Source organism: Solirubrobacter ginsenosidimutans, from assembly GCF_027587205.1.
Genome location: NZ_JAPDOD010000059.1, coordinates 1 through 52994 on the forward strand (window position 1 = coordinate 1; position 52994 = coordinate 52994).

Annotated in this window: 41 protein-coding genes and 1 pseudogene; 13 read left to right on the forward strand and 29 right to left on the reverse strand. The window is 71.3% G+C overall.

What is annotated here, in order from left to right:
- Positions 1-779 (forward strand): annotated as a pseudogene (locus tag OM076_RS37890) (hypothetical protein); the annotation flags it as partial.
- A 559-nt stretch (positions 780-1338) separates the two neighbouring features.
- On the opposite strand, the gene ribH reads toward OM076_RS37890, so the two are convergent.
- The 7 genes from ribH to OM076_RS37925 are packed head-to-tail and all read right to left on the reverse strand — an operon-like array spanning position 1339 to position 8671.
- On the reverse strand, positions 1339-1761 hold the full coding sequence (ribH, locus tag OM076_RS37895; protein ID WP_270045384.1) for a 6,7-dimethyl-8-ribityllumazine synthase: 423 nt from the start codon (positions 1759-1761) through the stop codon (positions 1339-1341).
- Positions 1758-3032: a bifunctional 3,4-dihydroxy-2-butanone-4-phosphate synthase/GTP cyclohydrolase II gene (locus OM076_RS37900; RefSeq protein WP_270045385.1), complete on the reverse strand. Its 1275-nt coding sequence runs from the start codon at positions 3030-3032 to the stop codon at positions 1758-1760. The genes ribH and OM076_RS37900 overlap by 4 nt, the downstream gene beginning before the upstream one ends.
- The gene (locus tag OM076_RS37905; protein WP_270045386.1) at positions 3029-3613 is read right to left on the reverse strand and encodes a riboflavin synthase; all 585 of its coding nucleotides are present in this window, start codon (positions 3611-3613) and stop codon (positions 3029-3031) included. The genes OM076_RS37900 and OM076_RS37905 overlap by 4 nt, the downstream gene beginning before the upstream one ends.
- 5 nt (positions 3614-3618) lie before the next feature.
- Positions 3619-4740 carry a bifunctional diaminohydroxyphosphoribosylaminopyrimidine deaminase/5-amino-6-(5-phosphoribosylamino)uracil reductase RibD gene (ribD, locus tag OM076_RS37910; protein WP_270045387.1) on the reverse strand — a complete coding sequence of 374 codons (1122 nt, stop codon included), beginning with the start codon at positions 4738-4740 and terminating at the stop codon, positions 3619-3621.
- 28 nt (positions 4741-4768) lie between these two features.
- Positions 4769-5419: a SanA/YdcF family protein gene (locus OM076_RS37915; RefSeq protein WP_270045388.1), complete on the reverse strand. Its 651-nt coding sequence runs from the start codon at positions 5417-5419 to the stop codon at positions 4769-4771.
- The gene (locus tag OM076_RS37920; protein WP_270045389.1) at positions 5416-7176 is read right to left on the reverse strand and encodes an ArnT family glycosyltransferase; all 1761 of its coding nucleotides are present in this window, start codon (positions 7174-7176) and stop codon (positions 5416-5418) included. The genes OM076_RS37915 and OM076_RS37920 overlap by 4 nt, the downstream gene beginning before the upstream one ends.
- A complete protein-coding gene (locus OM076_RS37925) occupies positions 7163-8671 on the reverse strand; it encodes a glycosyltransferase family protein (protein WP_270045390.1) in 1509 nt (502 codons plus the stop codon). Before OM076_RS37925 ends, OM076_RS37920 begins: the two co-directional genes overlap by 14 nt.
- Positions 8672-8718: 47 nt before the next feature.
- On the opposite strand from OM076_RS37925, the gene OM076_RS37930 reads away from it, so the two are divergent.
- The 5 genes from OM076_RS37930 (at position 8719) to OM076_RS37950 (ending at position 16488) form a co-directional block, all read left to right on the forward strand.
- The gene (locus tag OM076_RS37930; RefSeq protein ID WP_270045391.1) at positions 8719-9774 is read left to right on the forward strand and encodes a glycosyltransferase; all 1056 of its coding nucleotides are present in this window, start codon (positions 8719-8721) and stop codon (positions 9772-9774) included.
- Positions 9771-10400 (forward strand): class I SAM-dependent methyltransferase, encoded by a 630-nt coding sequence (locus OM076_RS37935; protein ID WP_270045392.1) that lies wholly within the window; start codon positions 9771-9773, stop codon positions 10398-10400. The genes OM076_RS37930 and OM076_RS37935 overlap by 4 nt, the downstream gene beginning before the upstream one ends.
- The gene (locus OM076_RS37940; RefSeq protein WP_270045393.1) at positions 10397-11692 is read left to right on the forward strand and encodes a lipopolysaccharide biosynthesis protein; all 1296 of its coding nucleotides are present in this window, start codon (positions 10397-10399) and stop codon (positions 11690-11692) included. Before OM076_RS37935 ends, OM076_RS37940 begins: the two co-directional genes overlap by 4 nt.
- Before the next feature lie 148 nt (positions 11693-11840).
- On the forward strand, positions 11841-13247 hold the full coding sequence (locus tag OM076_RS37945; protein WP_270045394.1) for an FAD-dependent oxidoreductase: 1407 nt from the start codon (positions 11841-11843) through the stop codon (positions 13245-13247).
- 109 nt (positions 13248-13356) lie between these two features.
- Positions 13357-16488, forward strand: coding sequence for a M14 family metallopeptidase (locus OM076_RS37950; protein WP_270045395.1), 3132 nt, complete (start codon positions 13357-13359; stop codon positions 16486-16488).
- Here the strand turns inward: OM076_RS37950 and OM076_RS37955 are convergent.
- Both OM076_RS37955 and OM076_RS37960 read right to left on the reverse strand, forming a co-directional pair.
- Positions 16485-17309 carry a TIGR03620 family F420-dependent LLM class oxidoreductase gene (locus tag OM076_RS37955; RefSeq protein ID WP_270045396.1) on the reverse strand — a complete coding sequence of 275 codons (825 nt, stop codon included), beginning with the start codon at positions 17307-17309 and terminating at the stop codon, positions 16485-16487. The two genes, OM076_RS37950 and OM076_RS37955, sit on opposite strands and share 4 nt — an antisense overlap.
- Positions 17249-18646, reverse strand: coding sequence for an ArnT family glycosyltransferase (locus tag OM076_RS37960; RefSeq protein WP_270045397.1), 1398 nt, complete (start codon positions 18644-18646; stop codon positions 17249-17251). The genes OM076_RS37955 and OM076_RS37960 overlap by 61 nt, the downstream gene beginning before the upstream one ends.
- A gap of 163 nt (positions 18647-18809) precedes the next feature.
- Between OM076_RS37960 and OM076_RS37965 the strand changes: the two genes are divergently transcribed.
- Positions 18810-21590: an OmpL47-type beta-barrel domain-containing protein gene (locus OM076_RS37965; RefSeq protein WP_270045398.1), complete on the forward strand. Its 2781-nt coding sequence runs from the start codon at positions 18810-18812 to the stop codon at positions 21588-21590.
- Positions 21591-22139: 549 nt separating this feature from the next.
- Here OM076_RS37965 and OM076_RS37970 read toward each other — a convergent pair.
- From OM076_RS37970 to rsmB, 9 genes are all read right to left on the reverse strand, one after another.
- Positions 22140-22562, reverse strand: coding sequence for a hypothetical protein (locus OM076_RS37970; RefSeq protein ID WP_270045399.1), 423 nt, complete (start codon positions 22560-22562; stop codon positions 22140-22142).
- A 59-nt stretch (positions 22563-22621) separates the two neighbouring features.
- Positions 22622-25162 (reverse strand): ABC transporter permease, encoded by a 2541-nt coding sequence (locus OM076_RS37975; RefSeq protein ID WP_270045400.1) that lies wholly within the window; start codon positions 25160-25162, stop codon positions 22622-22624.
- Between the two features lie 71 nt (positions 25163-25233).
- A complete protein-coding gene (locus tag OM076_RS37980; RefSeq protein ID WP_270045401.1) occupies positions 25234-25953 on the reverse strand; it encodes an ABC transporter ATP-binding protein in 720 nt (239 codons plus the stop codon).
- Between the two features lie 65 nt (positions 25954-26018).
- On the reverse strand, positions 26019-26687 hold the full coding sequence (locus OM076_RS37985; RefSeq protein ID WP_270045402.1) for a response regulator transcription factor: 669 nt from the start codon (positions 26685-26687) through the stop codon (positions 26019-26021).
- Positions 26684-28393, reverse strand: a complete 1710-nt coding sequence (locus OM076_RS46550; protein WP_270045403.1) for a sensor histidine kinase — start codon at positions 28391-28393, stop codon at positions 26684-26686. The genes OM076_RS37985 and OM076_RS46550 overlap by 4 nt, the downstream gene beginning before the upstream one ends.
- Positions 28390-28743 (reverse strand): response regulator, encoded by a 354-nt coding sequence (locus tag OM076_RS37995; protein WP_270045404.1) that lies wholly within the window; start codon positions 28741-28743, stop codon positions 28390-28392. Before OM076_RS37995 ends, OM076_RS46550 begins: the two co-directional genes overlap by 4 nt.
- A gap of 70 nt (positions 28744-28813) precedes the next feature.
- Complete coding sequence (gene rpe / locus OM076_RS38000) at positions 28814-29467, reverse strand: ribulose-phosphate 3-epimerase (RefSeq protein ID WP_270045405.1); 654 nt, start codon at positions 29465-29467, stop codon at positions 28814-28816.
- On the reverse strand, positions 29467-29688 hold the full coding sequence (locus OM076_RS38005; protein WP_270045406.1) for a YfgJ family double zinc ribbon protein: 222 nt from the start codon (positions 29686-29688) through the stop codon (positions 29467-29469). Before OM076_RS38005 ends, rpe begins: the two co-directional genes overlap by 1 nt.
- Entirely contained in the window at positions 29685-31022 is a 1338-nt protein-coding gene (gene rsmB, locus OM076_RS38010) for a 16S rRNA (cytosine(967)-C(5))-methyltransferase RsmB (protein ID WP_270045407.1), read from the reverse strand. The genes OM076_RS38005 and rsmB overlap by 4 nt, the downstream gene beginning before the upstream one ends.
- 284 nt (positions 31023-31306) lie before the next feature.
- Here rsmB and OM076_RS38015 point away from each other — a divergent pair, with 284 nt between their 5' ends.
- A complete protein-coding gene (locus OM076_RS38015; RefSeq protein ID WP_270045408.1) occupies positions 31307-32779 on the forward strand; it encodes a ribosomal eL19 family protein in 1473 nt (490 codons plus the stop codon).
- A gap of 55 nt (positions 32780-32834) precedes the next feature.
- Here the strand turns inward: OM076_RS38015 and OM076_RS38020 are convergent, their stop codons facing one another.
- The 4 genes from OM076_RS38020 to OM076_RS38035 are packed head-to-tail and all read right to left on the reverse strand — an operon-like array spanning position 32835 to position 39080.
- Positions 32835-34472: a formyltransferase family protein gene (locus tag OM076_RS38020; protein ID WP_270045409.1), complete on the reverse strand. Its 1638-nt coding sequence runs from the start codon at positions 34470-34472 to the stop codon at positions 32835-32837.
- Positions 34469-35068, reverse strand: a complete 600-nt coding sequence (def, locus tag OM076_RS38025) for a peptide deformylase (RefSeq protein WP_270045410.1) — start codon at positions 35066-35068, stop codon at positions 34469-34471. Before def ends, OM076_RS38020 begins: the two co-directional genes overlap by 4 nt.
- Positions 35069-35079: 11 nt before the next feature.
- Positions 35080-37134: a replication restart helicase PriA gene (gene priA, locus OM076_RS38030; RefSeq protein WP_270045411.1), complete on the reverse strand. Its 2055-nt coding sequence runs from the start codon at positions 37132-37134 to the stop codon at positions 35080-35082.
- Between the two features lie 26 nt (positions 37135-37160).
- Complete coding sequence (locus OM076_RS38035) at positions 37161-39080, reverse strand: S53 family peptidase (protein WP_270045412.1); 1920 nt, start codon at positions 39078-39080, stop codon at positions 37161-37163.
- A 108-nt stretch (positions 39081-39188) separates the two neighbouring features.
- On the opposite strand from OM076_RS38035, the gene OM076_RS38040 reads away from it, so the two are divergent.
- Positions 39189-40013 (forward strand): DNA-methyltransferase, encoded by an 825-nt coding sequence (locus OM076_RS38040; RefSeq protein WP_270045413.1) that lies wholly within the window; start codon positions 39189-39191, stop codon positions 40011-40013.
- Entirely contained in the window at positions 39994-41007 is a 1014-nt protein-coding gene (gene galK / locus OM076_RS38045) for a galactokinase (protein ID WP_270045414.1), read from the forward strand. The genes OM076_RS38040 and galK overlap by 20 nt, the downstream gene beginning before the upstream one ends.
- Before the next feature lies 1 nt (position 41008).
- Here galK and OM076_RS38050 read toward each other — a convergent pair whose 3' ends face one another.
- From OM076_RS38050 to cmk, 5 genes are all read right to left on the reverse strand, one after another.
- Positions 41009-41284: a hypothetical protein gene (locus OM076_RS38050; protein WP_270045415.1), complete on the reverse strand. Its 276-nt coding sequence runs from the start codon at positions 41282-41284 to the stop codon at positions 41009-41011.
- 9 nt (positions 41285-41293) lie between these two features.
- Positions 41294-42928 (reverse strand): sodium:solute symporter family protein, encoded by a 1635-nt coding sequence (locus OM076_RS38055; RefSeq protein WP_270045416.1) that lies wholly within the window; start codon positions 42926-42928, stop codon positions 41294-41296.
- Between the two features lie 66 nt (positions 42929-42994).
- Positions 42995-44227 carry a methionine adenosyltransferase gene (gene metK, locus OM076_RS38060; protein WP_272598927.1) on the reverse strand — a complete coding sequence of 411 codons (1233 nt, stop codon included), beginning with the start codon at positions 44225-44227 and terminating at the stop codon, positions 42995-42997.
- Positions 44228-44332: 105 nt separating this feature from the next.
- Positions 44333-45694: a ribosome biogenesis GTPase Der gene (gene der / locus OM076_RS38065; RefSeq protein ID WP_270045417.1), complete on the reverse strand. Its 1362-nt coding sequence runs from the start codon at positions 45692-45694 to the stop codon at positions 44333-44335.
- Positions 45691-46317 (reverse strand): (d)CMP kinase, encoded by a 627-nt coding sequence (gene cmk / locus OM076_RS38070; RefSeq protein WP_270045418.1) that lies wholly within the window; start codon positions 46315-46317, stop codon positions 45691-45693. The genes der and cmk overlap by 4 nt, the downstream gene beginning before the upstream one ends.
- 59 nt (positions 46318-46376) lie before the next feature.
- Here cmk and OM076_RS38075 point away from each other — a divergent pair, with 59 nt between their 5' ends.
- From OM076_RS38075 to OM076_RS38085, 3 genes are all read left to right on the forward strand, one after another.
- A complete protein-coding gene (locus OM076_RS38075; RefSeq protein ID WP_270045419.1) occupies positions 46377-47678 on the forward strand; it encodes a sigma-70 family RNA polymerase sigma factor in 1302 nt (433 codons plus the stop codon).
- 73 nt (positions 47679-47751) lie between these two features.
- Positions 47752-48321, forward strand: a complete 570-nt coding sequence (locus tag OM076_RS38080; RefSeq protein WP_270045420.1) for a hypothetical protein — start codon at positions 47752-47754, stop codon at positions 48319-48321.
- Between the two features lie 240 nt (positions 48322-48561).
- A complete protein-coding gene (locus OM076_RS38085) occupies positions 48562-49542 on the forward strand; it encodes a hypothetical protein (protein ID WP_270045421.1) in 981 nt (326 codons plus the stop codon).
- On the opposite strand, the gene OM076_RS38090 is transcribed toward OM076_RS38085, so the two are convergent.
- Both OM076_RS38090 and OM076_RS38095 read right to left on the reverse strand, forming a co-directional pair.
- Positions 49520-52033 (reverse strand): S8 family serine peptidase, encoded by a 2514-nt coding sequence (locus OM076_RS38090; protein ID WP_270045422.1) that lies wholly within the window; start codon positions 52031-52033, stop codon positions 49520-49522. The genes OM076_RS38085 and OM076_RS38090 overlap by 23 nt on opposite strands.
- Positions 52030-52994, reverse strand: a 965-nt coding sequence (locus OM076_RS38095; RefSeq protein ID WP_372518134.1) for a CopD family protein, incomplete at its 5' end; no start/stop codon positions are given. The genes OM076_RS38095 and OM076_RS38090, both read right to left, overlap by 4 nt.

Here is a 52994-nt window from a genome sequence, read left to right on the forward strand (position 1 = left end):
GGGGCTCGAACGCGGCCGACGATGCGCGGCGCGGCCGGGGCGCGGCCGACGACGACGGCCGCCGCGCCCGCGGGACGGCGGCGGCGTACGACGAGCGTGGACGCGACGACTCTCGGCCCGCGACGCGGCGGCGGGCCGGTGCGGTCGGCGGCGGGAACGGGCGCAACGGCGGCGCAGCCGCCCGCGACGCCGGCGAGCCGCGTCGGCGCTCGGTGGCGCCGCTGATCGCGGTGCTCGGCGCGATCGCGCTGGTCGCCGTGATCGGGGCGATCGCGCTCGCAAGCCGCGGCGGAGACGATCAGCCCCCGGAGGCCTCGGCCACGCCGACGCCGACGGCCACCAAGACGGCGACACCCGACAAGACGGCGACGCCGGAGAAGACCGCGACGCCCACCGCCACCCCTACCGCGACCCCGACGGACACACCGAGCGCGACGCCCACCCCGGAACAGCCGGAATCGACGCCCACCCCCGAGACGACGCCGCAGGCGCCCTCCGGGAGCCCGTCCGAGCTCCAGGCGAAGGGGCACACCGCCCTGCTCGGCGGGGACATCGACAGCGCGGTCACCACCCTCAAGGCCGCCGTCGACGCCTGCGGCGCCTCGAGCGACGTCGATCCGTGCGCCTACGCGATGTACGACTACGGCGCCGCGCTGCTCGCCGCCGGCCGCCCGCAGGAGGCCGTCCAGGTGCTCGAAACCCGGCTGCAGCGCTTCGACAACCAGAACGGCACGGTCAAAGCGCTGCTCAAGAAGGCCCAGAAGGCCTCTAAGGACTAAGCCGTCCCGAGTCGCAACGGCGCGCGCTGAACGTCAACTGCGCCGGGCGGGGAGGGGGGCGGTTTCGTGGTGCCACCCGTCCCGGGCTGCCGCGAGTCCGCGTGATGGCCGGCCTCCCGACCTCATTCGGCCCCGAGACTGACCGTCAAGGTGCGGCCACGGAGACAGAAAGCGCGTTCTCACGCGCGCCGATCACCCGCCGGCGAGGGGGTGTGTAACGAGAGCTGCCTGTCGGGCAGCTCTCGTTCCGCACCCCCCTCAACGCGCCAGCTCGAACAGTGCGAGCCTGATCGAAACCCACGCTCCACCCCTCAAACGCGCACGGCCAACCATGGCGATGAACGAGGCGCGAGGCCGGGGCACGCTTTCGGTCTCCGTAGCCCGTAACCGTCGGTATGCCGGCACGGCGATTCGAGGCAACCGAGCCGAGCCGCGAGGCGGACTCACGGCAGCCCAGGACGGGCGGCTCGCCACTCCCCCTCCCCCACCCGGCGCAGTTGACGTTCAAGCACCTAGCCGCCGCATCGTGGTCGTCGAAGACGACTGTTTCAAGGCCCTTCTAGGCCAGCGAGCGCTTCATGCGGGCCAGGGTCACGACGGCTTCGGCCGCGTGGGCGCCCTGGTCGCGCTTGCCGCCGCCGGTGCGGGCGAGCGCCTGGTCCATGTTCTCGACCGTCAGGACCCCGAACGCGCACGGCACGCCGGTGCGCAGTTGGACGTCCATGATCCCGCGGGCGGTCTCGGCGCACACGTAGTCGTAGTGGTCGGTCTCGCCGCGGATGACCGCGCCGAGGCAGGCCACGCCCGCGTAGCGGCCGGTGGCGGCCAGATACGAGGCGGCGAGCGGGAGCTCGAAGGCGCCCGGCACGTCGAAGACGTCGGCCTCCCCCACGCCCGCCTCGGCGAACGCGCTCTGCGCCCCCGCGATCAGCCGCGTCGCGAGGTCCTCGTAGAAGCGCCCGACGGTGATCGCGAACTTCATGACGCGCGGCGCTCGCGGTCGTGGACGGCCTCCTCGTGCACCATCTCCTCGTCCAGCGCGAGGCCCTGGTGGTGCAGCGTGTGGCCCATGCGGTCGCGCTTGGCGCGCAGGTAGGCCTCGTTGTGCGGGTTGGGCGCGTGCTCGATCGGCACCTGCGCCACCACTGAGAGCCCGTAGCCCTCCAACCCGCGGATCTTCTTCGGGTTGTTGGTGAGGATGCGAATGCTCGACAGCCCGAGGTCGACCAGGATCTGGGCGCCGATGCCGTAGTCGCGCAGGTCGACCGGGAGCCCGAGCTCCAGGTTGGCGTCGACCGTGTCCATCCCCTGGTCCTGCAGGTTGTAGGCGCGCAGCTTGTTCAGCAGGCCGATCCCACGCCCCTCCTGGGCCAGATAGAGCAGGACGCCCGAGCCTTCGCGCTCGATCATCGACAGCGCGGACTCCAGCTGCTCGCCGCAGTCGCAGCGCAGCGAGTGGAAGACGTCGCCCGTGAGGCACTCCGAGTGCACGCGGACGAGCACATCCGAGCGGCCCGCGACCTCGCCCTTGACCAGCGCCACGTGGTGCTTGCCGTCGACCAGCGAGCGGTACCCGACGGCGGTGAACTCACCGAAGCCGGTCGGCAGCCGCGTCTCCACGACCCGCTCGACGAGCTTGTCGTGCTTGCGGCGGTAGGCGATCAGGTCGGCGACCGTGATCATCTTCAGGTTGTGGCGGGCGCAGTAGCGCTCGAGGTCGTCGACGCGGGCCATCGTCCCGTCGTCGTTCATGACCTCGCAGATCACGCCCGCGGGGTTCAGGCCGGCCAGGCGCGCCAGATCGACGGCGGCCTCGGTCTGCCCGGTGCGCTCCAGGACGCCGCCCGGCTTGGCCTTCAGCGGGAAGACGTGGCCCGGCTGCACGAGGTCGCGCGGCGCGGACTCCGGGTCGACGGCGACCTGGATCGTGCGGGCACGGTCGGCGGCGGAGATGCCCGTCGTGATGCCGTCGCGAGCCTCGACGGAGACCGTGAACGCGGTCTCGTAGGGAGACTCGTTCTTGGCCGCCATCAGGTCCAGGCCCAGCTCGTCGCAGCGCTCGGGGGTGAGCGCGAGGCAGATCAGCCCGCGCCCCTCCTTGGCCATGAAGTTGATCGCCTCGGGCGTGGCGAACTGCGCCGCCATCGTCAGATCGCCCTCGTTCTCGCGGTCCTCGTCGTCGCAGACGACGACCATGCGGCCCGCGCGGATCTCGTCCAGCGCCTCCTCGACGGTTGCGAACGGGCTCTTCATCGAGCGACCAGCTTCTCCACGTACTTGGCGAGCACGTCCACCTCCAGATTGACGGGCCGGCCGGGTTCGGCCGTGCCCAGCGTCGTACGTTCCAATGTCTCCGGGATCAGCGAGACCGAGAACGACGTCTCGTCGATCGCGCTCACGGTGAGCGAGACGCCGTCGACCGCGATCGAGCCCTTCTCGACCACGTAGCGCAAGAGTTCCGATGGGACGTCGAACGACACCACCCGGGCGAACCCGTCGTCGCGCACCTCGCGGACGACCGCCACGCCGTCGACGTGCCCCTGCACGATGTGCCCGCCGAGCCGGTCCGACGCCCGCAGCGGCAGCTCGAGGTTGACCGGCGAGCCCTCGCCGATCTCCGCCAGTGAGGAGCGACGCAGCGACTCGTGCATGACGTCGGCGGCGAAGACGCCGTCGGCGATGGCCGTGGCGGTCAGGCAGACGCCGTTGACCGCGACCGAGTCACCCTCGCTCAGCTCGCCGGCAAGAGAAGTCTTCACGTTCAGACGCACGCCATCCTGGGTGCTGTCGACGGCGGTGACCGTACCGAGATCGGCGACGAGTCCGGTGAACATCGCAGTTACCACTCCCGCATTCGCGCGGTGATCAGGACGTCCTCGGCGCTGCGCGAGCACTCGAGCGAGAGCGCCCGCATGGCGGAGGCGATGCGCTCGGCGCCCTCGCCCTCCAGCGGGTCGCGCGCACTCGACCCGCCGAGGATCACGGGGGCCACGAAGAGCCGGATCTCGTCGACCTCGCCGGCGTCCAGGAACGCACCCGCGAGGTGCGGGCCGCCCTCGAGCAGGATCGAGGCCACCCCGGCGTTGCCGAGCTGGACGAGCGAGTTGCGCACCCGGTCGGGCTCGTTGGCGCCGGTGGCGACGATCACGTCGGCGCCGGCGATCTCCAGCGCATCGACCGCCGTCCGCGGCGCGGCGCGGGTGACGACGACGGTCAGCGGCACCTCCGCGGCGCCGCGCACGAGCTGGGAGTCCAGCGGCAGGCGCGCCTCGGAGTCGAAGACGATCCGCCGCGGCTGGCGCGTCACGCCTTCGATGCGGGCGGTGAGCAGCGGGTCGTCGGTCAGCGCGGTGCCGATGCCGACCACGACGGCGTCGACCTCCGAGCGCCACTGGTGCGAGAGCCGGCGCGAGTCCTCGCCCGAGATCCACTTCGAATCGCCGGTGCGGGTCGCGACCTTGCCGTCGAGCGTCATCGCGGACTTGAAGAGCACGAATGGGCGGCCGGTGCGGGCGTGCTTGCGGAACGGCTGGTTGAGCAGCCGCGCCTTCGCGGCGACCTCGCCTTCCGCCACGTCGACCACGACGCCCTCATCGCGCAGGATGCCCAGGCCACGGCCCGAAGCCTTCTCGGTCGGATCGTCGGAGGCGACCACGACGCGCGCGAAGCCGGCCTGGAGGATCGCGTCTGTGCAGGGCGGAGTGCGGCCGGTGTGGCAGCAGGGCTCGAGCGAGACGTAGAGCGTCGCGCCGCGGAGATCGGCGTCGCCGGCGGCGGCGATCGCGGCGCGCTCGGCATGCGGTTCGCCCAGCGCGGCGTGGAACCCCTCGCCCAGCACGTGGCCGTCGCGGACGATCACGGCGCCGACGAGGGGGTTGGGACTCGTCCGCCCACGCCCCCCCTCGGCGAGCTCGATCGCCCGGAAGAGGTGCTCGTGGTCGGTGGTCTGAAGGGTGCTCACTTACCCACAGACGATATTGACTTGCGAATCAGTCCCCCCACGACACGCGTCCATCCCCGGTGATGGGGATCTCGGTGCCCAGGAAATGCGGGTTAGCGCCGGTGATCGCGTCGCCCAAAGTCTTGACCCTCGCTGCGGCCTCGCGCACCTCCAGGCGGCGCATGACGCGGCCGTAGTCGCGGCGGTCGGCGGCGTAGCCGGTGACCTTCAGCCCGGCGCGGCGCGCGTCGTAGAGCGCGCGGGCCATGTGGAACTTCTGCGTCACGACGACCGCCGACTGCACGTCGAAGACGCGGCGCGCCCGCTGCGCGCTGTCCCAGGTGTCGAAGCCCGCGTGGTCGGTGAAGATGTCCTGCGCCGGAATGCCCTGCGCGAGCAGGAGCCGGCGCATGGTGCCGACCTCGTCGTAGTCCTTCCGGCTGTGGTCGCCGGAGAGCAGCAGCTTGTCCACGCGGCCGGCCTTGTAGAGCTCCGCCCCCGCGGTGACGCGGTCCGCGAGCATGATGCTCGGCTTTCCGTCGCGGTAGACCTGCGCGCCGAGGATGAGCGCCGCCTGGGCGTGCGGGACCTTGGCGGTGTCGGTCGTGACCGGCGAGCGCCCGCCGAGCCACACGATCAGGTTCGGCACGCCGACGGCGAGCAGCCCGCAGGCGAGCCCGAGAGCGATCAGTCGCTTCATGCGCCGCATTTTCCGCCATGGAGCCGGTAGATCACAATGTCTGGTCCTGGCCGTTCATAGGTCAACGGGTAGTAATTGAACGAGGAGTCGAACGAGAAGGGCACGCTCTCTGAGTCCTTCCCGTACGGGCTCGAGCGGAAGACGACTTCTCCCTGGCGCTTGAGCTCGTCGTAGTACTTCAGCGCGAACGGGACGTCCTTCGGGTCCGCGTACGCACGCCCGAACTGCGTCGAGCCGGTCACGACCCAGCAGAACCCGCCGTTGGCATAGCGGCTGACCAGGTCCGGGCGCGTCGTGCGCTCGTAGTCCTCGATCTTGACCACCGGGCAGGCGCCGGACGTGATCGTCTTGCCGTTGAAGAAGCACGAGCGCGACGTGCGCCACTTGTTCCAGCGGTTACCGGAGCCGGTCCCGCCCTGGTCCTCGAAGATCGGATGGCCGGCGTCCATCGCCCACTGGTCGGGCGCGATCGGCTCCACGACGATGTTCCTGCCCGACGGGATGTTGGTCTTCATCCACTCGCGCGCGACCTGGCGCGTGTCCGCCTTCGCCAGCACGAGGTCGTTGTGGACGCTGAAGACGAGGCCCTGGAGGACGACGAGGACCGAGAGGGCGAGCGCGGGGATCGCGAGGCGCCACTTCAAGCGGGTCGCGAGCCACGTCGCGGCGGCGATCACGCCCCAGGCCGCCAGCAGGCAGAGGATCGGGTAGATCGGCAGCATCCAGCGGGCGAAGAAACGCGACTGCTGGCCGAGATAGAGGAACAGCAGGATCGGGGCGGGCGCGAGCAGCAGCGCGAGCCGGCGCCGGCGCGCGAACAGATCCACCAGTCCGCCGAGGGCGAACAGCGACGGCAGCCAGCCCAGCCCCCAGGTGAACGTGCCGACGTAGTACGTCCAGCCGGACGTGTTGGCGAGGCCGAGCTTGCCCCCGTCCTCCCCGGCCGTCTCGGTCTGCTTCTGCAGCCCCTCGCGGAACGCGGTGTGGTCGAGCAGCGCGTATGGATTGGCGGCCACGAAGCCCGCGCACATCAGGCCGAGCATCAGCGCCAGGTTGCGCACCCGCGCATGCGCGACCGGGGAGGCGAACGCCGCCGCGATCACCGTGACCAGCACGATCCCGGCCGTGTACTTGGTCGCGATCGCCACTCCCAGGCCGAGCCCCGCGAGCACGTACTCGCGTGTGCGGCCGGTGCGGTAGATCCCGGCGACGCCGATCAGCGCCGCGGCGAGCGGCGCCAGCGTCGGCGCGTCGTTGAGGGCGAAGTGGCTGTAGTGGGTCGGCAGGAACGCGACCGCGAGCAGCGCGCCGGCCAGGACGCCGACGCGGCGGTCGGCGAACAGCCGCGCACCGGCGATCGCGGTGAGTGACACGGCGAGCGCGCCGAGGAACGCGGACGCGGCGCGGGCGAGCGCGAACGCCGTGGTCGGATCAGCCGCGAACGCGCCGCCGATCGTCGCGGGGTTCGTCCCCCATTTGACCGCGAAGAGCGCGTGGACGACGTACGTGTAGGCGGGCGGATTGATGAAGTAGTCGGGGTTCAGGCTGTGCCCGAACATCCCGATCGCCCGCGGGACGAAATGGCTGTTCTCGTCCGCGTTGTAGACGTACGGAAGCCCGGTCTTGTAGCCGACGATCCGCAGCACGAAGGCGGCCGCGAAGAGGCCCACGAGGATCGCCGGCCACACCCACGACCGGCCCCGCCGCGGCTCGTCGGTCACCGCGTCCGGCAGCTCGACCGTCTCAGCAGCGGACATACGCGGCGTAGAACCTCGAGGTCTTCACCCGCTTGAAGCCGGGGGGCGGGACTTGGATGCGGGCGTCGTCGGCGGCGTCGGTCCAGGCGTGCTTGAAGATCGCGAAGCGGGAGGTGACGACGATCGCCACGCCCTTGGTCTGAAGCGGGAGCGTGTACTTGCTGTCGGGGTCGCGGTAGCTCTGGGCGCGGGCCCAGACCTTGCCGTCGCCCAGATCGGCGATCCAGCGGGAGTCGGGGACGATCTTGTGGTTAGGGCCTGTTAGGGGCCCGCAGCGCAACCCGGCCTGCACCCGCGGATCCTTCAACACGCTCGTGAGATCGGTGTGGGCCTGGCCGCGGAAGCGCAGCTCGTTGTCGAAGCGGGAGAGGTTCAGATGGGTCGCCTGGTAGGCGACGCCGGCGAGGACGATCACGGCTGCGGCGACCATCCAGACGGTGCGAACCCAGCTCTTGGAGAGCATCGTCCAACCGGCGACCGTGACCGCCGCCAGCACCATCAGCGCCAGCGCCGGGACGGCGAGATAGCGCTCGATCACCGACGCGCCGGCCACGCCGATCGCGAGGAAGGTCACGACGCCCGCGAGGAGCAGCGCGATCGGCATCAGCATGCGGCGCGGAGAGATGACGATTCCGAGCAGCGCGCCCAATCCCGCCGCCGCGAAGACCGGCAGCTTGACCAGGTCCTTGAAGAAGCCGGGGATCGCGCTCGGGAGTTGCGAGAGCGGGCGCTGGCGGCCGAGATCCTCGGCTGAGAGCGACGTGTAGTGCTGCGAGAACAGCGGGTCGCCGGTCACCAGGAAGTCCGTGGAGGCCCACACCAGCGGGCCGCTGGCGGCGATCGCGGCGAACACGAAGCGCTGGCGCCATGTGGCCTTCCACGAGACCCAGACCCAGTACATGGCCGAGAGGAACCACGCCTCGGGGCGCAGCATCCCCGCCAGCGCGAGCAGGATCAGGACCGGCACGCCGCGGCGCGAGCGGGTCGCCTCGAGCGTCGCCGCCCACACCACCAGCGCCATGTAGGGGATGTCGATGTAGCCGCGGGCGGCGAGGAACGGGTAGTCGAAGCGGGTCAGCAGCAGCGCCGCCGCGACCGCGCCCACCAGCGGCGTCGCGGCGATCCGCCCGAGCCGGTACACGCCCGCCACCAGCACCAGGAACGCGGCCAGGATCATCGCCACCCACAGGCGGTCCCCCCAGGAGCCGAAGAGCTGCAGGATCGCGCCCGCGGCGATCCCCAGCGGGTGCTCGGTCGGGTAGCGGAAGCCGTCGAAGACGAGCGGGTTGCCGTGGAGCAGGTCGCGGCCCCACAACAAGGAGTAATAGGAGTCGTAGACCGGGTAGGTCGGGAACACGAAGAAGCCGATCGCGAAGCCCACGCACAGCAGCGCGAACACGATCTTGGCCAGGCCGTCGCCACGCTCACCGGGACTCGGTGCAGCGCGCGCGGAGTCGGTTCCCGGCTGCGGCCGGGTGAGCGTTGAGCCCTCCATGCGAGTCATCCAGTCTGACGCGCGCGGTACCGTCTTTCGTCGTTCACATGAAGCTGATCATCCAGATCCCATGCCTTGACGAGGAGAAAACCCTCCCCGAGACGCTGCGCGACCTGCCCCGTGAGGTCCCCGGGTTCGACTCGGTCGAGTGGCTCGTCATCGACGACGGCTCGACCGATCGGACGGTCGAAGTGGCGGTCGCCAACGGCGTCGACCACATCGTCCGGCTGACCAACAACAAGGGTCTCGCGAACGGCTTCCAGGCGGGTCTGGACGCGGCGCTGAAGCTCGGCGCGGACGTGATCGTCAACACCGACGCCGACAACCAGTACTACGGCGGGGACATCCCGAAGCTCGTCGAGCCGATCATCGCCGGCCGTGCCGACATGGTCGTCGGCGATCGTCAGGTGATGACGATCGAGCACTTCTCGCCGCTGAAGAAGTCGCTGCAGCGGCTCGGCTCGTGGGTCGTGCGCCAGGCGTCGGAGACCACGGTGCCGGACACGACGTCGGGCTTCCGCGCCTACAACCGCGAGGCCGCGCTCCAACTGTCGGTCGTCTCGAAGTACACCTACACGCTCGAGACGATCATCCAGGCGGGCAAGATGACCGTCGCGATCGACCACGTGCCGATCCGCACGAACGCCAAGACGCGCGAGTCGCGGCTCTTCAAGTCGATGTGGCAGTACGTGCGCCGCAACATGGTCTCGATCTTCCGCATCTACTCGATGTATGAGCCGCTGCGCGTCTTCATGACGCTGGCGATCATCCTCGGCCTGTTCGCGCTGGCGGTCTGGACGCGCTTCCTCGTCGCCTACATCGACGGCACGGGCGCCGGCCACGTGCAGTCGCTGATCCTCGGCGCGGTGCTGTTCAACGCCGCGGTCGTGCTCGCGGCGCTCGGCATCATCGGCGACCTCCTGTCGGGGCAGCGGATCATGTTGCAGCGCACGTTCGAGCGCGTCCGGCGGCTCGAGTTGCACGCCGAGATCCCGCCGTCGCACTACGAGCCCGGCGCCACCCCCGAGAGCCGTCCGCCGACGACCGGCGCTAACGCGTCCGGCGAAAGCCACACCGAAGAGCGAGAGAAGGTGCAGCTGTGAGTTCGACGATCACCCGTGACGCCGAAGGCACGGTCACCGGCAACACGTACGACAAGTACGGCTCCTCGAACCCGGTCGTGAAGAAGCTGATGGCGGGCTTCGAGCGCACGCTGGATGAGCTGTGGGCGAAGGCCTCGCCGCGCAGCGTGCTCGACGTCGGCTGCGGCGAGGGCGTGCTCACCCACAAGTGGGCCCAGCGCCTGCGCGACGGGCGGATCGTCGGTGTGGACCTCGAGGACCCCGCGATCCAGGCCGAGTGGGTCAAGCGCCAGGCGCCCAACCTCGAGTACAAGATCATGAAGGCCGAGAACCTCCCGTTCGGCGACGGCGAGTTCGAGCTCGCCAGCGCCATCGAGGTGCTCGAGCACGTCCCGGACGCCGAGCACACGGTGAGCGAGATGGCGCGCGTCGCCCGCGGCGGCCACCTGCTGGTGAGCGTGCCGCGCGAGCCGATGTGGCGCGGCCTGAACATGGCGCGCGGGGCATACATCAAGGACCTCGGGAACACCCCCGGCCACCTGAACCACTGGTCGCGCAAGGCGTTCGTCGAGCTGCTCGGTCGCCATGGCACGGTGGAGGAGATCCGCTCCCCGTTCCCATGGACGATGTTGCTCGTCAAGGTGTGAGCGCGACACAAGAGAAGCGTTCGGGCTATGGCGCCGGCGCGAAGATCCTCTCGATCGGGATCGCGTCGACCGGTGTCGTCACCTTCGCGTACTTCAGCGTCGCCTCGTATGCCCTGAACGACGTCGACTACAAGTCGATCTCGCTGTTGTGGTCGGTGCTGTTCGTGATCGTCTCGGTGATCTACCGCCCGATCGAGCAACTGCTCTCGCGCACGATCGCCGACCGCCGCGCGCGCGGCCTGCACACCGGTCACCCACTGCGCACGCCGCTGCTGATCCAGGCCGGGTTCGCGCTCGCGTTCCTGGTCATCGCGCTGGCGCTCAAGGGCCCGATCCAAGACGACCTGTTCGACGGCTCGGCCGCGCTGTACTGGGTGCTCGTGGTCGCGGTGCTGGCCTACGCGGCGTCCTACTTCGCCCGCGGCTGGCTCGCCGGGCACCAGTGGTTCGGCTTCTACGGCGGCCTCGTGTTCATGGAGGCGTCCTCGCGGCTGCTGTTCGCCGTCGCGGTGGCGATCGGCATCGCCTCCGGGCAGACGGCCGTGGCGATGGGAATGGCCGCGGCGCCGTTCGTGTCGCTGGTCGTCGTCCCATGGGCCTTCGCGCGCCGGCCGAAGGTCGCCGCCGCCGAGCCGGAGAGCGATGAGGAGGTGCTCGACCTCGCCCGCGGCGGGCGCTTCGCCGTCGCGGTGCTGTGCATCATGCTCGCCGAGCAGACGCTGCTCAACGGCGGCGTGCTGGCGGCCGACATCAACGCCACCGACGCCGCCGTCGCGGGCTACGTGTTCAACGCGCTGCTGATCGCCCGCGCGCCGCTGCAGCTCTTCCAGGCGGTCCAGGGCTCACTCCTCCCCCACCTCGCCGGCCTGGAGGCGACCGAAGGCCGAGCGGACTTCAACAAGGCGATCAAGATCACCATCCTCGCGATCGCGGGCTTCGCGGGCGCCGTGGCGCTCGGCCTGCTGATCCTCGGCCCGTTCGCGATGAGCATCCTCTTCGACGACAACGCGACCTACGGGCGCCTCGGCCTCGCCGCGGTGGCGATCGGGATGGGCGCCCACCTGGCAGCCGGCACGCTCAACCAGGCCGCGCTCGCCCGCGATCACGCCGGCCTCGCCGCCGCGGCGTGGCTGGTCAGCGCGGCCGTCTTCGTCGCGTGGATGCTGCTGGACGTCGTCAGCGACGCACTGACGCGGGCCGAGGTGGGCTACCTCGGCGCCGCGTCGTTGTTGTGCGCACTCCTGGCCGTCGTCTACCGGCGGCCAGATGCGCCACCCGCGACGGCCACCTGAGTGACCGTCGCGGCAGGCGGGATGTCTCCCGTCCGGCCAGAACTTTGACCATGCCCGGCGTGACGCAGTCCCTATGAGCCGCGAGCCGCTGAATCTGTGACAAGCGTGCGGGAATAGATCCGAGACGCTCTACGTCGTGCGGGGAGAGATGTCTCACACGATCGTGCTCGGCGGAGGCCTGTGCGGCCTGTCCGCCGCGATGATGCTGGCTCGGGACGGGCATCGCGTGACCGTTCTCGAGCGCGACCCGGCACCGGTCCCGGCCGACGTCGAGGCCGCCTGGGAGCGCTGGCGGCGCGGAGGCGTCACGCAGTTCCGGCAGGCGCATTACCTGCAGCCGCTGGGGCGTGCCGTCCTCGAGCGCGAACTGCCGGACGTTCTGGAGGCCTTCAAGGCCGCGGGCGCGTTCCGCTTCGACCCGATCGCGGACGCGATGCCGCAGACGATCGCCGACCGCACGCCCCGCGACGGCGACGAGCGCTTCGTCACCTACACCGGGCGGCGCAGCACGATCGAGTGGGCGGTCTCGCGCGTGGCCGAGGCCGAGCATGGCGTCGAGATCCGCCGCGGCGTCGGCGTGACCGCGCTCGAGACGCAGCCGCGCGACGGCCGGGTGCACGTGACCGCGGTGCGCACCGACGCCGGCGACCGCGTCGCCGGCGACCTGATCATCGACGCGATGGGGCGCAGCTCCGCGTTGCCGAAGCTCCTGGCCGCCGCCGGCGGACCGCCGGTCGTCGAGGAGGCCGAGGACACGGGCTTCCTCTACTACACGCGCTTCTTCCGCGGTGCGCCGCCGGAGGTCCGCGGCCCGATCAACGCGCCGGTCGGCTCGTTCTCGATCCTCACGCTCCCGGGCGACAACGGCACCTGGAGCGTCACGCTGTACGCCTCCGCGGGCGACCGGCCGCTGAAGGCGATGCGCCATGCCGAGGCGTGGACGGCGGTCGTCGGCGCCTGTCCGCGCCACGCCCACTGGCTCGACGGCGAGCCGATCACGGGCGTGGTGCCGATGGGCGGCGTCGTCGACCGCGTCCGGTCATTGAACGGCAATGGCGCGGGACCGGCCACAGGCGTCTTGAGCCTCGGCGACGCGTGGGCGTGCACGAACCCCTCGATGGGCCGCGGGATGACGCTCGGGCTCGCCCACGCCGCGATCCTGCGCCGGGTGGTGCGCGAGGCGGGCGACGATCCCGCCGCGCTCGTCACGGCCTACGCGGCGGCGACCGAGGCGGAGCTGAAGCCGTGGTACGACAGCACGGTGCTCGTCGATCGCGCCCGGATGGCGCAGATCGTCGCGCTGCGCGACGGTCGCACACCGCCCGCGCCGCCGCCGGAGCACATCGGCGCGCGGATCGGCGCCGCGCTCCCCGCCGCGATGAGCCTCGACCCCGACGTGTTCCGGGCGGGCATCGAGATCGCGGCCTGTCTGTCACTGCCGCGTGACGTCTTCACGCGCCCCGGCTTCGGCGAGCGCGTCTTCGCCGCGGCCGCCGAGGCGACGCCCTCCGCGATGGGACCGAACCGCGAGGAGCTTCTCACGCTCGTGACATAGACGGTTCCACGTTGACACACCGTCAGCTCATCGAGAGACTGGTCCCGCTTTCAGTCAGTGTGGAGAGGGAGGGACAAAGTTGCTACGCAACGCAGCGGTCGTCGCAGGCATGTCGGTACTCGCGACCGTGCTCGTCTCAGCGACGACGGCGGTGGCCGCACCCGCGCCGCAGCTCGACGTCTACGTCGGGGACGTCCAACGTGACGCGCTCGGCAAGCTGGTCGACCTCGGTGTGGATCGCAGCGAGATCGATCTGTCCGCCGCCAAGGCGGGTGCCAAGGGCGCAGTCCACGTCGAGACGATCCTGAGCGGCGAGCAGGCGCAGGAGCTCGCGGACCAGGGCGTCACGATGACGCCGAAAGAGATCGACGGCCAGACCGTCACCCAGCGCGCGACCGCCAAGGCCGCCGCCGGACTCAACGTCTTCAAGAAGTACGGCGGCCCCGGCGGCATCAAAGAGGAGTACGCCCAAGTCGCCCGCCGGCATCCGCTGATCACCAAGCTCGTCACGATCGGCAAGACGACCAACGGGCAGGACATCATCGCGCTGAAGGTCAGCCTCGGCGCACCGCTGCTCAAGGACGGCGCCAAGCCCTCGACGCTGTACATGAGCGCCCAGCACGCCCGCGAGTGGATCACCCCGGAGATGAACCGGCGGCTGATGCACTACTACGTCGACGGCTACCTGCACAACCGGCAGGTGACGAACCTGATCAACACGACCGAGCTGTGGTTCGTTCCCGTGTCCAACCCGGACGGCTACGACTTCACGTTCGAGCCCGGCCAGCGGCTCTGGCGCAAGAACCTGCGCGACAACGACGGCAACGGCGTGATCGAGCCGGGCGACGGCGTGGACCCCAACCGCAACTACGCCTACAAGTGGGGCTACGACAACGAGGGCTCCTCGGACGATCCGGCCAGCGAGACGTTCCGCGGCCCCGGCCCGAACTCCGAGCCCGAGTCCAAGGCGATGGACAACCTGTTCAAGCGCGTCGGCGGCTTCACCGAGTTCATCAACTACCACTCGGCGGCGGAGCTGATCCTCTACGGCGTCGGCTGGCAGGTCAACACGCCCACGCCGGACGACCTGCTCGGCATCGCGATGTCCGGCGACGACGCGCATCCGGCCATCCCCGGCTATGACCCCGACATCTCGGCCGAGCTCTACACGACCAACGGCGAGGTCGACTCCTACTTCACCGAGAAGTACGGCTCCTTCGGCTTCACGCCGGAGATGTCGACCTGCACGGACGCCGCGAACTCAGTCCCCGACGACCAGTGGCTGGCCAAGGACTGCGGCTCGGACTTCGATTTCCCCGACGACGAGAAGCTCATCCAGGCCGAGTTCGAGAAGAACATCCCGTTCGCCCTGGCGACCGCCGAGTCGGCCAAGGATCCGGACGACCCGGTCTCCGCGGTCGGCCGCAAGGCCCCGGACTTCGAGGTCGATTCCTTCGACGTGTCCTACGGCGATCCGCAGACCGTCGCGGTGACGGCCAAGCGGGCGATCAAGCACCTCCAGCTCAACTACAAGATCAATAACGGCAAGACCAAGACCGCCAACGTTTCGGAGTGGAAGGGCGGCGAGAAGTACGGCGGCGACGAGAACGCCCACTACTACGCCGAGTTCCGCGGCGAGGTCAAGGGCACGCGCGTCGGCGACAAGGTCAAGGTCTGGTTCAGCGGCGAGAAGAAGGACGGCTGGCGCGACGACGACGTCTCCTCCGCCGCGTTCACCTACACCGTCAAGGGCATGGGCGCGAAGGTGCTCGTGATCGCCGACGAGGACCGCAACGGCGTCAACCCGACGTTCCCCAGCCCGCCCGGCGGCGGCCTGCAGTACGGCCAGCTGCATCTCGACGCGGTCCGCGCGGCCGGCTACAGCGCCGACCTGTGGAACACCGACACCCAGGGCGTCCCGCACGACCTCGGCGTGCTCAGCCACTACAAGGCGATCGTCTGGTACATGGGCGACAACCGCATCACCCAGGACCCGGAGGACTTCTTCACGGATACCCCCTTCGGACCGCTGCCCGACGTCTCGGTCGCCGAGCGCGAGCAGTACCTGACGATCGCGGTGCGTGACTTCCTCAACGAGGGCGGCAAGCTGATCAACGCCGCCGAGACCGCGCAGTTCTCCGGCCTGCCGGGCATCACCGACGTCGTCGGCGGCCTCTACTACGGCCTCAACGGCGCCCCCGACCAAGAGTGCGTCGTCACGTCCATCCAGGGCCTGTTCGACGAGTGCCTGCTGCTCGCCGACGACTTCCGCCAGTACTGGCTGGGTGGCTTCTCGCGCTTCAGCCTGGGCGGGCCGAACATCGTGGACGGCATCGCCAAACCGATCAACGGCTATCACGCGAACCTCGCCGGCACGCCGAGCAATGACCTCGACGAGGCGGGCGTCTTCCAGCCGACCAGCGAGGTGCTGCCGGTCGCCGAGTTCCCGCAGTTCAAGAGCCAGGGCGCGGCCTCCTACAACTTCACCGGGAGCCCGTTCTCGCCGGTGGAGGGCACGAAGTACGCGGGGGCGGTCCACCAGGACTCGTCCTACTTCCGCCTGACCAAGACGATCGCGGTGCCGGCGGCGGCGACGACCGCGCAGCTGCAGTTCCAGCTCTCCTACAACACCGAGCCGTCCTACGACAACGTGATCGTCGAGGCCCACACGGTGGGCGCCGACGACTGGACGACGCTCAAGGAGGCGTCCGGAAAGACGCAGACGAGCCCGCCGGCGGAGTGCACGGCCAACCCCGACGGCTTCCTGCTGCAACTGCACCCGTTCCTCAAGCACTACCTGGGTGGGACGAACAGCTGCGCCCAGCCGGGCAGCACCGGGACCTGGAACTCGTTCACGGGCTCCAGCGGCGGGTGGATCCCCGTCACGTTCGACCTCAGCGCCTACAAGGGCAAGTCGGTCGAGGTCTCGATCTCCTACGTGACCGATCCAGGCGGCGGCGGTGTCGGCGCCTTCGTGGATGACACCAAGGTCGTCATCGACGGCACGACGACGGCCGACGGGTTCGAGGGCGCGACGAGCACCTGGACTCCCGCCCCCGCACCCCCCGGCAGCCCGCAGAACGCGGGCGCCTGGGAGATCGCCGGCCAACTGGTGAACTTCTTCGCCGGTACGTCGACGGACGACACGCTGCTGCTGGGCTTCGGCCTCGAGCAGGTGGCCGCGCCCGCCGACCGGACGAAGCTGGTCAAGCAGGCGCTCGGCGGATTGGGCGTGCGTTAGAGCAAGGCCTTAGCCAACGCCGCGAAGTCCTCCAGCGGCTCGTCCCCATGGCCGAGCGGCTGGAGGCACACGTGGTCCGCGCCCGCCTCGAGGTGGGTGCGGACCGCGTCGGCGATCTGCTCGGGGGAGCCGTGCGGGATGACGGCGTCGATCAGGCGATCGGAGCCGCCGTTCTCCAGATCGCGCTCGGTGTAGCCGAACTTGCGCAGGTTGCCCGTGTAGTTGGAGAGCTGCAGGTAGGACGCGGCGTACGCGCGGGCGATCTCGCGCGCGGTCTCGGGGTCCTCCTCGACGACGACCGCGACCTCGGGGGCGACGAGGGCGTCCGCCCCCATCCGCTCGCGGGCGAAGCGGGTGTGCTGGGCGTCGATGAAGTACGGGTGGGTGCCGAGCGAGCGCTCCGCGGCGAGGTCGAGCATCCTCGGCCCGAGCGCGGCGGCCAGGCGCTGGTCCTTCGGGACCGGCGTCTCGGCGGCGTCGAGCCCGTCGAAGAACTCCCGCGTCGTCTTCAACGGGCGCTTGTAGTCGCTCGTCGCCTCGGGGTGGCCGATGCCGATGCCGAGCAGGAAGCGGTCCGGATGGTCGCTCGTGAGCTTGGCGTGGTCGCGCGCGACGTCCGCGGGATCGTGCTGCCAGACGTTGAGGATGCCGGTGATGACCGGGATGCGTTCTCCGGCCTCGACGTACGCCCGCGCCTGCTCGACCGACGGGCTCCCGCCGAGCCAGAACGCGCCGTATCCGAGCTGCTCGACCGCAGGGACTATGACGCGGGGGTCGCCCTTGCGACGGCTGTGCCAGATGCCGATTCGTCCGAGTTCCATTCCTCGATCGTCGCAGGATCGTCGGCTGGGCTCGGCGCGTCGCGCCGCAGCGCCAAGAACGCGCCCGCGACCCCCGCCGCGATCAGTAGCGGCATCAGCGGGAGGTTGTAGCGGGCTTGGGAGACGACGATCGTGTGGATCGCCGTCGAGAACGCGACCGTGAGGAGCACCGCGGCGAGCAGCGGATCGCGGCGGCGGATCACGCCCGCGATCAGACCGATCCCGGCGGCCAGGACGAGCAGGACCTGCCAGATGCGCATCGGCGTCGAGATGTAGTGCACGCCGCCGCCGCGGTAGTAGAAGAACCACATCCGCTTGGCCTTCGCCCACTGCATCTTCGCGAACGCGAACGGCTGCGTGGTCGAGTAGTGCAACAGGTTCTTCTTGGCCTCCCTGTTGAGCGCGACGTCGCGCGGGAGGTCCGGGTGCTTGGCAGCGAAGAGCTCGAGCGCGTCGGCGGCCGGGATCTTGTACGTCTTGATGCCGTTGTACTCGGGGTGCGCGGCCCGCAACTGGGCCTCGAGGTGCTCCTTCATCCCGATCGTCGTCCCGCCGCCGGGCAGGTAGGTGCCGACGAACAGCGCGGCCGCGCTGCCCTTCGTGACCGGGATGAAGCGACCCTCCTGGTTGGAGGCGTAGATCGTCCACGGCGCGAGGACGACGACGGCGGCGCCGGCCAGCACCGCGGGCGCGATCAGCGCCCGCCACGTGCGCGTCCGGATCAGCGCGATCAGCCCGCCGAGGCCGGCGATCAGGAACGGTACGGGCAGCAGGTCGGTGCGGGTGAGGATCGTCAGCCCCAGCAGCGCACCCGCCGCGGCGTACCACCACAGCCTTCGGCGTTTGAGCGCGAGCGCGAGCGCGACGAACGCCGCCAGCAGCAGGAACGCCCCCAGCGGCTCGGAGAGCTGGTCGCCGGTCGCGCCGATCAGCGGCGGGTAGGTCCCGACGATCAGGCCCGCGAGGAGCCCCGCCCACGGCCCGACGACGATCCACGCCAGCGCGATCGCGAGCGCGGTCGTCCCGGTCGTCAGCAGCGCCTGCTCCCAGTACGCCGAGCGGATGTCGTAGGTCTGCTTGTCGTGGGCCGTGCCGAAGAGCTTGTAGCCGACCGCGAAGAGCACCGGCGCGCCCGGCGGCCAGTGCAGCGGTTCCTTCATCTTCGTCGATGGGCTGCCGTAGTCGTGCTTGTCGACGATGTCGACCGCGAGCTTGCCGTAGGAGCGCTCGTCGGCGGACTGGTAGGCCGACCGCGGGTCGGCCGCGACGCGTGCGTTCAGGCCGAACGAGAGCAGCACGATCAGCCCGGCGAGGATGATGGGCAGACGCCGTTTCAAGCCCCCGAGGCTAGCCGCTCGGCCACTCGGACCGCCCGCGCGAGCCGTCACACAAAGATCTCAGCAACTACGCACCGTAGTCACATCCGGCGCGCGGGCGCTGCATAGCTTGGCGCGCGTGTTCACCGATACTCATCCCGCCTTAAGACACCTCACACCCCGCGTGCTGCTCGCCGCGGGCCTGACGATCGTGCTGCTCGTCGCGATCGCCGTCAATGCCGCCTCCCAGCAGGGCGGCGACACCCCGCCCGTGTTCGATCCGGAGAGCCCGCGCTTCACGCTGGCCATCGTCCCCGACACGCAGTACCTGCTCGACAACGAGCGCGGCGACTCCGAGCCCGTCAACGACGCATTCGACTGGATCGTCGCCAACCGCGCCAAGGAGAACATCGCCTTCGTCGCCGGCCTCGGCGACATCACGCAGGACGCGACCGCGGGCGAGATGGCGCGCGCCGACGCGGCCTACCAGCACCTCGACCGTGCGCACATGCCCTACAGCGCGCCGACCGGCAACCACGACATCCGCTCCGGCGACGACCAGCGCGGCGACACGCCGTACATCCGCACGTTCGGCCCCGACCGCTACAAGGACGACCCGACCTTCGGCGGCGCCTCCCCGGGCGGCTACAACACGTTCCACATCGTTCGCGCGGCAGGGCGCGAGTTCATGATCCTCGCGCTCGACTGGCGTCTCTCGAACACCGGCTACGCCTGGGCACAGTCGGTGCTCGACGCGCACCCGAAGATCCCGACGATCGTCACCACGCACGAGATCGTCAACAACGACACGGGCACGCCGCGGCTGTTGACCTACGGCCAGCAGCTGTGGGATCGCCTGATCCGCAAGAACGACCAGATCTTCCTCACGCTCAACGGCCACTACTGGCCGGTCGGGCGCATGACGATGAAGAACGACTTCGGCCACGACGTCCAGATGAACCTGGCCAACTACCAGGACAAGTACTACGGCGGCGCGGGCATGATCCGCACCTACGCGTTCGATCTGCGGCGCAAGACGGTCGACGTCTCGACGTTCTCGCCGTGGGTGATGCAGACCCCGATCGTCGACCGCACGCCGTTGATGGAGGAGATGATCGAGAAGACCGACGCGCAGAACCGCTTCAGCCTGCCGCTCGACCTCGACACCCGCTTCGGCACGGCCGCCGAGCCCGCCGAGGTCTCCACCGAGAAGCTGCTCGTCCCGGGCACCGTCGCGCTGTGGCGCCCGCAGAAGACCGACGCCGGCGGCGTCGCCGACCTCTCCGGCAACGGCAACGACCTGACGCCGGTCACGCTGGCGGGCGGCGGCACGCTCGACCTCGTCGACGACCACCGGACCGACGCACCGTCCAAGCAGAGCCTGAAGTTCACCGGCGGCACGAACCCGTCGCGCGGCACGTACCTGAAGACCGGCGACGCCGCCCCGCTCAACAAGATGACGTTCGAGCACGGCTACACGATCGAGGCCGTCTTCAAGCTCCCGGCCGGCTGCTGCCAGGTCAACGGCTGGATGGGCCTGCTCGGGCAGATGGGCACCGGCGCCGACCTCGGTCGTACGCAGGGCAACCCGCGCGAGCCCTCGATGCAGCTCGACCTCTCCCAGGCCGCCGAGCTGCAGTGGGCGATCTGGCCGCTCAACCGCGGCGACAACACCACCAGCTGGGGCCACCTGATGGACACCAACCGCTGGTCGCACGTCGCCGTCGTCAACGACGGCCGCTTCATCGACATGTACATCGACGGCTCTTTGAATCACCGCGTCCCGTCCACGGAGGCGATCGGCATGGGCAGCACCGGCCGCCCGTGGATGCTCGGCGCCTCGAACGAGAACAACATCATCTCGCAGACGTTCAATGGGCTGGTCGGTGACGTGCGCGTCGTCGACCGCCCGTTGCACCCGAGCCAGTTCCTGATCTCGCGCACGACCTCGACCGTGCAGGCCAAGACGGCCGTCCTCGACCGCGGCCGTCATGAGGTCGCCATCACGCTCGCCGGGGCCGAGTCCGCCGCCGGCACGATCGAGACCTCGCTGCTGGTCCCGTGGACGGGCCAGCGTGTGTCGCTCGGCACGCAGCCCTACAAGGTCGAGTCGGCCGCCGGCACCACGATCCGTCTGCCGCTCGGCGACGCCGACTACCGCGAGCTCGTCCAGGGCCGCGCCGAAGGCACCCGCGTCATGATCAAGGTCGACGGCGCCCGCGCGATGCTGCACCTCAGCGCGCCGGGCAACGAGGGCCAGGCTCCGACCACGACGGCGGCTCTGTCGCCCGCACCGGTCGGCGGCGAGTACGTCGACCCGACGGTCACGCTGACCGCGGTGAGCGCCGACGGCGCCGCCGTCGACCACACCGAGTACCGCATCGACGGCGGCGAGTGGACGGCCTACACGGCGCCGTTCGCGGTCAAGGTCGCCGGCGCCCACCTGCTCGAGTACCACTCCGTCGACAAGGCGGGCAACGTCGAGGAGCCGAAGCCGCTGACCTTCAGCGTCCACCTCCTTGCCACGCCCGTCGGCGGCACCGCGGGCGGCGACGTTCCCGCCACGCTCGCGCTGACGTTGGCCGCGCCGGCGAAGTTCGGGGCGTTCACGCCCGGCCTGGACAAGGCCTACACGGCCACGGCGTCCGCACAGGTGGTCTCGACCGCCGGCGACGCGGCGCTGTCCGTCGCCGATCCGAGCAGCACCGCTCCGGGCCACCTCGTCAACGGCGCGTTCTCACTCGCCGAGGCGCTCGAGGCGAAGGCGACGAGCACCGGCGGCACCGTCACGGGGGACTTCACGCCGCTGGGCGCGGGCGCGCTCGGACTGCTCACCTACGGCGGTCCGGTCTCCAATGACACGGTGGAGCTCTCGTTCCGCCAGAAGATCACCGCCGCCCAGCCGCTCCGCACCGGCGGCTACAGCAAGGCGCTGACCTTCACCCTCTCGACCACTACCCCTTAGTCGCGGGTGGGCGCGGCGCTGCGTGTCTGCGGCGCCGCGCCGGTGGGTCGAAAGTCAACTGCTCCGGTGAGGGAGGGGGCGGTTTCGGTGCACCCTCCGGGACTGGCTGCCGCGTTCCGCCCAGTGGCCGGGCTCCCACGCCCATGTGCCTCCGAGACTGACCGTCGAGCTACGGGCCACGGAGACAGAAAGGGCGTTCTCACGCACGCCGATCACCCGGATGCCGCGGTCTGCGAGGGGGTGGGGTCAAAAAACGTCCTGACAGGAAGCTTTTTGACCCCACCCCCATCAACGCGCCAGCTCGACCAGTGCGAACCTGATCGAAACCTGCGCACGGGCCCTCAAACGCGCACGGTCGACCACGGCGACCGGGACGAGTCGTGTGCGGGACACACTTTCAATGCCACGCCCGTAACTGCCGGTATCCCAGCACGGCACTTCGAGCCAGCAGAGCCGCGCCGCGCAGCGGACTCACGGCAGGCAGCAACGAAGGGCGCGCCACTCCCCTCCCCCCACCCGGCGCAGTTGATTTTCGGCCTTCGCCGCGCGCTAGTCCGTGGGCTCGTAGACGGCGGAGCGCTCCGCCCGGCTCCCGCCCGCGTCGAGATCGACGTACAGCTGCGCGATGCCCGAGCCGCCGAAGACGAAGCCGCTGACCTCGCCGAGGTCCCACACGTAGTGGCGCTTGCGCTGCCCGATCCTCGACGGCGGCCCCAGCGTCCGCCGGAGACTCGCCGGCGAAAGGCCGATCAGGGCATGCGAGTCGACCGCCGCGTGCGCTTGGTCGCGCATGGCGCCGCCGTCGCGCGTGGCCGTGGCCGCGCGGAACGCCGCGCCGCTGAACTCGGTCTCGGCGAACACGTCGCTCGTGGCGACGAGGTGCGCGCACAGCGCCGCCACGGCGAGTAGACCGAGCGTGGCGACGATCGCCGTCGCGCGGCGCGTCCCGGCGATGACCTGACGCCCCGTCACGGGCGCAACCCTAGTCCACAGGGAGGAGCACCGGACCGGCGCTCCTCCCCAATGGACGTCTATTCGGTGGTCACCGCGCGCAGCACGTCGACCTTCGACGCGCGGCGCGCGGGTGGGATCGAGGCCACGACGCCCGCGATCGCCGCGAGGATGAAGAACGTGATCAGCGACCCGATCGGGAGCACGAACACGAAGCCCTCGTCGGCCAGGGGCCGCGAGACGATCAGCGAGAACACGATCCCGAGCACGGTGCCGAGGATCGCGCCGATCCCCGCGGTGATCACCGACTCGATCGTCACCATCCGCCGGACCTGCCAGCGGCTCATGCCGACCGCGCGGAGCATGCCGAGCTCGCGCGTGCGCTCGTGCACGGAGAGCGCGAGCGTGTTGACGATGCCCAGCAGGGCGACGATCACCGACAGCGCGAGCAGGGCGAAGACGAGGCCGAGCAGCTGGTTGACCGCCGCGGCCTGCTTGTCCTTGAACTGATCGATGGTCAGCGCGTCGGTCTGCGGGAAGGCCTTCAGCGCGGCGTCGGCGCTGCGGGCGAGCTTGTCCGGGTCGGTCCCCTCGACGGCCGCCGCCGCCGCGAACGCGAGGTTCTTGGAGTCCCACTGCGACGCCAGCGTCTGCGCGGTGAGGATGACGGACGAGGTCAGGCCCGCCTGGTTCTTGAAGGTGCCGGCGATCTTGTAGGTCGCGGTCTTGCCGAGCGGAGTGGTGAACGAGATGTTCTGGCCCACGGCCTTGTCGTGCGACTTGGCCCAGTTGAAGTCGACGAGCGCCTGCGAGTCGGTCAGGCCGCTCAGCGAGCCCGCGTCCCCGTGGTCCCACTTCAGCTTCAGGACCGAGCCGATCGTTGCCGGGTCGACCCCGGTCACGGCCTCGTTGGAGCCGTCGAAGACGCCGGTGGAGAAGCGCACCGCGGATACGTCCTCGATGCCTGGCACCGAGGCCACGGCATCGGCCGCTTTCTGCGGGATCGGCGAGAAGCCGTCCTGGTTCTGCACGATCAGCGCGGCCGTGACCTGGTCGTCGATCGTCTTGTCGACCGACCCGCGGATGCCCGCGGCGAACACGGTGACGAGGACGACCAGCGCCAGGCCGACCATCAGCGCCGCGGCGGTGACCGCCGTGCGCTGCGGCTGGCGGATCGCGTTCTCACGCGCGAGCTTGCCGGGCAGGTTGCCCGCCATCGGCGCGCCGAGGACCCGCGCGAGCGGCTGCACGAGCAGCGGCGCCAGGAACGCGACGCCGAACATCATCAGGATCGCGCCGAGGCCGAGCAGCGACGCGGCGGCGGAGGTCGCGTCGATCCCGCCGAAGAGCCCGAAGAAGAGCGCGAGCAGGCCCAGGCCCATCAAGGCGATCGAGCCGATCACGCGGCGGCGGCGCAGGTGGCCGACCCCCGGTAGGACCGCGTCGCGCATCGCCGTGACCGGCTCCACGCGGGTCGCGCGGCGCGCCGGCACGAAGCCGGACACCATCGTCGCGAGGACGCCGATGATCAGGCCGATGATGACCGTGCTCGGCGAGATCACCAGGCCGGTCGTGCCGAGGTCGATCCCGAACGCCTTCAGCATCGCCGCCAGCGCGGGCGCGAGCGCGATGCCGACGAGCACGCCGAGGATCGACGCGATCACCCCGACCGCGAACGTCTCGATCAGCACCGAGCGCAGGATCTGCCGGCGCGAAGCGCCCAGCACCCGCAGCAGCGCGAACTCCTTCGTCCGCTGCGCGACGGTCACCGTGAACGTGTTGAAGATCAGGAATCCGCCCACGAGCAGCGCGACGGCGGCGAACACCAGCAGCGCCGTCCGGATGAAGCCGAGCGCGTCTGAGAGGTCCTGCGCCTGCTGCTCGGCGGCCTCCTTGCCGGTGCGCACGTTGAAGTCGCTCCCGAGCTCCTTCTTCAGGGCGGCCTTGACCGTGTCCGGCGAGTTGGAGCCGGTGGAGACCGAGATCGAGTCGTAGCCGTCGTGCCCGGTCATCCGCTGCGCCTCGGGCAGCGTCATGACCACGAGCTTCGCCCCGGCGAGATTGTCCTTGCCGTCGAGCGTCGCGACGCCGGAGACCTTGTACTGCTTCGCGGGGGCGTCGGAGGTCACGGTGACCGTGTCACCGACCTTGAAGCCGTACTTCTTCGATGTCCCGCGGTCGATCGCGACCTCGTCGGCGGACTGCGGGGCGCCGCCGCTCGGGTACTCCAGCGACTGGAAGATCTTCTCCTGCGACGCCGAGACGATCAGCGTCGGCGGGCCGTTGGAGGTGATCGGCTTGCCGTCCTTGTCCAGCAGCGTGCCGTCGGAGCTGACGCTGCCCTCGGCGACCTTGACGCCCGGGGTCGCCTTGACCTTCGGGAGCGTGTCGGAGGGCATCGTCGGCGGAGACGAGAAGTCGGCCTTGACCGCCTGGTGGGCCTCGACGTCGACGTCGACGCCCTGCGCGGTGCGCTCGAAGAGGTTCTTGAACGAGGCGTCGATCGTGTCGGTGAAGACCAGCGTGCCGACCACGAAGGCGACGCCGATGACGACCGCGAACCCCGTCAGGACCGACCGTAGCTTGCGCGACAGCAGGCCCTTCAAAGCGAGCTTGGTCATGCCGTCACCGCCTCGTGGGTCCCAGGGCCACGCGTGTGGGCCCTCGCTTTCCGGTTGCCTGGGTCGGTCAACTACGCCACGGCCTTCATGAGGTCGAGGACGCCCTCGGCGTCGGTGCCGGCGCCGTCGTGGACGACCACGCCGTCCCGGAGCACCACGATCCGGTCCGCGACCGCCGCGGCCTGCGCGTCGTGCGTGACCATGATCACCGTCTGGTCGAACTCGTCGACCGCCTGGCGCAGCAGCCCCAGCACCTCCTCGGAGGAGTGCGAGTCGAGGTTGCCGGTCGGTTCGTCGGCGAACAGTACGGCGGGCCGGTGCACGAGCGCGCGCGCCACCGCGACGCGCTGCTGCTGGCCGCCGGAGAGCTCCGCCGGCCGGTGCGAGAGCCGGTCGCGCAGCCCCACGGTGTCGATCAGCTGGTTCAGCCACGCCTCGTCCGGCGAGCGGCCCGCCAGCGTCAGCGGCAGGGTGATGTTCTCCTCGGCGGTCAGCACCGGGACGAGGTTGAACGCCTGGAAGACGAAGCCGAGGCGGTCGCGCCGCAGCTTCGTCAGGCGCTTGTCGTCGAGGCCTGCCAGCTCCTGCCCGTCGATCACCACGGAGCCTGACGTGGGCTTGTCGAGCCCCGCCAGCAGGTGCATCAGCGTCGACTTCCCGGAGCCCGACGGGCCCATGATCGCCGTGAACTGGCCGGCGGGGAAGGACAGCGTCACACCGGCGAGCGCGTGGACCGCGGTCTCGCCTTCGCCGTAGGTACGGCGCAGGTCGGCCGTCGAAACGATGTTCATAGTGGGAAGCATCGTCGCTGAAAGGGCAGCCGCGTGTGCGGCTGCCTCGTTAAACCCGGGTAGGGCTAGCTGGAGCGCATGTACGCCAGGACGGCGAGCACGCGGCGGTGATCGACGACCGTGGGCGCCAGGTCGAGCTTGGAGAAGATCGACGTGACGTGCTTCTCCACGGCGCGCTCGGTCACGACCAGCGCCTCGGCGATGGCGGCGTTGGAGCGGCCCTCGGCCATCAGGCCCAGCACCTCGCGCTCGCGGGCGGTCAGGCCCTCGAGCGGGTCCTCGCGGCGGCGGCGGCCGAGCAGCAGCGCGACGACCTCCGGGTCCAGCGCCGAGCCGCCGCCGGCGACGCGGCGCACGGCGTCGGTGAAGGTGTCCACGTCCGCGACGCGGTCCTTGAGCAGGTAGCCGGTGCTCTCGGTGGACTCCGACAGCAGATCCAGCGCGTAGGCCTCTTCGACATACTGGGAGAGGACGAGCACGCCCGTGCCCGGGTACTCGGCGCGGATCTTGCGGGCCGCGCGCAGCCCCTCGTCGGTGTGGCTCGGCGGCATGCGGACGTCGATCACGGCGACGTCGGGCTTGTGGGCGCCGACCTTGCGGATCAGGTCCTCGGCGTCGCCGGCCTGGCCCGCGACCTCGAAGCCGGAGTCCTCCAGCAGGCGCACGAGACCCTCGCGCAACAGCACGGAATCCTCGGCGACGACGACCTTCAGTGGGGAATCGGAAGTACTCATACGGGAATCTCCGCTCGGAGAGTAGTGCCCGACCCGGGTGGAGAGTCGAGTGCCAGGGAACCGTCCAGTGCGCCGACACGATCGGCGAGGCCGCGCAGACCCGACCCTCGGTCAGGATCCGCGCCGCCCACACCATCGTCTCGTATTTCGACGCATGCGTGGCCGTTGATTCTGCGGACGGCCACCGTAGCCGCGTTGGCGTTGGCGTATTTGGCGACGTTGGTGAGCGCTTCGGCGATGACGAAGTACGCCGCGGCCTCGACCGGCTCGGGCAGCCGCTCGCCCGGGACCTCGACGACCTGCACGGGCAGCGGGGAGCGGACCGCGAGCGCCTCGACGGCGGCCCGCAGGCCCCGGTCCGAGAGCACCGCGGGGTGGATGCCGCGGGCGAGCTCGCGCAGCTCCTCCAGCGCGCGGGTGAGCTCCTCCCCCGCCGCGCCGATCATCTCCACCGCCGTCTCGGGCGACTTGTCGATCTGCTTCTGGGCCATGCGCAAGGAGATCGAGAGGGCGACGAGCCGCTGCTGGGCGCCGTCGTGCAGGTTGCGCTCCAGCCGCCGGCGCTCCTGCAGGCCGGCCTCCACGATGCGGGCGCGCGAGCGCCGCAGGGCGGCCTCCAGGCGCTCTGAGCGCATCGCCAGGCCGGCGGCGGCCGCGACGGTGCTCAGGACCTCGGGCTCCGCGCGCAGGCTGCGGTCGTGCACGATCGCGCCCACGCGCTGACCCTCGAGCTCGACCGCCGTCCACGCGCGGTCGGAGGGGATCTGGGCGGCCTGGCCGTCGCGCTTGACCCATCCGCCCTCGACCCAATAGAGGACCTGGAGGCCGGGATCGTCGAGCGCCTCGGCCAGCAGGCCGCGCAGGCCGTCCGTGCCCGGGGCCTCGCCGAGGCGCACGAGCAGCGCGCCGACGGCATCGGCGTGCGCGACACGGCTGCGGAGCAGCCCGAAGAGGAAGGTGAACGGGACCGAGGCGAAGACGATCTGGCCGAGCAGCATCAGGACGGCCGCGACGTCGTCCTCGTCGCCGGCGACCGTCTGCGCGCCGATCGAACCCGCGACGAGGATCATCAGCACGATCCCCGACCACAAGAGCGGCGCAAGGGTGCGCCGGCGAGCGGGGCTCGCGGCGCGCCAGCGGGCCGCGAGGACGTAGACGAGGTAGGCGACGAGCGCGACCGCGGTGCCGGTGGTGATCGCATCCAGCACCGTCCCGGCAGTCGGGTCGTCGGAGACCTGGAAGATCGAGCGCGGGCAGCCGCTGCAGTGCGCCTCGAAACCGAACATCAGAAATGGCGCGGGCCCGACGATCGCGATCACATACGCCGCGGCGATCAAGCGCCGGTGCGCCGGGCGCCTGACGCGGCCCTCGGGGTAGGCGACCAGCAGGTGCACGAAGGCCGCGAGATAGAGGTTCACGCCGAGCACGGCGACGGTGAAGACCGCGGGGGTGTCGGCGGCGACGAACGCGCTGAGCAGCCAGGCGAAGCCGGTCCAGGTCATCAGCGCGCCGATCCGGTTCTGCGGGCGCCGCGCCCACGCGTAGAGGCCGGTGCCGATCCACGCGGCCCCGATCCCGAGCAGGATCGTGACCGTCAGCCCACGGTGGTCGAGGTGATCGGACGCAACGATGACGGCTGCGCCGAGCAGGCCGAGGGCGAGACCCGCGAGCGCCAGCAGAGCCAGCGCGCGGGTGAGGGGCTTCACACCAAGAGCTCCTGGACGCGCTCGCCCGACAGTTCGGCTTTCGGGACGAACCCGCGGGCGCCTGAGCGGCTCACGAGCGGGCCGAAGTCCGAGGAGTCGCGGCTGGAGACGAGGATCACGGCCGGCGAGTCCGGTCTCCCGGTGATGCGGGCCGCGACGTCGAAGCCGTCGATGTCGGGGAGTTGCACGTCCAGCAGCACGAGCTGGGGCCTGAGGCGACAGGTCTCTTCGACCGCGCTGGCCCCGTCCACCGCCTCGCCGATGACGTTGAAGCCCTCGCTCTCGAGCAGCACGCGAGCGCTGGCCCGAAAGGACGGGTGGTCGTCGACGATAAGGACGGTGCAGTCCACAGGTTCGATTCTCGTTACCGCGAGTAGGGGTTCACATACGGCTGGCCGTACAACACGTGCGTGCGGCCCTTTACCGGGTGATCGCGGTCGTGATGGTCTGAACCGCCGCGGCGGGGTCCTGCGCGCCGAACACGGCGGTACCCGCGACGAACACCGTGGCGCCCGCCGCAGCGCACTTCGCGGCGGTTTCGGCGTCGATCCCGCCGTCCACTTCGAGGGCGGTGCCGGGGCCGATCAGCGTGCGCAGCCGGACGAGCTTGCTCAGCGAATGTTCGAGGAAGCGCTGGCCGCCCCAGCCGGGGTTGACCGTCATGCACAGCACCATGTCGGGCGCGAGCTCGGATACGGCCTCGGCGGGCGTGCCGGGGTTCAGCGCGAGCCCGCTGAGACAGCCGGCGTCGTTGATCGCCTGCAGCGTGTAGTGCAGGTGCGGCGTGGACTCGGCGTGGATCGTGATCGAATCCGCGCCCGCCTTGGCGAACGCCTCGATCTGGCGCTCGGGCCGCTCGATCATCAGGTGGACGTCGATCTTGGCCCCCGCGGCCTCGACCTGCGCCTTGATCGCGTCCACGGCGAGCGGGCCCATCGTGATCGGCGGGACGAAGTGGCCGTCCATCACGTCGACGTGGATCACCGGCGCGCCGGCGTCGAGCACCAGCTGGACCTGGTCGGAGAGCCGGCCGAAGTCGGCGGCGAGGATCGAGGGGGCGAGGCCTTTGAGCACTAGATCGGAGCCAGCATGCTGGATTGACAGTGGCCGCACATATACAGGGCGGTGCTCGACATGCGCACGATCGTCGAGTGTTCCCCGCAGTTGGGGCACACCGAACGCAGCTCGAAGCGATGCAGGCAGTTCACGCAGCGATAGCGGCCGGGGAGGTTCGTCGGACGCAGCCAGGGCTCATGACAGGAGGGGCAGACGTCGCCCAGGTCGGACGTGCTCATGCGCGCCGTCGGAGTCTCGCGACGAAGAAGCCGTCGGTGCGATCGCGGTGCGGGAACGTCTGCAAATACTGCGGCATGGTCGGATGCTTCCAGAGAGGCAGGTCGGCGCCCAGGTCAGTCGCTGCGAAATCCTCGTGAGCGGCCAGGAAGGCTGCCACGACGCGCTCGTTCTCGATGGGCGAGATCGTGCAGGTCGAGTAGACAAGGGTACCGCCGGGCTTCAGGGCGCTCGCACCGGCCTCGAGAATCTCGCGCTGGAGCGACGCGAGCGCCTCCGGGCGGCCGGCCTTGCGCCAGCGGGCGTCGGGGCGCGAGGCGAGCGTCCCGAGGTCTGAGCAGGGCGGGTCGACGAGCACGCGGTCGAACGTCGGCTCGAGCGGGTGTGTGGCGTCGGCGGTGCGCACGTCGACGATGGTCGCGCCCATGCGCTCGGCGGTGGCGCGCAGCGCCTCGGCCCGGCCCGGGTGCTTCTCGACGGCGACGATCTCCCCCACGTCGCCCATCAGCGCGGCCAGGTGGGTGGTCTTGCCGCCGGGAGCGGCACAGAGATCGAGCACGCGCTCGCCTTGCGTGGGCGCGAGCGCGCGGGCCACCGCCATCGCGGCGCGCGACTGCGGCATCAGCAGCCCCTGCTCCCACTCCGGCGCGCCGAAGGTGTCGAACGGCCCGTCCAGGATCAGCGCCTCCTCGTCGACGACGTGGGCGGGCAGGCGCAGCGCCAGCTCCTCGGCGGTCGTCTTGAGCGTGTTCGCGCGCAGCGACGGCTCGGCCGGCTCGTTGTCGGCGGCCATCAGCGCCCGTGCCGTCTCGGCCCCGAACGCGTCGAACCACAACCGCGCGATCCATTCGGGGTGCGAGTGCCTGAGCGCCGCCTGCTCCGCCGTTCGGTCGGGAAGCTGGGCGACGATCTTGCGCCCCTCGCGCGCGGCGCGCCTGAGGACCGCGTTGACGAGGCCGGCACCGCGCGGAGCGTCGCGCTTGGCCAGCTCGACCGACTCCCCCACGGCCGCGTGCGCCGGCACGCGATCGAGAAAGGTCAGCTGGAAGACCCCCAGCCGCAGCGCGGCCAGAACGGGAGCGTCCAATTTCTTTGACGATCTGCGGGCAAGACGTTCGATGACATGGTCGAGCGTGGCCATCCGTTGGACGGTGCCGTAGCTGAGTTGCGTGGCGAGCGCGAGATCCCGCGCGTCCAGCCGCAATCGCTTGGCTTCGCCGTGCAGCGCGCGATCGGCCCACGCGTCCTGTTCGAAGACGCGCCGCACGACGGCGTATGCGCAGGCCCGCGCCGGAGCGATGGGGCCGAGGCCTGATGGAAGGTCCAGGTTTTGCACGTCAGCCTTTACGAATCCCTGGACTTCTGATTGGCTCCCGATTTCCGCAGCGCGCCAGGGCTGGCGCTGAGCGGTACCTCGAACAGAGGTCCAAATTCCGGTCTATTTCTCAAGATTGAAACTGGGCTGTTTGCAGCCCTTTCTCCCCATGCTCGAACGTTCGTCCAAAAACACCCCACCAGGATCAATTTGTCCCAAGAGGGCTAATGGACCGCGTACAACTTGCCGACACCTCCCCAAGGAAGGGGATGCCACACATGTCGGACACTGACAGCACTTACTCAATGAACCCGCGCACGGCGCGGCCCTCGGCACTTGGCGACCTCCGTTTCGCCGGGACGATCGCCGCAGGCCTCGTCGCAGGAACGCTCGGCCTCGGCGCGCTCGCCACTCCGCTCGTCGGCTGGAAGGATTGGCCCTCGGCGCTGACCCAGCAGGCCAACGGCCAGCCGGTCGTGCTCGCCAAGGCGGCGACCAAGGTGCGCAGCGAGCAGACGCCGCGCAAGGATCGCCCCGCGCCCGGCGGCGCGTCCGCGCAGGACAACGTCGGGTTCCCGGGCACCGGCTCGGGCAACGGGCCCGGCGCCGCCTCGCTCGCGGGTGGCCTCGCCACGTTCATCAACACACCTTCGCCCGGGGGCGCCTCCACGCCCGCCAAGAAGGACCGGAGCAAGCCGTCGACGTCGGACGTCGTCGGTTCCTCCGTGCCCGCCGCCGGCGACGCGACGTACACGAGCCCGGTCGCGTTCACGAACACGGGCGAGGACGCGAACAGCGACAACGTCCCGGACACGCAGCCGCTCGGCGCCACGCGCGTGAGTGACGGTGCCCTGGTCGGCGCGTCAGGCCTCTCCAGTGAGACCGAGTTCAAGATCCGCTCCGGCGGTGGCTGGCAGGACACCAACGGCGACGACGTCGTCGACGGCAACGACGACGCCGACGGCGACGGCGTGACCAACGCCGACGAAGAGCGCAACCACACCGATCCCATGAACTGGGACACGAACGGCGACGGCACTTCAGACGGCTCCGAGGACAACAACGGCGACGGCGTGCCCGACGGCCTGCCGCCCACGACGCCGGTCGAGGAACCGCCCGCGCCGGCCGAGACGCCGGTCGACGACGGCTCCACGGCTCCGCCGCCCGACAACACCCCGGTGGTGCCGGCCGATCCGCCGATTGCGCCGACGGACCCCGGCTCCTCGACCGAGACTCCCGTCCCGGCGCCGGAGACACCCGCCCCGGTGACCGATGTGCCGTCCGGCGACGCTCCGGTCAGCCCGGCCCCCGAGCAGTCGGCTCCGGTCGACGAGGCCCCGGCCGCCGCGACCGAGGCGCCCACGCAGACGCCGGCCGCCACGGACGAGACCCCCGCCGCCACGGACGAGACTCCGGCGAAGAGCGACGACGCCCCGGCGAAGAGCGACGACGCCCCGGCGAAGTCCGACGACGCCCCGGCGAAGAGCGACGACGCCCCGGCGAAGTCCGACGACGCCCCAGCGAAGTCCGACGACGCCCCGGCGAAGAGCGACGACGCACCCACGAAGTCCGACGAGGCTCCGGCCCCCGCTCCGGCCCCGGCTGAGGCTCCCGCACCCGCTCCGGCCCCGGCTGAGGCTCCCGCCCCGGCACCGGCCGCCGAGGCGCCGGCTCCCGCACCCGCTCCGGCCGCTGACGCTCCCGCCGCTCCCGCCGAGGCTCCCGCGCAGGAAGCTGCTCCCGCCGCCGCGGACCCCGCAGCTACCCCCGCCTGGTAGTCACGGCAACCGCATCGCTTTGACCCTCGGGGCGCCACACGGCGCCCCGAGGTCGTTAATCGCCGAGGTGGCTCGCCGTCTCCGCGAGGAGATGACGGGTCCAGACGCTGTCCGGGTCGTCGTTCTCGTGAGCGGCGAGGAGATCGCGGGCGGGCGCCTCGGCGCGCGGGTCACCGCGCACCGCCAGGCCGTGGACGGCCTCGAGGCGCGTGTCCTCGTCAGGATCGTCGAGGCGGGCCGCCAGCGCGTCGCGCAACGTCGCGTCGTCGGCCTCGGCGAGCGTGCCGAGGGCGAACGTGGCCCAGTCGCGCACGCCGCTCGCGTCGTCGCCGGAGAGCTCGATCAGCGCGGCGAGGACGTCGGCACCCGGCCGGCCGCCGAGGGCGAACGCGACCGCCTCGCGCACGTCGGGATCGGTGTGCCCGCGTTGCGCGAGCAGCCACGCGCCCCCGTGCGTGTCGCCGAGATGGCCGAACGCGCAGGCGATCGCCGAAAGGACCTCGGGGTCCTGCTCGCGCTCGGCCATCGCGCGCAGCGCGGCGTCCTGCTCGTCCGGGAGCGCCGGGGTCGAGGTGCCGAGCTGGCCGAGGACGTACGCCGCGAGCTCGCGGTCGGCGGGGGCGTCGCTCGCCGCCAGCTCGACCATCGCCGCGAGCACGTCCGGCGTCCCGCGCGCCGCGAGGGCGCACACGTGCGGCTGCCATTCGTCGCCCGGGTCGATCCACTCCGCGCGGGCCCGCTCGAGCACCTCGGGCAGCTCCCGGTCGGGCAGCGCAGGGTCGAGGCGGAAGTTGACGAGCGTGGGCTCGGGACGGCCGCGCAGCCATTCCGCGGCGGACATGACGCGCCCGCCGGGCGGGCGGATCTCGGTCAGCTCCAGGGCGCCCCCATGGCAGTCGAGCAGGAGCCGGTTGCCCTCGGTGCGGACGAGACCGCCGGCGGGCGCGCGGGTGGGGCCGTCCACGCGGGCCGCGATCACGCCCAGGAAGCTGCCGTCGGGCAGCGGTAGTCGCGAGCCGATGTGCGGCCGCAGCGCGCGGATCGTGCGCTCGACCTCCTCGGGCGACTGGGTCGGGTCCAGCGCGCGCTCACGCGGACCGATCTTGTTCGCGTAGGTGACGTGCGTCTCGTCCTGCTCGACCGGCGCCGGGCGCTCGTCGAGGACCTTGACCAGCAGGTCGGCGCCGATCGTCTCCAGGCGGACCGAAAGCGTGCCGTAGTCGTCGTCGGGCTCGATCGGAGTCCGGGCCAGCGCGTACACCGCGCCCGAGTCCCACCCGGCCGTCACCCGCATGATCGCCACGCCGGTCTCCGCGTCGCCGGCCATCATCGCCCGCTCGATCGGCGCAGCGCCGCGCCAGCGCGGCAGCAGCGACGGATGCACGTTGATCATCTCGTAGTCCGAGAGCAGCGGCTCCTTGATCAGGACGCCGTACGCGCACGTGGTCAGGACCTCGGGCTCGACGCTCGCGATCTTCGCGAGGATCTCCGGCTCGTGCAGCTTCTCCGGCTGGATGACCTCGATCCCGAGCTCGCGCGCCAGCACCGCGACGGGCGGCGGCGCGAGCTTCTGGCCGCGCCCCTGCTTGGCGTCGGGGCGGGTGATGACGAGCTGCGGGCGATGGTCGGACTCCGCGAGCCGCTGGAGCACGACCGCCGCGAACGCCGTGGTTCCCAGGAAGACGTTTCTCAAGCTGCGGCCGGACGAGGCTCGAGGGCTTCGCGGAGCGCCCGCATGGCCTGCTTGCGCTGGTCGCGGGAGGTCTTGTCCAGGATCAGCACGCCGTCGAGGTGGTCCATCTCGTGCTGGATGACGCGCGCCTCCAGGCCGCTCGCCTCGACGAGGATCGGCTGACCGCGCTCGTCGAGCGCGCGCACCCGCACGTGCACCGGTCGCTCGACCTCGACGCTCACGCCCGGCAGCGACAGGCAGCCCTCCTCGGAGGACTCCTTGTCCTTGCTCGACCATTCCAGGACGGGGTTCACGAGCGCCGCGACGGAGCCCTCGAGCTCGGTCCGGTAGACGAGCACGCGGTGCATCACCCCCACCTGCGTCGCCGCCAGCCCGATCCCGTAGGCGTCGTGCATCAGCCGCCCCATCCGGCGCACCTCGTCGACGAGCGCGTCGTCGAAGCGATCGATCTCCAGCGCCCGCGACCGCAGCACCGGGTCGCCGTACTTGCGGACGAGCTTCAGCGCCGCCTCACGCCGCGCCCGGACCTCAGGGTCGAGCTTCTCCTGCGGCTCGGCCACCTGCCCGTGCGCTTCGGTATGCACCTCGTCCGACATGGCGTCAGATTCTAGGTCGGGTCCACGTCGACTGAGAAGTTGACGTCCTTGAAGGCACGGTCGCGCGCGGCGGCCTCGACGGCGGCGCCGGTGGCTGCGATCGCCTCGGCGCGGGCGGTGGTCTTCAGGACGAGCTGGAAGCGCTCGCGGTTGCGCAGGCGAAACAGCGGCGCCGGCCCGAGCAGCTCCGTGTCGGTCGCGACGATCTCCTGCGCGAGGCGGGTCGCGGCGGCGTGGGCGGGGCGGGCGTCGTCGAGCGAGCTGGTGACGACGCGGATGAGGTCCGAGAACGGCGGGTAGCGCCACGCGCGCCGGCGCTCGAGCTCGCCCTTGAGAAAGCCGTCGGAGTCGTGCTGGGCGGCCGCGACGATCGAGGGCGCGTCGGGCGAGGTGGTCTGGACCAGCACCCGCCCGCCGCGTGGACCGCGCCCCGCCCGGCCCGCCAGCTGGGCGATCAGCGCGAACGTGCGCTCCTCCGCGCGGAAGTCCGGGAAGCGCAGCGTCGAGTCGGCATCCAGGACGACGCCGAGCGTCACGTCCGGGAAGTCATGCCCCTTGGCGACCATCTGCGTGCCGAGCAGCAACCCTTCGGGCGCCGCGGCGAAGCGGGCGAGCAGCTCCGGGACGGCGTCCTTGTTGGCCGCGGTGTCCGCGTCCAGCCGGAAGACCGGCACGTCGAGCGCGTGGCGCAGCTCGGCCTCGACCCGCTCCGTCCCGGCGCCGTGGCGGGCGACCGCGAGCGAGCCGCAGACGTCGCAGCGCGACGGCACCCGCTCGCGATGCCCGCAGTGATGGCAGGCGAGTGCGTGCTCGGCGCGGTGCAGGACGAGCGCGACGTCGCAGTTCGGGCACTCCCACGCCTTCCCGCACGACTTGCAGGAGAGGAAGTTCGACCAGCCGCGCCGGTTCAGGAGCACGATCGACTTGCGCGAGGCGCCGAGCGCCCGCCGTGTGTCCGGGTGCAGCGAATGGTGCGAGCCGCGCATGTCGAGCACGCGCACGGGCGGCAGGTCGCGGCCTCCGGCCACCCGCGTCGGCAGGACCAATCGCTTGGTGGAGTGGGCGGTCTCCGGGCGCGGCGTCGCCGAGCCGGCGAGCAGGCGGGCGCCGGTCTGGTAGGCGCGGTAGGCGGCGACGTGGCGGGCGTCGTAGCGCGGGTCGCCCTCGTGCTTGTAGGAGGCGTCGTGCTCCTCGTCGACGACGATCAGCCCGAGGTTCGAGACCGGCGCGAAGACGGCCGAGCGCGGGCCGACCGCGATCCGCGCCTCGCCGGTGCGCAGCCGCCGCCACTCGTCGTAGCGCTCCCCCTCGCTCAAAGCCGAGTGCAGCAGCGCGACCGTGTCCCCGAACCGCGCCGCGAAGCGCGCCACGGTCTGCGGCGTCAGCGCGATCTCCGGGACGAGCGCGATCACGCCCTCGCCGCGTTCCAGCGCCTCGGCCGCCGCCCGCAGGTAGACCTCGGTCTTGCCCGAGCCGGTCACCCCGTGCAGCAGGTGCGAGGCGCCCGGGGCGGCTTCGATCGCCGCCAGCGCCGCGGCCTGCGCGTCGCTGAGGTCGACCAGCCGGTCCGCCGCGGGGTTCGTCCGCGGCGCCCGCCGGGCCACCCGCGAGGAGATCGCCACCAAGCCGCGTTTCTCGAGCCGGCGCAGCGCCGCCAGATCCCCACCCGCGGGCCCCGGCAGCCGCGCCAGCAGCGCCTCCTGGCTCGCGTTGACGCGGCCCTCGACACCGGTCGCCTCAGCCCAGAACGCCGTCTTGGCCTTGCCCGGCGGCGGGGAGACCAGCGACAGGGCCCGCGCGGGCGTCGAGCAGTACTCCTCCGCCATCCACAGCGCGAGGTCGACCAGGTCGCGCGGGATCGAGTCGCCGCGCACCGACGTCACGTCGACGAGCTTCTCGGGCGCGACGTCCGTCGTCTCCGCCACACCCACGACGACCCCGTCGAGCTTCTGATGCCCGAACGGCATGCGCACCAGCGCGCCGACCTCGACCGCTCCCTCGACGCGATAGTCGAAGGGCCCGGAGAGGCGGCGCGTAGTGGTGAGGGGCTCGACCCGCGCGATCACGGGCCAAGCCTGGCACGCTCGGCGGACTACCCGCCGAACGCGTTGATGTAGTTCGGGCTCGGCACGCCGAGGCCGGTCACGTCGTCCCACCCCGGCGTGACCACGAGGCTGGAGTCCTGGTCGAACGTACGGACGCTGTAGACGATCCCGCCTGAGGGATCGAGGCCGTTGACGTAGTCGGCGCGCACGTTCCCCGCGTCCGGGCCTGGCCCGGTGACGTCGAGGAACTGGCCGGACTGGCCGTTGCCCGCCTGGTAGAGCGCCGGGTTGATGAAGCCCATCCGCCCGCCCGCGCGCTGCTGCGTCAACGCCTGCATGGCCGCCATCAGCGGCGCGGCGAGGCTGGTCCCGCCGACCCGGTGCTCGCCGTAGGCGGCGCCGGTCGGGAACTGCTGGGTCTCACCCACGAGCATGCCGGTGGTCGGGTCGGCGTCCATCGCGACGTCCGGATAGGCGCGCCCGGCCGGTGAGCGGGGCGCGATGATCCCGCTCTGGTAGTCCGGCCGCTTGAACAGCCTCGAGTACCCACCCCCGGAGCCGTCGACGAAGCCCTGCGGCGTCCATGACTTCCCGTCGTCCGAGAGCGCGTACTTCTGCGTTCCCCAGCCGGTCAGGAAGCTCAGCGCGCCGTCGGCGCCGATGCCCGTCGACGTGCCGCCGACCGAGGTGACGTACGGGTCCGACGCCGGGTAGTCGGCCTGCAGCAGGCCGGTGTTGGCCAGCTCGTCGCCGTTGTCGCCGGAGGAGAAGAAGAACGTGATGCCCTGGAGCGCGCCCTGCTGGAACGCCTGCTCGTCGGCCACGACGTCCTCGAGCGCCTCAGTGGACTCAGGGCCGCCCCAGGAGCTGGAGACGATCGAGACCGCGTTGTCGTCGACGACGGTGTCGAGCGCGTCCGCGAGGTCCGAGTCGTCGCAGCTCTGCGCGCCGTAGTAGCGGACGTTGGCGCCGGGCGCCATCGCGTGCACGGCCTCGACGTCGAGCGTCTCTTCGCCGTACCAGCCGGACGCATCGCACTCCGTCCCGTGGGTGAAGTCGTTCGGCGTGACCTGGCTCAGCTGGCCGGCCGCAAAGGCCGCGTCGCCGTGGCGCGTCGCGTAGGTGTTGGCGTCGGCCTCGATCGTGGGCGAGGCGTAGGCGTCAACGATGCCCACGGTCTGCCCCGCGCCGGTGAAGGTCGTGCCGCCCTCATACGCACTGCGCAGCTGCCCGGGCTCGTATCCGCAGAGCGAATACGGCACCGTGGCGCCTTCCAGGAGCGGCAGCGGCGTCTGGGCGTCCGCCTGGAACGTGCCCGGCGTCGAGCCGTAGGACGTCGAACACGGCCGCGCGTTCACATACGCGGCCGGGGGTGGAAACGACTGCAGCGGCTTCATCATCTTGTCGGCAGTCGCGAGACCGGAGACGGCCAGGATGCTCGAGGCGACGGCGTCGGGCACGGTCGGCGTCGCCGTAGGCGCCTGGAAGGTCTCGTCGCCCTTGGTGAACTCGTGCAGCGTGGTCGCGAACGCGGCCTCGGCCGCGGCGGCCGTGCCCGTGGCGGTGATGTAGCGGCCAGAGGCCTCCGCCCCGGCCGGCTGCAGGCCTTGCGCCTTGAGCCAATGCTTCACGGCCTTGATCGTGGCGCCGCTCGGCGCGTATTTGGCACGGAACTGGTCCGGTGTCAGGAAGTGCCCGTACGTGGGGCTGCCCGGCGTCGAGACGTCCGCGACGGCCTGCTTGAGCGCGTCCTCGCCGCCGTTGGGCGCGAGATAGACCCGCAGCGACTGCGGCGCGGTCTTGGCCGCCGCGCCCTGGTCGACCGCGTCGAGTGTGACCTGCGGCCCCGCCGCCGCGATCGGCTTGCGCCCGGCCGGCGCCGCGAGCGCTCCCGGCGCCGCGGCGAGTCCAGCCGCGCACGCCACGAGTGCGGCGCGCCCCGCGCGCGCCGGCAATCCTTCCCTCATATCTGCCTCCTAGCGAGCCGTTTGAGGTCGGGTACGATCGAACGTAGTCCGCAAAGATGAGAGGCGCGCTCGGGTGTCATCTGACCCGGTCGGTAGTCTCGGCGGCCGATGTCCGCCCCGTGGCCGCCGCTGATCCTCGAGGGCGACAACCTGCCGCACCTGCGCGAGCTCGAAGCGGGATCAGTGCAGATGATCTACACGGACCCGCCGTTCAACACCGGCAAGGTCCAGGCGCGCCGTCGCGTGTCGACCGTCCCGGCGATCGACGGTGGCGACCGCACCGGCTTCGGCGGGCGCCGCTACACCACCAGGCTGCTCGCCGAGTCCTCCTACAAGGACGTCTTCGACGACTACCTGGGGTTCCTCACACCGCGCCTGGAGGAGTTCTGGCGCGTCCTGCATCCGACGGGCACGCTCTACCTGCACCTCAACTACCTCGAGGCGCATTACGTAAAGCTCCTGCTTGATGAGCTGTTCGGGCGGGAGTCGTTTCTGAACGAGCTGATCTGGGCCTACGACTACGGGGCCAAGACCAAGGGCCGCTGGCCGCAGAAGCACGACACGATCCTCGTCTACGTCAAGGACCCGCGCGGGTACTACTTCGATTCGGAGGCGGTCGATCGTGAGCCCTACATGGCACCGGGTCTGGTGACGCCCGCGAAGGTCAAGCGGGGCAAGCTCCCGACCAGCGTGATGTGGCACACGATCGTCTCCCCCACCGGGCGCGAGAAGACCGGCTACCCGACCCAGAAGCCCGAGCGGCTGGTGCGGCGCTTCGTCCAGGCGAGCTCCCGCGAGGGCGACCTCGTGGTGGACCCGTTCGCGGGGTCCGGCACGCTCGGGGCCGTGGCGGGCAAGCTCGGGCGCCGCTCAATCCTGATGGACCAGAACCCCGAAGCCATCCGCGTCATGCGTGAGCGTCTTGAGCCCTGAGCGGGTCGTCGCCTTCGGTCCCGGGCGGGTCAACCTGATCGGCGAGCACACCGACTACAACGACGGCCTCTCGATGCCGTTCGCGATCGAGCGCGGCGTCACGGTGACGGCCACGCCCGCGGACCGCTTCGTGGTCGACGCCCGCGACTTCGGCGAGCGCGACGAGTTCAGCGAGCCCGAACGGGCGGACGGCTGGCGCGCGTTCGCCCGCGGCATGGTGGCCGAGCTGCGCGCCGCGGGCTTCGACGTCGCACCCGCGCACCTCGAGATCGCGGGCGATCTCCCGCAGGGCAGCGGGCTGAGCTCGTCCGCCGCGCTCGAATCCGCGCTGGCGCTGGCCCTGCTGGGCCGCGTGCCGGAGGACCTCAAGGCGCTGGCGCAGCTCTGCTCGCGCGTGGAGAACGACTGGGTCGGCGCCGAGACGGGGCTGCTGGACCAGCTCGCGAGCCTGATGTCGGAGGCCGAGCACGTGCTGCGGATCGACTTCCGCTCGCTCGAGGTGCGGCCCTTCCCGCTCGACCTCGGCGGCTGGACGCTCGTGACCGTCGAGTCCGGCGCCACCCACTCCCACGCCGGCTCCGGCTACAACCAGCGCCGCGCCGAGTGCCGCGCCGCCTGCCAGGCGCTCGGCATCGCGTCGCTAAGGGACGCGGACGACCTGAGCGCGCTCGACGGCACGCTGCTCAAGCGCGCCCGCCACGTGGTCAGCGAGAACGCCCGCGTCGACGCCACCGCCGCCGCGCTCGACGCGCACGACCTCGAGGCCGTCGGCCGCCTGCTCGACGCATCGCACGCCTCGCTGCGCGACGACTACGAGGCGTCCGTCCCCGAGGTCGAGGCGACGGTGGAGCGCTGCAAGGCCGCCGGAGCCGCCGGAGCCCGGATGGTCGGCGGCGGCTTCGGCGGCTCGGTCCTGGCGCTACTGCCCCCCGGGGTCGTCCGGCCGGCGGGTGCCCTCACGGTCGCCCCGCACGGTCCGGCGCGACTGCTCTGAGCTAACCGGCGGACTCATCGTCCTCGGCCTCGCGCAGCTCCCGTCCCAGCGGGCGGGCGAACGCCCACGCGAGGAAGATCAGGCCGACGATCAGCATCCCGATGCCGGCGTAGAGGTTGATGTTGATCCCGGCGGCCTTGTTGGCCTCCTCGGGGGAGTCGGTAAGCCCGAGGATGATCAGCAGCACGCCCCACGCGGTGAAGACGCCGCCGATGATGCGCCGCAGGTCGAACAGATTCGCTGCCCGCTCGGCGCGTGATGGGGTCTCGGAAGACACGGTCACTCCTTACCAGAACACGATCGTCAGGAGGAGGGCGCCGACGAGCACGAGGCCTCCGAGGATCGCCGGGGTGTGCGACGTGGCGACGCTGTCATCGGTGTTGGCCATGCCGTAGACCAAGCCTTGCAACTCGCTGATCGGCTTGGGCTCCGTGCGCAGGGTGACGAGCACCGAGACGACGGCGTCGACCACGAAGGCGAGGCTCGCGCCCACCATCGACTCGGCGAGGTCTGACCCGAAGTGGATCACCTTGGCCTTGTAGAGGACGAACGTCGCCGCGGCCGCGAACGTGCCGGCGATCAGCCCCCACAACCCGGCGGCGGGCGTCATCCGTTTCCAGAACATGCCGATGATGAACGTGGCGAACAGCGGCGCGTTGAAGATCGAGAACAGCGCCTGCAGGTAGTTCATGAGGTTGTCGTAGGACGACGCGATCAGCGCGGTGCCGATGCTGATGGTGATGCCGCCGACGGTCGCGTAGCGGCCGAAGCGCACGTACCACTCGTCCGGCATCCCCGGTTTGAAGTACGGCTCGACGAGGTCCGTGGTCACGACGGTGTTGAACGCCGACACATTGGCGGCAACACCCGCCATGAACGACGCCATCAGGCCGGTGAGCGCGATCCCCAGCATCCCGTTGGGCAGGTACTTGTTCATCAGCAGCGGGATCGAGTTGTTGAACTGCAGGTCGTCCGTGGTGCCGAGCTTCGGGATCACGACCAGCGCGATCATGCCCGGCAGGATCATCACGAACGGCAGGAAGAGCTTCGGGATCGCGCCGATCAGCGGGGTGCGCTGGGCGGCGTTGAGATCCTTGGCCGAGAGCGCGCGCTGCACCTCGGCGAAGTTCGTCGTCCAGTAGCCGAACGCGAGCACGAAGCCGAGGCCGAAGACGATCCCGATCCAGGACACCCCGATCGGGTTCGTCACGTCGCCCACCTGCGTGCCCTGCAGGGCATGCAGGCCCGCCTCCCCGAGGTCTGACTGCTTGATCTTGTCCTGGAGCCCGTTCCAGCCGCCGACGTCGTGCAGGCCCACGATCGCGATCGGGATCAGCGCCGCCAGGATGACGAAGAACTGCAGCACCTCGTTGTAGATCGCCGACGAGAGGCCGCCGAGTGTGATGTAGGTGGCGACGATGACCGCCGCGACGACGATGCCGAGGAGGATCGGCCAGCCCAGCAGGAACTTCAGCACCAGCGCGAGCGCGTAGAGGTTGACCCCGGCGATCAGGATCGTCGCGAGCGCGAACGTCCACGAGTTGAACTTGTGCGACGCGGGATTGAAGCGCAGCAGCAGGTACTCGGGAACCGACCGGACCTTGGAGCCGTAGTAGAACGGCATCATCACCAGGCCGAGGAAGACCATGGCCGGGATCGCGCCGATCCAGTAGTAGTTGACCGTGGCGACGCCGTACTGGGCGCCGTTGGCGGCCATGCCGAGCACCTCGGTGGCGCCGAGGTTGGCGGAGATGAACGCGAGCCCGGTGATCCAGGCGGGCAGCGAGCGCCCCGACAGGAAGTAGTCGAGACTGGACTTGATGTAACGCTTCGCTGCGAAGCCGACGCCGAGGACGACGGCGAAATACGTTAGAACGATCGCGTAGTCGACGGCATTGACGTCGAGACGGACATTGTTCAATGGGACCCCCTTTCGGGGGTCCCATACCCAATTAAGCGCGCCTAAGTGCGCGCCTCATGAAACGGCTTACGCGACCGGATCTGCGGCGGCGAGACCCGCGGCCTCGCGCAGCGCTGCGGCCTTGTCCGTCTTCTCCCACGTGAAGTCGTCGTCGTCGCGGCCGAAGTGGCCGTACGCGGCGGTCTTCTGGTAGATCGGACGGTGCAGCTTCAGGTACTCGCGGAAGGCGCCCGGGCGCAGGTCGAAGAACTCGTCGACGAGCGCGGCGATGCGCCCGCGGCCGATCTTCTCCGTGCCGAACGTCTCCACCATCACCGAGACCGGGTGCGCCACGCCGATGGCGTAGGCGACCTGCACCTCGACGCGGTCGGCCAGGCCGGCGGCGACGAGGTTCTTGGCCACGTAGCGCGCGGCGTAGGCGGCCGAGCGGTCCACCTTCGACGGGTCCTTGCCGGAGAACGCGCCGCCGCCATGGCGAGCCATGCCGCCGTAGGTGTCGACGATGATCTTGCGGCCGGTCAGGCCCGCGTCGCCCACCGGGCCGCCGATGACGAAGCGTCCGGTCGGGTTGACGAGGAAGTTCTTGCGCAGCTTCTCGGCGTCATAGAGGTCGGCCGGCAGGACCGGGACCACGACGTGCTGCCAGAGGTCGTCCGGGATCAGGCTCTCCGCGCCCTCGCGGTGCTGGGTGGAGATCAGGACCTTCTCGATCTCGACCGGCTTGCCGTCGCGGTAGCGGACGGAGACCTGGGTCTTGCCGTCCGGGCGCAGGTAGTCCAGCGTGCCGTCCTTGCGGACCTCCGACAGGCGGAAGGCGAGCTTGTGCGCGAGCGAGATGGGGAGCGGCATGAGCTCCTCCGTCTCGTTGGACGCGTAGCCGAACATCATGCCCTGGTCGCCGGCGCCGGCGATGTCCAGTTCATCGTCGTCGGAGGCGTCCGTGCGGCGCTCCAGCGCCTTGTCGACGCCCTGCGCGATGTCCGGGGACTGCTTGTCGATCGCGTTCAGGACGGCGCACGAGTCGGCGCTGAAGCCGAGGTCGGCGTCGACGTAGCCGATCTTGCGGATCGTCTCGCGGGCGATCTCCTGGATGTCGACGTAGGTCGTCGTGGAGATCTCGCCGGACACGACCACGAGGCCCGTGTTCACGAGGGTCTCGCACGCCACGCGGCCATTCGGGTCCGCGGCCAGAACCGCGTCCAGGACGCCGTCGGAGATCTGGTCGGCGATCTTGTCCGGGTGGCCCTCGGTGACGGACTCGGACGTGAACAGGTACTCGTTGTCGCTCAGCTGGCTCATAGGATCTCGAGGATCACTCCGCGTCGATACTTGCCTCCGAGCGTGCGCAAGCGCCAGGCTCAGAGCCGAAGGATGAAAGCCTAGCGGCTTTCGTGTGTTGCCCTGTTACGCCATCCGTTCAGTTCGTGAGCGGTTCTTGCGCTCGACGAAATCGATGATCACCGGCACGCCGTCGAGGCCGTAGCGCTCGCGCAGGCGATTCTCCACGAAATACGCGTAGTCGCGGGTGATCCGCTGGCGTGAGTTGATCTGGATCGCGAACCGCGGCGGGTTCTCGCCGATCTGCGAGATGTAGAGCAGCTTCAGGCGATGGCCCTGCTTGGACGGCGGCTGGCGCTGCTGCACGACCTCGCCGAGGAACTTGTTCAGCTCCGGCGTCGGGATCCGGTGGCGGGCGCGGTCGGCGATGCTCAGCGCCTCGGTCAGCAGGCGGGAGATGTGGCGGCCCGTCATCGCGCTGGCGGTCAGCACCCGCGGGCGCAGCCGCAGCTTGTTGTTGACCCGCCGGCGCTCGCGATCGAGCTCCTCCGGGCCGATGCCGCCGCCCGGTCCGAGCGGGTCGCCGTCGCCGCCGGTCAGGTCCCACTTGTTCAGGACGAGCGCGGTGGCGCAGCCCGACTTCATCGCCAGCTCGGCGATCCGCAGGTCCTGCGAGGTGATGCCGTCCTGCGCGTCGCAGACGACCAGCGCGACGTCGGCGCGCTCGGCCGCGCGCTGGGAGCGCAGCGTCGTGTAGTACTCGACGGACTCGGTGACCTTCGCCTGGCGGCGGATGCCCGCGGTGTCGACGAGGATCAGCTTGCGGTCCTCGACCATGATCGGCGTGTCGATCGCGTCGCGGGTGGTGCCGGCGACGTCGGAGACGATCACCCGTTCAAAGCCCAGGAACGCGTTGACGAGGCTCGACTTGCCGACGTTCGGGCGCCCGATCAGCGCGAGGCGCACGACCTCGTCCGGGTCGTCGGAGATCTCGTCGTCCTCGGGCAACAGCTCGACGAGCTTGTCGAGCAGGTCGCCCGTCCCGAGGCCCTGCGCGGCGGAGACCGCGACCGGCTCGCCGAGGCCGAGCGCGTGGAAGTCGTGCACGAGCATCAGGTCATTGGGCGAGTCGATCTTGTTCGCGGCGACCACGATCGGCACGTTGCCCTTGCGCAGGATGTCGGCGATCTCGGCGTCGCCCGGGCGCATCCCGGCGCGGGCGTCGACGACGAACAGCGCCACCTGGGCGTCGGCCAGCGCGGCGCGCGCCTGGTCCTGGATCGAGACCGACAGCGGATCGTCGTCCTCGAGGGCGACGCCCCCGGTGTCGATCAGCGTGAAGCTGCGCCCGTTCCAGTCGGTCGAGAGCTCCTTGCGGTCGCGGGTGATGCCGGCCCGCTCGTGGACGACCGCCTCGCGGCTCTGGGTGAGGCGGTTGACGAGGCTCGACTTGCCCACGTTGGGGTAGCCGACGACTGCGACCTTCATACCTGTATCTCCTTGGCCTCGACGGCCAGCGTCACAACCTGCTCGATGACCTCGTCGAGCGTGAGCCCGGTGGTGTCGACAGGGATTGAATCCTTCGGGGCTTCGAGCGTGGACCGATCGGCCGTCTGGTCGCGGACGTCGCGCTCGTGCTGGGCTTTGAGCACCTCTTCGACCAGCTGGCCGAGGTCGGCGGCCCGGCGGCGCGCGCGCTCCTCGGGGTCGGCGGTGAGGAAGACCTTCACCGCGGCGTCGGGCGCGACGACCGTGGCGATGTCCCGGCCCTCGGCGACCCAGTCGCCGCCGGCGACGATCGCCTGCTGCTTGGCGACCAGCGCCGCACGCACCGCGGGGTCGCTCGCGACCCGCGAAGCGCCCTCGGAAGCCTCCGCGGTGCGGATCGCCTCCGTGACGTCGCGCCCGTCGAGCAGCACGCGGTCGCCAAGAACGATATTCACGCGCGCGGCAACCTCTCCGGCGGGCGAGTCGGGGTCGGAGGAGGCGGCGAGACCCACGCAGCGGTACATCGCCCCCGTGTCCAGGTACGTGAAGCCGAGGCGCTGCGCGACCGCGCGCGCCACGGTGGACTTTCCGGCCCCGGCGGGACCGTCGATGGCGATGACCATCGCATTCACGATAGATGAGGCGCCGTAACCTCCATGACCGGGTAGGCGTCTAAGTGGATATGAGCCGTACGTCCGCGGTGCTCCTGCGCACCCAATCCGACGAGCGACTGGTCGCTCTCGCGCGCGCCGGGCACGAGCGCGCCTTCGAGACGATCGTGCGCCGTTATCGGCGGCCGCTGCTGGCCGCCTGCCGGCGGATGGTGAACGACGGCCGGGCCGAGGACGTGCTCCAGCAGGCGTTGCTCTCGGCGTGGAGCGGGCTGCGCCGCGGCGACGACGTGCGCGACCTGCGCGCGTGGCTGTTCCGGATCATGCGCAACGCCGCCTTGAGCCATCGGCGGCGCGCCGGGCACGCGGGCGCCCAACTGGTCGAGACCCTGAGCATGGCCGCGAGCCCGCAGGAGGAGGCCGAGCGGCGCGAGGTCGTCCAGGAGACCCTGGAGACGATCGCCGCGCTGCCGCCGCGCCAGCGTGAGGCGCTGCTGCGGATCGCCGTCCAGGGTGCCAGCCAGGACGAGGTGGCGGAGGATCTCGGGGTGTCGCGGATCGCCGTGCGCCAGCTCGTCCATCGGGCCCGCACGTCAGTGCGGGCTGCCGCGACCGCGCTACTGCCGTTCCCGCTGATCGGCTGGGCGGCGGGCGCGGGCAGCGGCGAGTCGCTGAGCCTGCGGATCGCGTCGTTGATCACCGGCGCCGGCAGTGCGGGCGCCGCGGCGACGTTCGCCAAGGCGGGCGTGGTGGCGGGCGTGGCCGCCACCGCCGTGGGCGCCCCCGCGCTGGTCGAGCACCGGCCGCCGGCCTCGCGGATGGTCCAGGCGCGCCCGGCGCAGACCCACGCCCCGCGGCCCGCGGCGACGCCGGAGCCCGAGGCGGCGACGGTCGCGGTCTCCACGGCGGCCCCGGCCCCCCGCAAGGCTCCGCCGGCGCCCGCGGCGTCGCGCCGGCACCGCGCGGTCGTGCAGGTCTCGCAGCCCGGGACGTCCGGGCGGCGCGTCTCGAGCGGCGCCGGGCCGCGGCGCGCGAGCGAGCACGACGACGGCGCCGCGTCGAAGCCGCGGGATGCGGCCGAGCGCGACGAGGTCGAGCTGCCGACTTCGGGACGGACGCAGGGTCACCAAGGCGACGATGACGAGACGACGTCGGGCGGCGGCGACGAAGGCGAGAGCTCGACGTCCGGCGGCGGCGACGGCGAGCGGACGGCGTCGGGCGGCGGGGACGAAGGCGAGACCTCGACGTCCGGCGGCGGCGAGGGCGAGCGCCGGCGCGTCGCGCCGGGCGCGACGCCCACGGCGCAGCCGGCCGCGACCGACGACGCGGCGCCGTCGCACGACGACGGCGGGTCGGGCGGCGACTCGGACTGAATCCGTCCGTCACCCAACGGGCCTTGGCGGCGTCTGCATGGGTATGGAACGCAACACGACCCTTGGAGGCACCGTGTCCAGGAAGCTCCTCGCCCTCGCCGCCATGGCGCTCGCGCTCGCAGCGTCACTCCTGCTCGCCGGCGGGGCCGCGGCCAGCAGCCGCGACCGCAACCACGACCGGCTCCCGGACCGCTGGGAGCGCCAGCACCACCTCTCGCTCAAGGTGAACCAGAGCCATCGAGACCAGGACGGCGACGGCCTGAACAACCGTGGAGAATGGCGCGCGAAGCTCGATCCGCGCGACGACGACAGCGACGACGACGGCATCGAGGACGGCGACGAGAACGCCGGCACCGTCGCGAGCTTCACCGGCGGCGTCCTGACGATCACGCTGGCCAAGGGCGGCACGCTCGTGGCGAACGTCACGGCCGACACCGAGATCGAATGCGACGACTCGACGGCCAAGGCGGCGAGCGACGGGCCCGGCGACGACGACAACGAGGGCGACGACGACGATCACGGCGACGACGACGGGGCGCAGTGCGGCGCCGAGGCGTTGACCGCGGGCCGTCAGGTGGATGAGGGGGAGCTCAAGACGAGCGGCGGTGAGGCCGTGTGGGAGAAGGTCGAGCTCGGCGCCTGAGCCTCGGGCATCGCGGACTCCGATGACAATTGATGACCGCGCGTTGTCCGTCCCGGATCCGCGTGGGACCGTGTCCTCACGCGCCACACGCCGGTCATCCTCACCGTCCTGCTGTTCCTGAGCCTCGCGTCACCCGCTCCGAGTGCCGCGGCGGCCGCGCCGTGCACGCGCTACGCCGCGGCACCGGCTCGGATCGCGCACGGCGACGACTTCGAGTTCATCCACGCGGCCGCCTCGGCGATGTACTGCCCGAACGACGTCTTCGTCCAGATCACGGCGTGTGTCCAGGTCGCCGGCGTGACGGGCTGGACCGACGTGGGCTGCGTCACCAGCGATCGCACCTACGTGAGCGTCCATACGCCGGGGGGCCGCGGCGTCGGGTTCGACTTCGACGTCCCGTGCGTGTCGGGCTCGTTGCGCACCCACGTCACGGGAGGTGAAGGGCTCGACCCGAGGGAGTGGGACTCGCCGACGGTCGCGATCACGTGCCTCGGCCTGCCGCCGACGCCGGACCCGACGCCGACCGCGAGCCCGACACCGTCAGCGAGCCCGACGGCGACGCCGACCGAGAGCCCCACGGCCGCGCCGACCGAGAGCCCGACGGCCACGCCGACCGAGAGCCCGACGCCGTCGCCCGAGCCGACGCCGGGCGAGAGCCCGACGCCGTCGCCCGAGCCGACGCCGACCGAGAGCCCGACGCCGGCACCCGTCCCGACGCCGGCACCCGTCCCGACGCCGGCACCCACGCCGTCGCCCAGCCCGGCACCCACCGCCGCGCCGCACGCGACGCCGACGGCCTCCTCGGCTCCGACCGCGGAACCGGGCGACGACCCGCCCGCGGCGGCGAACAGCGCGGCCGCGCAGGTGCTCGCCGCTCCCTCCCTGCCGCCGCGCGATACCCGGCCGCCGCGGCTCGCCGTCCCGCGCGGGCACGTCGTGACCGCGACCGCCGGCGCCGTCCGCCTTGCGCTCGGCCCCGCCGACGAGGACGTGAGGGGCAGCCTCCGCCTGACCGCCGCCGGCCACGCCGCGCGCGCGTCCTTCCGGATCGTGGGCGGGACCACCGCGGTCGTGCGCGTCGCGCTTCCGGCGGCGACCCGCACGTCGCTGCGGCGTCACGGCGAGCTGTCGGCGCTGGTCACGCTGCGGCTCGTCGACGCCGCCGGGAACGCCGCCGCGACGACGTTCCGGATCGTCGTCAGGACCGCACGACGAGCGTGACCGTGGCGCGGTGGACGAGGCTGCCACCGGTCCCGGTGACGGTCAGCGTGAACGTCCCCCGGGTCGCGGTGCGCGTGGTGCGAACGGTCAGCGCCGACGTTCCGGGCGCCCGCAGCGGGTTGGTGGCGAAGCTCGCGGTCGCCCCGGAGGGAAGGCCGGCCACGGACAAGGACACATTGCCCGCGAAGCCGCCGATCGACGACACGGCGGCGGTGTAGGTCACGTTCTGGCCGGCGACGACGGTCGCCGTCGCGGGCGTTGCCGTCAGGCCGAAGTCCGGCGGCGCCGTGACCACCAGCGTCACCGCGGCGGTGTGACGGAGCGCGCCGCTGACGCCCGTGATCGTCAGCGGGTACGTGCCCGGGGCGAGCGCGGACACGGTCGTCAGCGTGAGCTGCGACGTGCCGGAGCCCACGATGCTCGCCGGCGTGAACGTCCAGCTCGCCTGCGCCGCGGTCAGCCCGGAGAGCGACAGGGCGACGCTGCCGGCGAAGCCGTTCTTCGCCCCCACCGACACGATGTAGCCGACCGTCGCCCCGGGCGCCGCCGAGCGCGACGACGGCGTCGCCGCCAGAGAGAAGTCCGGCACGATCAGCGACAGCACGGCGGTGTGCGTGATCCCGCCGCCGGCGGCGGTGAGCGTGAGCGGGTAGACGCCGGGCGCCAGGGAAGCGGCCGTCGTGACGTTCAGTTGCACCGCGCCGGAGCCGCCGGCGATCGTCGCGCTCGGCACGAAGCTCCAGCTCCCCTGGGCTGCGGTAAGGCCCGAGAGCGACAGGTCCACGTCGCTCCCGAAGCCACCGACGGCGGCCGTCGACACCGTGTAGGAGACGGTTCCGCCCGCCGCCGTGCGTTGTGAGGACGGCGTGGCCGCCAGCGAGTAGCCCGGCGGCTCCGGCGCCACCAGCGCGACCTTCGTCGACCGGGTGCTCGTGCCGCTCGTGCCGGTGATGGTGAGCGGGTAGGTGCCGGGCGCCAGCGAAGCGGCGGTCGTGACGGTGAGCTGTGTCGAGCCCTCGGTGCCCGGGGTGAAGGTCCAGCTCGCCTGGCTCGCGGAGAGCCCGGTGAGCGAGAGCGAGACGGCGCCGGTGAACCCGTTGCGCGCCAGGACATCGATCGTGTAGGACGCTGATCCTCCGGCGGGCGTCGTCACCGACGCGGGCGCCGCTTGGAGGCTGAAGTCCGGCGCGGCCAGCAGCCACGCGTAGGCGCCGGAGGCGTCCAGGCGCCCGGCCCCGGAGTCGTTGTCCGCGCCGGCCGGGCCGAGGTCGACGGCACCGTTGCGCAGCGCGAGCGCCTGCCGGTCGGCGTCGAGCCCCGGGAAGGCGCTCAACAGCAGGGCGAGCGCGCCCGCGGCGTGCGGCGCGGCGATCGACGTCCCGCTGACGGTGGCATAGAGGCCGTACAGATCGGTCGTGCGCACGTCCACCCCCGGAGCGACGACTTGCGGGTAGATCGAGTGATCGCACGCGGACGGGCCGCGGCTCGAGCCCGGATCGAGGCCATCGGCCGCGTCCGTCCCACCGACGGCGAACGCCTCGGGGTTGTCGGCCGGGCTCAGGCTCGTCCCGGCGGCCGGGCCGCCGTTGCCGGCGGCGAACACGGGCAGGACGCCGGCCGCGCGCAGGCTGTGCAGGTCCGGCGCGAAGGCGAGGTCGCAGCCGGGAGCGGACATCGTCCACGAGTCGTTGACGACGTCCGGCGCGTCGTCGGTCGCCGGGTTGCCGTCCGGATCGAGCAGCCACTGGAAGCCCGCGTGGATTCCGGCGGTGGTCGCCGTGCCGTGGTCGTTGAAGACCTTCACCGCGATCCAGCGCGCGTCGGGCGCGACGCCGACCGCCGCGCCGGCCATCGTTCCCATCGTCCACGTCCCGTGCCCGTTGACGTCGGTCGGGGTCGCCGGGTGCTCGCCGTTGGGATCGAACCAGCTGTTCGTCCCGCCGCGCCAGCGCGAGCCGATCTCGGGATGGGTCGCGTCAACGCCCGTGTCCATGTTCGCGACGACGACACCTTGCCCGCGGTAGCCCAGGCTCCAGAGCGCGGGCGCGCCGACGCGTGTGATGTTCCACTCGGGCGTCCCCCCGCTCAGCGGCGCGGCCGGTGCCTCAAGCGTCGTGTTGGGACGGATCTCGGCCACCTCCGGAAGCGCGGCCAGCTCGGTGACCACGTCCGGATCGGCGATCACGTGGACGGCGTTGAAGATCCAGAACGGCTCGACACGGTCGACCCGGCCTTGAAGCTTGCGGATCGCCAGCAGCGCCAGCAGCCGTCGCTGGTCGGCGCCCGCCACGCTGCGCAGCGCGCGCAGGACGCTCGCGCGCCGGGCCCCGGCCTCGGGGAGCACGGCTTGGCGATGCAGCACGACGATCGCATCGATCCGCGCGCCGGACGTCGCGTGCTGGACCGCCGCTCGCGCCTGCGCCGGCGTTGCGGCATCGGTCAGCGAGAGCGCGGCGAGCGTCGCGATGGCGAGACGCAGCAGGCGGGTCATGTGGCCTCCTCGACGATGGGACGGGCGCGAGTGATGCGCGGCCCGACGGCCGCCGCCGCGGCGCTCACGACCAGGAGCACCGCGAGCAGGGCGGCGGCACGATCGAGCAACGGCGCGAGCGGGCGCGCCGAGTAGGTGACCGGGCGGGCGGGATCCGGCGGGGCGACCGTCCAGCGCAGCGGTACGACGACGCGACGGCCGCCGCGCGTGATCGTCGCCGTCATGCGCCAGCGGCCCTCCGCTTCCAGTTCCGCGCCCCCGGCGAAGCGACCCGAGCCCAGCGGGGCGAGTGGGACGCTGCGTCCCGGCCCGCCGCCCGGCGGCGTGAGCCGAAGCACCGCGGCTTGGACCGGCGCCGGCGGCGGGCGGCGCGAGCTGGCCGCCAGGACCGTGAAGACGTTCGGACCCGGGCGATTGGGCCGGGTCGCGACGGTGACGAGCAGGTCGCCGGCCTGATTGGCAAGCGTCGCCGCGGTCGCGGGCCGCGGCGCGGCGAACTCCGGGCCCTTGGCGGGCGGCGATGCGGTCAGCACCGCGGCGGCGAGCAGCACACCGGCCCCGGCGGCCGCCTCGACCCGCAGCAGCCGCGGAAGCGACCCGCGACGGAGCGCCAGCGCGTTCGCGAACCCGAGTCCGATCGCCGCGACGACCAGCACGCTCTTGCTGATCAGCGTGCGCCCGTAGTCGGTGGTCAGCAGCGCGTCGACCGAGGCGACCTCCGCGCCCGCCACGACCAGCCCCGTGACCGCCAGGACGGCGAGGCTGACGCCGGCGGCGCGCGCGAACGGCGCACGGCACGCCCGCGCCAACGCCCCGGCCTCGCCGTGCGCGGCGGCGAACGCGACGCCCAACGCGGCCACGCCGCCGAGCCAGACGCCGGCGGCGAGGACGTGCGCGGCCGCGGCCACCACAGCGAGCTCGCGATGCGGCGCGCCCGCGGCATGCCCCGAGAGGGAAGTCG

Coding starts and splice junctions, on each gene's coding strand:
- ribH (WP_270045384.1), bottom strand. CDS start 1,761: ATGAAGTTCGCGATCACCGTCGGGCGCTTCTACGAGGACCTCGCGACG.
- OM076_RS37900 (WP_270045385.1), bottom strand. CDS start 3,032: ATGAAGAGCCCGTTCGCAACCGTCGAGGAGGCGCTGGACGAGATCCGC.
- OM076_RS37905 (WP_270045386.1), bottom strand. CDS start 3,613: ATGTTCACCGGACTCGTCGCCGATCTCGGTACGGTCACCGCCGTCGAC.
- OM076_RS37915 (WP_270045388.1), bottom strand. CDS start 5,419: ATGAAGCGACTGATCGCTCTCGGGCTCGCCTGCGGGCTGCTCGCCGTC.
- OM076_RS37920 (WP_270045389.1), bottom strand. CDS start 7,176: ATGTCCGCTGCTGAGACGGTCGAGCTGCCGGACGCGGTGACCGACGAG.
- OM076_RS37925 (WP_270045390.1), bottom strand. CDS start 8,671: ATGGAGGGCTCAACGCTCACCCGGCCGCAGCCGGGAACCGACTCCGCG.
- OM076_RS37930 (WP_270045391.1), top strand. CDS start 8,719: ATGAAGCTGATCATCCAGATCCCATGCCTTGACGAGGAGAAAACCCTC.
- OM076_RS37945 (WP_270045394.1), top strand. CDS start 11,841: ATGTCTCACACGATCGTGCTCGGCGGAGGCCTGTGCGGCCTGTCCGCC.
- OM076_RS37950 (WP_270045395.1), top strand. CDS start 13,357: ATGTCGGTACTCGCGACCGTGCTCGTCTCAGCGACGACGGCGGTGGCC.
- OM076_RS37955 (WP_270045396.1), bottom strand. CDS start 17,309: ATGGAACTCGGACGAATCGGCATCTGGCACAGCCGTCGCAAGGGCGAC.
- OM076_RS37975 (WP_270045400.1), bottom strand. CDS start 25,162: ATGACCAAGCTCGCTTTGAAGGGCCTGCTGTCGCGCAAGCTACGGTCG.
- OM076_RS37980 (WP_270045401.1), bottom strand. CDS start 25,953: ATGAACATCGTTTCGACGGCCGACCTGCGCCGTACCTACGGCGAAGGC.
- OM076_RS37985 (WP_270045402.1), bottom strand. CDS start 26,687: ATGAGTACTTCCGATTCCCCACTGAAGGTCGTCGTCGCCGAGGATTCC.
- OM076_RS38005 (WP_270045406.1), bottom strand. CDS start 29,688: ATGAGCACGTCCGACCTGGGCGACGTCTGCCCCTCCTGTCATGAGCCC.
- OM076_RS38015 (WP_270045408.1), top strand. CDS start 31,307: ATGAACCCGCGCACGGCGCGGCCCTCGGCACTTGGCGACCTCCGTTTC.
- def (WP_270045410.1), bottom strand. CDS start 35,068: ATGTCGGACGAGGTGCATACCGAAGCGCACGGGCAGGTGGCCGAGCCG.
- OM076_RS38035 (WP_270045412.1), bottom strand. CDS start 39,080: ATGAGGGAAGGATTGCCGGCGCGCGCGGGGCGCGCCGCACTCGTGGCG.
- OM076_RS38040 (WP_270045413.1), top strand. CDS start 39,189: ATGTCCGCCCCGTGGCCGCCGCTGATCCTCGAGGGCGACAACCTGCCG.
- metK (WP_272598927.1), bottom strand. CDS start 44,227: ATGAGCCAGCTGAGCGACAACGAGTACCTGTTCACGTCCGAGTCCGTC.
- der (WP_270045417.1), bottom strand. CDS start 45,694: ATGAAGGTCGCAGTCGTCGGCTACCCCAACGTGGGCAAGTCGAGCCTC.
- cmk (WP_270045418.1), bottom strand. CDS start 46,317: ATGGTCATCGCCATCGACGGTCCCGCCGGGGCCGGAAAGTCCACCGTG.
- OM076_RS38075 (WP_270045419.1), top strand. CDS start 46,377: ATGAGCCGTACGTCCGCGGTGCTCCTGCGCACCCAATCCGACGAGCGA.
- OM076_RS38085 (WP_270045421.1), top strand. CDS start 48,562: ATGTACTGCCCGAACGACGTCTTCGTCCAGATCACGGCGTGTGTCCAG.
- OM076_RS38090 (WP_270045422.1), bottom strand. CDS start 52,033: ATGACCCGCCTGCTGCGTCTCGCCATCGCGACGCTCGCCGCGCTCTCG.